54 protein-coding genes and 1 riboswitch (1 of these 55 only partly in view) are annotated in these 56,087 nt (G+C 61.2%); of the genes, 35 read left to right on the top strand and 19 right to left on the bottom strand.

Going from position 1 to position 56,087, the window contains the following annotated elements; genetic code table 11:
- The 6 genes from ACA047_RS22465 to flgE form a co-directional block, all read left to right on the top strand.
- Positions 1–841, top strand: partial view of a chemotaxis protein CheV gene (locus ACA047_RS22465; protein WP_497353075.1) — the 3' portion only. 86 nt of this gene lie to the left of the window's left edge; 841 of the gene's 927 nt are visible here — the last part of the coding sequence; its start codon lies off the left edge, out of view; its stop codon occupies positions 839–841.
- Positions 842–895: 54 nt separating this feature from the next.
- Positions 896–1,723 carry a protein-glutamate O-methyltransferase CheR gene (gene cheR / locus ACA047_RS22460; RefSeq protein WP_497353073.1) on the top strand — a complete coding sequence of 276 codons (828 nt, stop codon included), beginning with the start codon at positions 896–898 and terminating at the stop codon, positions 1,721–1,723.
- 271 nt (positions 1,724–1,994) lie between these two features.
- Entirely contained in the window at positions 1,995–2,402 is a 408-nt protein-coding gene (gene flgB / locus ACA047_RS22455) for a flagellar basal body rod protein FlgB (protein WP_447801352.1), read from the top strand.
- A gap of 3 nt (positions 2,403–2,405) precedes the next feature.
- Positions 2,406–2,849 carry a flagellar basal body rod protein FlgC gene (gene flgC, locus ACA047_RS22450; protein ID WP_497353070.1) on the top strand — a complete coding sequence of 148 codons (444 nt, stop codon included), beginning with the start codon at positions 2,406–2,408 and terminating at the stop codon, positions 2,847–2,849.
- Positions 2,850–2,864: 15 nt separating this feature from the next.
- The gene (flgD, locus tag ACA047_RS22445; RefSeq protein WP_497353068.1) at positions 2,865–3,587 is read left to right on the top strand and encodes a flagellar hook assembly protein FlgD; all 723 of its coding nucleotides are present in this window, start codon (positions 2,865–2,867) and stop codon (positions 3,585–3,587) included.
- Between the two features lie 30 nt (positions 3,588–3,617).
- Positions 3,618–4,922: a flagellar hook protein FlgE gene (gene flgE / locus ACA047_RS22440; protein ID WP_497353066.1), complete on the top strand. Its 1,305-nt coding sequence runs from the start codon at positions 3,618–3,620 to the stop codon at positions 4,920–4,922.
- A gap of 224 nt (positions 4,923–5,146) precedes the next feature.
- Here the strand turns inward: flgE and ACA047_RS22435 are convergent, their stop codons facing one another.
- On the bottom strand, positions 5,147–8,041 hold the full coding sequence (locus ACA047_RS22435) for a ribonucleoside-diphosphate reductase subunit alpha (protein WP_497353064.1): 2,895 nt from the start codon (positions 8,039–8,041) through the stop codon (positions 5,147–5,149).
- An 896-nt stretch (positions 8,042–8,937) separates the two neighbouring features.
- Between ACA047_RS22435 and ACA047_RS22430 the strand changes: the two genes are divergently transcribed.
- Both ACA047_RS22430 and ACA047_RS22425 read left to right on the top strand, forming a co-directional pair.
- Positions 8,938–9,660, top strand: a complete 723-nt coding sequence (locus tag ACA047_RS22430) for a response regulator (RefSeq protein WP_497353062.1) — start codon at positions 8,938–8,940, stop codon at positions 9,658–9,660.
- Entirely contained in the window at positions 9,657–11,267 is a 1,611-nt protein-coding gene (locus ACA047_RS22425; RefSeq protein WP_497353060.1) for an ATP-binding protein, read from the top strand. The genes ACA047_RS22430 and ACA047_RS22425 overlap by 4 nt, the downstream gene beginning before the upstream one ends.
- A gap of 63 nt (positions 11,268–11,330) precedes the next feature.
- Here the strand turns inward: ACA047_RS22425 and ACA047_RS22420 are convergent, their stop codons facing one another.
- A complete protein-coding gene (locus tag ACA047_RS22420; RefSeq protein WP_497353058.1) occupies positions 11,331–12,056 on the bottom strand; it encodes a 4'-phosphopantetheinyl transferase family protein in 726 nt (241 codons plus the stop codon).
- Between the two features lie 128 nt (positions 12,057–12,184).
- The gene (locus ACA047_RS22415; protein WP_497353056.1) at positions 12,185–12,976 is read right to left on the bottom strand and encodes a dienelactone hydrolase family protein; all 792 of its coding nucleotides are present in this window, start codon (positions 12,974–12,976) and stop codon (positions 12,185–12,187) included.
- Between the two features lie 142 nt (positions 12,977–13,118).
- Here ACA047_RS22415 and ACA047_RS22410 point away from each other — a divergent pair, with 142 nt between their 5' ends.
- The 3 genes from ACA047_RS22410 to ACA047_RS22400 all read left to right on the top strand — a co-directional run bounded on the left by ACA047_RS22410 (position 13,119) and on the right by ACA047_RS22400 (position 15,844).
- Positions 13,119–13,718, top strand: coding sequence for a hypothetical protein (locus ACA047_RS22410; protein WP_497353054.1), 600 nt, complete (start codon positions 13,119–13,121; stop codon positions 13,716–13,718).
- A gap of 105 nt (positions 13,719–13,823) precedes the next feature.
- The gene (locus tag ACA047_RS22405; RefSeq protein ID WP_497353052.1) at positions 13,824–14,501 is read left to right on the top strand and encodes a response regulator; all 678 of its coding nucleotides are present in this window, start codon (positions 13,824–13,826) and stop codon (positions 14,499–14,501) included.
- On the top strand, positions 14,498–15,844 hold the full coding sequence (locus ACA047_RS22400; protein WP_497353050.1) for an ATP-binding protein: 1,347 nt from the start codon (positions 14,498–14,500) through the stop codon (positions 15,842–15,844). Before ACA047_RS22405 ends, ACA047_RS22400 begins: the two co-directional genes overlap by 4 nt.
- 87 nt (positions 15,845–15,931) lie before the next feature.
- On the opposite strand, the gene ACA047_RS22395 is transcribed toward ACA047_RS22400, so the two are convergent.
- On the bottom strand, positions 15,932–16,930 hold the full coding sequence (locus ACA047_RS22395) for an AraC family transcriptional regulator (protein WP_497353048.1): 999 nt from the start codon (positions 16,928–16,930) through the stop codon (positions 15,932–15,934).
- Between the two features lie 335 nt (positions 16,931–17,265).
- On the opposite strand from ACA047_RS22395, the gene ACA047_RS22390 reads away from it, so the two are divergent.
- Both ACA047_RS22390 and ACA047_RS22385 read left to right on the top strand, forming a co-directional pair.
- Complete coding sequence (locus ACA047_RS22390; protein ID WP_497353046.1) at positions 17,266–18,603, top strand: dicarboxylate/amino acid:cation symporter; 1,338 nt, start codon at positions 17,266–17,268, stop codon at positions 18,601–18,603.
- Positions 18,604–18,761: 158 nt separating this feature from the next.
- On the top strand, positions 18,762–19,943 hold the full coding sequence (locus ACA047_RS22385; protein WP_497353044.1) for a CaiB/BaiF CoA transferase family protein: 1,182 nt from the start codon (positions 18,762–18,764) through the stop codon (positions 19,941–19,943).
- A gap of 120 nt (positions 19,944–20,063) precedes the next feature.
- Here ACA047_RS22385 and ACA047_RS22380 read toward each other — a convergent pair whose 3' ends face one another.
- Positions 20,064–20,558, bottom strand: coding sequence for a SprT family zinc-dependent metalloprotease (locus ACA047_RS22380; protein ID WP_003204703.1), 495 nt, complete (start codon positions 20,556–20,558; stop codon positions 20,064–20,066).
- Positions 20,559–20,717: 159 nt separating this feature from the next.
- Complete coding sequence (locus ACA047_RS22375) at positions 20,718–21,320, bottom strand: Yip1 family protein (RefSeq protein ID WP_497353042.1); 603 nt, start codon at positions 21,318–21,320, stop codon at positions 20,718–20,720.
- Between the two features lie 305 nt (positions 21,321–21,625).
- On the opposite strand from ACA047_RS22375, the gene ttcA reads away from it, so the two are divergent.
- Both ttcA and ACA047_RS22365 read left to right on the top strand, forming a co-directional pair.
- On the top strand, positions 21,626–22,450 hold the full coding sequence (ttcA, locus tag ACA047_RS22370) for a tRNA 2-thiocytidine(32) synthetase TtcA (protein WP_497353040.1): 825 nt from the start codon (positions 21,626–21,628) through the stop codon (positions 22,448–22,450).
- 84 nt (positions 22,451–22,534) lie between these two features.
- Positions 22,535–23,209: a DNA-3-methyladenine glycosylase I gene (locus ACA047_RS22365; RefSeq protein WP_497353038.1), complete on the top strand. Its 675-nt coding sequence runs from the start codon at positions 22,535–22,537 to the stop codon at positions 23,207–23,209.
- A gap of 89 nt (positions 23,210–23,298) precedes the next feature.
- Here ACA047_RS22365 and ACA047_RS22360 read toward each other — a convergent pair whose 3' ends face one another.
- The 3 genes from ACA047_RS22360 to arsC are packed head-to-tail and all read right to left on the bottom strand — an operon-like array spanning position 23,299 to position 24,672.
- Positions 23,299–23,724 (bottom strand): DUF2069 domain-containing protein, encoded by a 426-nt coding sequence (locus tag ACA047_RS22360; RefSeq protein ID WP_497353036.1) that lies wholly within the window; start codon positions 23,722–23,724, stop codon positions 23,299–23,301.
- A complete protein-coding gene (wrbA, locus tag ACA047_RS22355) occupies positions 23,717–24,322 on the bottom strand; it encodes an NAD(P)H:quinone oxidoreductase (protein ID WP_497353034.1) in 606 nt (201 codons plus the stop codon). Before wrbA ends, ACA047_RS22360 begins: the two co-directional genes overlap by 8 nt.
- Positions 24,319–24,672, bottom strand: coding sequence for an arsenate reductase (glutaredoxin) (gene arsC / locus ACA047_RS22350; RefSeq protein WP_497353032.1), 354 nt, complete (start codon positions 24,670–24,672; stop codon positions 24,319–24,321). The genes wrbA and arsC overlap by 4 nt, the downstream gene beginning before the upstream one ends.
- Before the next feature lie 113 nt (positions 24,673–24,785).
- Between arsC and ACA047_RS22345 the strand changes: the two genes are divergently transcribed.
- Complete coding sequence (locus tag ACA047_RS22345) at positions 24,786–25,253, top strand: TlpA family protein disulfide reductase (protein WP_497353030.1); 468 nt, start codon at positions 24,786–24,788, stop codon at positions 25,251–25,253.
- Positions 25,254–25,398: 145 nt separating this feature from the next.
- On the opposite strand, the gene ACA047_RS22340 is transcribed toward ACA047_RS22345, so the two are convergent.
- The 4 genes from ACA047_RS22340 to ACA047_RS22325 all read right to left on the bottom strand — a co-directional run bounded on the left by ACA047_RS22340 (position 25,399) and on the right by ACA047_RS22325 (position 30,282).
- Entirely contained in the window at positions 25,399–25,803 is a 405-nt protein-coding gene (locus tag ACA047_RS22340) for an META domain-containing protein (RefSeq protein ID WP_497353028.1), read from the bottom strand.
- Positions 25,803–26,237, bottom strand: coding sequence for a hypothetical protein (locus ACA047_RS22335; RefSeq protein ID WP_497353026.1), 435 nt, complete (start codon positions 26,235–26,237; stop codon positions 25,803–25,805). The genes ACA047_RS22340 and ACA047_RS22335 overlap by 1 nt, the downstream gene beginning before the upstream one ends.
- 113 nt (positions 26,238–26,350) lie before the next feature.
- Positions 26,351–27,340 (bottom strand): 2-hydroxyacid dehydrogenase, encoded by a 990-nt coding sequence (locus ACA047_RS22330; protein WP_497353024.1) that lies wholly within the window; start codon positions 27,338–27,340, stop codon positions 26,351–26,353.
- A 191-nt stretch (positions 27,341–27,531) separates the two neighbouring features.
- Entirely contained in the window at positions 27,532–30,282 is a 2,751-nt protein-coding gene (locus ACA047_RS22325; RefSeq protein ID WP_497360492.1) for a response regulator, read from the bottom strand.
- A gap of 216 nt (positions 30,283–30,498) precedes the next feature.
- On the opposite strand from ACA047_RS22325, the gene ACA047_RS22320 reads away from it, so the two are divergent.
- The 7 genes from ACA047_RS22320 (at position 30,499) to ACA047_RS22290 (ending at position 38,959) form a co-directional block, all read left to right on the top strand.
- Positions 30,499–31,221, top strand: a complete 723-nt coding sequence (locus ACA047_RS22320; RefSeq protein WP_497353022.1) for a response regulator transcription factor — start codon at positions 30,499–30,501, stop codon at positions 31,219–31,221.
- Positions 31,208–32,647 (top strand): sensor histidine kinase, encoded by a 1,440-nt coding sequence (locus ACA047_RS22315; protein WP_497353020.1) that lies wholly within the window; start codon positions 31,208–31,210, stop codon positions 32,645–32,647. The genes ACA047_RS22320 and ACA047_RS22315 overlap by 14 nt, the downstream gene beginning before the upstream one ends.
- A gap of 195 nt (positions 32,648–32,842) precedes the next feature.
- Positions 32,843–33,745 (top strand): cysteine synthase CysM, encoded by a 903-nt coding sequence (gene cysM, locus ACA047_RS22310; protein ID WP_497353018.1) that lies wholly within the window; start codon positions 32,843–32,845, stop codon positions 33,743–33,745.
- Positions 33,745–35,115 carry a 23S rRNA (uracil(1939)-C(5))-methyltransferase RlmD gene (rlmD, locus tag ACA047_RS22305; protein WP_497353016.1) on the top strand — a complete coding sequence of 457 codons (1,371 nt, stop codon included), beginning with the start codon at positions 33,745–33,747 and terminating at the stop codon, positions 35,113–35,115. The genes cysM and rlmD overlap by 1 nt, the downstream gene beginning before the upstream one ends.
- Positions 35,116–35,215: 100 nt before the next feature.
- A complete protein-coding gene (gene relA / locus ACA047_RS22300) occupies positions 35,216–37,462 on the top strand; it encodes a GTP diphosphokinase (RefSeq protein ID WP_497353014.1) in 2,247 nt (748 codons plus the stop codon).
- 97 nt (positions 37,463–37,559) lie between these two features.
- Positions 37,560–38,393, top strand: coding sequence for a nucleoside triphosphate pyrophosphohydrolase (mazG, locus tag ACA047_RS22295; protein ID WP_497353012.1), 834 nt, complete (start codon positions 37,560–37,562; stop codon positions 38,391–38,393).
- A 26-nt stretch (positions 38,394–38,419) separates the two neighbouring features.
- The gene (locus ACA047_RS22290; protein ID WP_497353010.1) at positions 38,420–38,959 is read left to right on the top strand and encodes a DUF2058 domain-containing protein; all 540 of its coding nucleotides are present in this window, start codon (positions 38,420–38,422) and stop codon (positions 38,957–38,959) included.
- A gap of 93 nt (positions 38,960–39,052) precedes the next feature.
- Here the strand turns inward: ACA047_RS22290 and ACA047_RS22285 are convergent, their stop codons facing one another.
- The 4 genes from ACA047_RS22285 to purM form a co-directional block, all read right to left on the bottom strand.
- Positions 39,053–39,247, bottom strand: coding sequence for a hypothetical protein (locus ACA047_RS22285; RefSeq protein WP_497353008.1), 195 nt, complete (start codon positions 39,245–39,247; stop codon positions 39,053–39,055).
- 269 nt (positions 39,248–39,516) lie between these two features.
- Positions 39,517–40,230, bottom strand: a complete 714-nt coding sequence (locus ACA047_RS22280; RefSeq protein WP_497353006.1) for a DUF3108 domain-containing protein — start codon at positions 40,228–40,230, stop codon at positions 39,517–39,519.
- Positions 40,231–40,238: 8 nt separating this feature from the next.
- Positions 40,239–40,889: a phosphoribosylglycinamide formyltransferase gene (purN, locus tag ACA047_RS22275; RefSeq protein WP_497360490.1), complete on the bottom strand. Its 651-nt coding sequence runs from the start codon at positions 40,887–40,889 to the stop codon at positions 40,239–40,241.
- Between the two features lie 11 nt (positions 40,890–40,900).
- The gene (gene purM / locus ACA047_RS22270) at positions 40,901–41,959 is read right to left on the bottom strand and encodes a phosphoribosylformylglycinamidine cyclo-ligase (protein WP_497353004.1); all 1,059 of its coding nucleotides are present in this window, start codon (positions 41,957–41,959) and stop codon (positions 40,901–40,903) included.
- Positions 41,960–42,323: 364 nt separating this feature from the next.
- On the opposite strand from purM, the gene ACA047_RS22265 reads away from it, so the two are divergent.
- The 6 genes from ACA047_RS22265 (at position 42,324) to ACA047_RS22240 (ending at position 47,588) form a co-directional block, all read left to right on the top strand.
- Positions 42,324–43,382 (top strand): DUF2066 domain-containing protein, encoded by a 1,059-nt coding sequence (locus ACA047_RS22265; protein ID WP_497353002.1) that lies wholly within the window; start codon positions 42,324–42,326, stop codon positions 43,380–43,382.
- Between the two features lie 31 nt (positions 43,383–43,413).
- The gene (locus ACA047_RS22260) at positions 43,414–44,487 is read left to right on the top strand and encodes an AI-2E family transporter (protein WP_497353000.1); all 1,074 of its coding nucleotides are present in this window, start codon (positions 43,414–43,416) and stop codon (positions 44,485–44,487) included.
- Positions 44,488–44,668: 181 nt separating this feature from the next.
- A complete protein-coding gene (gene hda / locus ACA047_RS22255; RefSeq protein WP_497352998.1) occupies positions 44,669–45,373 on the top strand; it encodes a DnaA regulatory inactivator Hda in 705 nt (234 codons plus the stop codon).
- 212 nt (positions 45,374–45,585) lie between these two features.
- Entirely contained in the window at positions 45,586–46,212 is a 627-nt protein-coding gene (locus ACA047_RS22250) for a C40 family peptidase (RefSeq protein WP_497352996.1), read from the top strand.
- 164 nt (positions 46,213–46,376) lie between these two features.
- Positions 46,377–46,910 (top strand): C40 family peptidase, encoded by a 534-nt coding sequence (locus ACA047_RS22245; protein ID WP_497352994.1) that lies wholly within the window; start codon positions 46,377–46,379, stop codon positions 46,908–46,910.
- 15 nt (positions 46,911–46,925) lie between these two features.
- Positions 46,926–47,588, top strand: a complete 663-nt coding sequence (locus ACA047_RS22240; protein ID WP_497352992.1) for a class I SAM-dependent methyltransferase — start codon at positions 46,926–46,928, stop codon at positions 47,586–47,588.
- Between the two features lie 62 nt (positions 47,589–47,650).
- On the opposite strand, the gene ACA047_RS22235 is transcribed toward ACA047_RS22240, so the two are convergent.
- Together ACA047_RS22235 and ACA047_RS22230 are read right to left on the bottom strand one after the other, a co-directional pair.
- Positions 47,651–48,964: a PQQ-dependent sugar dehydrogenase gene (locus ACA047_RS22235; RefSeq protein ID WP_497352990.1), complete on the bottom strand. Its 1,314-nt coding sequence runs from the start codon at positions 48,962–48,964 to the stop codon at positions 47,651–47,653.
- A gap of 66 nt (positions 48,965–49,030) precedes the next feature.
- Positions 49,031–49,615 carry a hypothetical protein gene (locus ACA047_RS22230; protein WP_497352988.1) on the bottom strand — a complete coding sequence of 195 codons (585 nt, stop codon included), beginning with the start codon at positions 49,613–49,615 and terminating at the stop codon, positions 49,031–49,033.
- A gap of 158 nt (positions 49,616–49,773) precedes the next feature.
- Positions 49,774–49,984, top strand: a riboswitch (cobalamin riboswitch).
- 81 nt (positions 49,985–50,065) lie between these two features.
- On the opposite strand from ACA047_RS22230, the gene cobO reads away from it, so the two are divergent.
- Genes cobO through ACA047_RS22200 form a run of 6 tightly spaced genes read left to right on the top strand, consistent with a single transcriptional unit; the run spans position 50,066 to position 56,068 of the window.
- A complete protein-coding gene (gene cobO / locus ACA047_RS22225; RefSeq protein ID WP_497352986.1) occupies positions 50,066–50,692 on the top strand; it encodes a cob(I)yrinic acid a,c-diamide adenosyltransferase in 627 nt (208 codons plus the stop codon).
- 11 nt (positions 50,693–50,703) lie between these two features.
- Positions 50,704–52,083: a cobyrinic acid a,c-diamide synthase CobB gene (locus ACA047_RS22220; RefSeq protein ID WP_497360488.1), complete on the top strand. Its 1,380-nt coding sequence runs from the start codon at positions 50,704–50,706 to the stop codon at positions 52,081–52,083.
- Positions 52,080–52,730, top strand: a complete 651-nt coding sequence (gene bluB, locus ACA047_RS22215; RefSeq protein ID WP_497352984.1) for a 5,6-dimethylbenzimidazole synthase — start codon at positions 52,080–52,082, stop codon at positions 52,728–52,730. Before ACA047_RS22220 ends, bluB begins: the two co-directional genes overlap by 4 nt.
- The gene (gene cbiB / locus ACA047_RS22210) at positions 52,727–53,635 is read left to right on the top strand and encodes an adenosylcobinamide-phosphate synthase CbiB (protein WP_497352982.1); all 909 of its coding nucleotides are present in this window, start codon (positions 52,727–52,729) and stop codon (positions 53,633–53,635) included. The genes bluB and cbiB overlap by 4 nt, the downstream gene beginning before the upstream one ends.
- The gene (gene cobD, locus ACA047_RS22205; protein WP_497352980.1) at positions 53,628–54,620 is read left to right on the top strand and encodes a threonine-phosphate decarboxylase CobD; all 993 of its coding nucleotides are present in this window, start codon (positions 53,628–53,630) and stop codon (positions 54,618–54,620) included. The genes cbiB and cobD overlap by 8 nt, the downstream gene beginning before the upstream one ends.
- Positions 54,617–56,068 carry a cobyric acid synthase gene (locus ACA047_RS22200; protein WP_497352978.1) on the top strand — a complete coding sequence of 484 codons (1,452 nt, stop codon included), beginning with the start codon at positions 54,617–54,619 and terminating at the stop codon, positions 56,066–56,068. Before cobD ends, ACA047_RS22200 begins: the two co-directional genes overlap by 4 nt.
- Positions 56,069–56,087 lie beyond the last annotated feature (19 nt).

The following is a 56,087-nucleotide window of genomic DNA, read 5'->3' as shown; positions in this document are numbered from 1 at the left end:
CCAGCAATTGTATGGAATTAACGTATTCAAGGTACGCGAGGTGCTGCAATGTCCTAAGCTGACCCTGATGCCGAAGTCCAGTCCCGTTGTGTGCGGCGTGGCGAATATCCGGGGGGCGACCATCCCGATTCTCGATCTGGCCATGGCGACCGGTTCCGGGCGGCTGCTGGATCAGAGCAATCCGTTCGTGATCATCACCGAGTACAACACCAAGACCCAAGGTTTCCTGGTTCGCTCGGTGGAACGCATCGTCAACATGAACTGGGAAGAGATCCATCCGCCGCCCAAGGGCACGGGTCGTGATCACTACCTGACGGCCGTGACCCGGGTCGATAATCAGTTGGTGGAAATCATCGACGTGGAGAAAATCCTCGCCGAAGTGGCGCCGACTACGGAGACGATTTCCGTCGGCGTGGTGGATGCCGAGACCCAGCACAAAGCGATTTCGCTGCGGGTACTGACCGTCGATGATTCTTCGGTGGCACGTAAGCAGGTGACCCGTTGCCTGCAAACGGTCGGTGTCGAAGTGGTGGCGTTGAACGATGGACGGCAGGCGCTGGACTACCTGCGTAAGCTGGTCGAAGAGGGCAAGAAGCCTGAAGAGGAGTTCCTGATGATGATCTCCGACATCGAAATGCCGGAGATGGACGGGTACACCCTGACGTCGGAAATCCGCAGCGACCCGCGTATGCAGAAGCTGCATATCGTCTTGCACACTTCGTTGTCCGGTGTTTTCAACCAGGCGATGGTCAAGAAAGTCGGTGCCGATGATTTCCTGGCCAAGTTTAGGCCCGATGACCTGGCTTCCCGGGTAGTCGAGCGGATCAAGGCAGCAGAATAAAAGGTCGGGCGCGTTTTGCGTCCGGCAAGTCAACACAATGAAAGAGGCGGTATCTTGTCTACGGGTAATTTGGATTTCGAGCAGTTCCGGGTCTTCCTGGAAAAAGCCTGTGGCATATTGCTTGGTGAAAACAAGCAATACCTGGTGTCGAGCCGTCTCAACAAATTGATGGAACAACAGGGCCTCAAATCGTTGGGCGAATTGACGCAGCGTATCCAGACCCAGCCGCGCAGTGGTTTGCGTGAGATGGTGGTGGACGCCATGACCACCAACGAAACCCTGTGGTTTCGTGACACCTATCCGTTCGAGGTGTTGAAGAACAGGGTGCTGCCGGCGGCCCTCAAGGCCAGCCCGGGCCAACGCTTGCGGATCTGGTCGGCGGCCTGCTCGTCGGGGCAGGAACCCTATTCGCTGTCGATGTCCATCGACGAGTTCGAACGGACCAACATTGGCCAGTTGAAGATGGGCGTGCAGATCGTCGCCACCGACCTGTCCGGAACCATGCTCAATAACTGCAAGACCGGCGAGTACGACAGCCTGGCCATCGGTCGCGGCCTGTCGCCTGATCGCCTGCAACGCTACTTCGACCCGAAAGGGCCGGGACGCTGGATGGTCAAGGCGCCGATCAAGAACCGTGTGGAGTTCCGCTCGTTCAACCTGCTGGACAGCTATGCCAGCCTGGGCAAGTTCGACATCGTGTTCTGCCGCAACGTGCTGATCTACTTCTCCGCCGAAGTGAAAAAAGACATCCTGCTGCGTATCCACAGCACACTGAAGCCAGGCGGCTACCTGTTCCTCGGCGCCTCCGAAGCCTTGAACGGTTTGCCGGATCATTATCAGATGGTTCAGTGCAGCCCTGGGATCATCTACCAGGCGAAGTGATTCGCTGGGGTTGTCAAAAAAACGGGAGTCCTCACGGGCTCCCGTTTTTTTATGCCCGCCAATTTCCTCCCCACCACCACTATCCCTGTGGGAGCGGCATTGCCCTTGAGAAGCGGCAGAAAAGCGGCAGCCAGCGGAAGCCAGTTGCCGCTTTTCTGGCATTGCCGCTTTGCCGATGCCCGCAAAGCCCCGGTTTATGGGCTTTTTGAAAGTGGCACGACGCTTGCTATGTCCATCGTACGTAAATTCTGGTCACCCAAAGGTTTCCGACATGAGCATCAGCTTCGATAAAGCGCTCGGTATCCACGAACAGGCCCTGAGCTTCCGCGCCCAGCGTGCCGAAGTCCTGGCCAACAACATTGCCAACGCCGATACCCCGAACTACAAGGCTCGGGACCTGGACTTCTCCAAAGTGCTCGCCGAGCAGAACGAGAAAACCAAGAGCGGCTCCTTCGCGTTGAACATGACCAACAGCCGTCATATCGAAGCCGAAGGCCTGGGCAACGGCGACGAGTCGCTGATGTATCGCACGCCGATGCAACCTTCGATTGACCAGAACACTGTGGACGCTCAACTGGAACAGTCCAACTACGCGGAAAACTCCGTGAACTTCCAGGCCAGCTTCACCCTGCTCAACAGCAAGTTCAAAGGGCTGGTATCGGCCCTGCGCGGAGAGTAAGCCATGTCGATCGCGAGCGTATTCAACATTGCCGGCAGTGCCATGAGTGCCCAGACCACTCGCCTGAACACCGTCGCCAGTAACATCGCCAACGCCGAGACCGTTTCGTCGAGCATCGACCAGACTTACCGTGCCCGTCACCCCGTATTCGCCACCATGTACCAGGGCGGCCAGTCTGGCGGCAGCGACTCGCTGTTCCAGGATCAGGAAGCCGCCGGGCAGGGCGTGCAGGTGTTGGGTGTGGTCGAAGACCAGAGCAACCTCGAAGCGCGTTACGAGCCAAACCATCCGGCTGCTGACGGCAAAGGCTACGTCTATTACCCGAACGTCAACGTCGTCGAAGAAATGGCCGACATGATTTCCGCCAGTCGTTCGTTCCAGACCAACGCCGAAATGATGAACACCGCCAAAACCATGATGCAGAAGGTCCTGACCCTCGGTCAGTGATAAGGGGCGAATCACATGAGCGTTACCAGCACTACAAGTGGTTTGAGCCTCAACGAGGTTCTGGCCAACTCCTCGGTCAAGACCAGCACCACCAGCGATGGCCTGGCCTCGGCGACCAGCTCGGCCACGGGCTCGTCGGAACTGGGCAAGGATGCATTCTTGCAACTGCTGGTTACCCAACTGAAAAACCAGAACCCGCTGGATCCGCAGGATAACAGTGAGTTCGTTGCCCAACTGGCGCAATTCAGCAGCCTGGAAGGCATTACCACCCTCAACGACACCGTGAGCGGTCTTGCCAGCAACTACAACTCGTCCCAGGCCCTGCAGGCCTCGTCACTGGTGGGTCGCTCGGTCATTGCCCCGGGCAGCAAGGCGGTGGTCGATACCTCCAAGAGCCTCAACGGCACAGTGGTGGTCCCGTCGTCGGTCTCCTCCGTTGCGGTCAAGATCATGGACAAGGACGGCAAGACTGTCCGCACCCTCGACCTGGGCAGCCAGAATGCCGGCAATTCCGATTTCATCTGGGATGGCAAGAACGACTCGGGCACTACGGTCGAGTCGGGCACTTACACTTTCGCGGCCTCGGCCACCATCGATGGCGAGGCCACGTCGCTGACCACCAACCTGCCGGCTACCGTCAGCAGCGTGACGATCAGCCAGACGGGCGGTGAGCTGATGCTCAACCTGGCCGGGCTGGGCAGCGTCGGTCTGTCCAAAGTACAAACTATTGGTATGTAGAGCCGACTAAACCGGCAAAAGGAGTGCAACATGTCTTTCAACATCGGCCTTAGCGGTCTCTATGCAGCCAACAAACAACTGGACGTGACCGGCAACAACATCGCCAACGTGGCGACCACCGGTTTCAAATCGTCCCGAGCGGAATTCGAAGACGTCTACTCGGCCACCAAGCTGGGTTCGGGCAGCAAGACCGTCGGCAACGGCGTGCGCCTGGCCAACGTTTCCCAGCAGTTCGGCCAGGGTGACGTTAACAACACCGGCAACGTGCTGGACATGGGTATCCAAGGTTCCGGTTTCTTTGTCCTGAGCAACGACGGTGCGCTGAGCTATACCCGTGCCGGTACCTTCAAGACCGACAAGGACGGCTATATCACCAACAGCGATGGCACTGCGAATCTGCAGGGCTACGGCGTGGATGACAACGGTAACGTCGTCAACGGTATTTTGACCGACCTGCGCATTGATACCTCCAACTTGCCGCCGCAAGCCACCAGCGTGGTTTCGTCGACGATCAACCTGAACTCCACGGCGACAGTTATCGATCAGACTAACGCTACCCTGACGTTCGATCCGACTGATACGGCCACGTTCACCAAGCAATTCACTACCCCTGTCTACGATACCCAGGGTAACCAGCATTCCATGGACCAATACATGGTCAAGACGGCTGCCAACACTTGGGACGTCTATACGCTGATCGATGGTCGCAACCTGGACGGCAGCTTGCCGACCTCGCCGGTCCCTTCGACCATGACGTTCGACTCGAGCGGCAAGCTGACGCAAGTCAGTACTCCGGCTACGCCTACGCCGATCATCAGCAGCGATTTGGTCTTGACTGGCTGGGTCCCTGGTAGCGTGACCAACAACGTTTGGACCGCCAACGGCGCCGGCTCGGAAGATATTACGATCTCCATGGCCAACACCACCCAATTCAACGCTGACACCGCTCGGTCGATTCCGACCCAGAACGGCTACGCCACTGGCCAGATCACTAACCTGACCATCGATGGCAGCGGTGTATTGCTGGCCAACTTCAGCAACAACCAGACCAAACCGATTGGCCAGCTCGCGCTTGCCAGCTTCACCAACGAACAAGGTCTGCAGCCCGTAGGCGGCACCAGTTGGAAAGAAACCTACTCGTCGGGTATCCCGGGCTACGATGCTCCGGAAACTGGCACCCTGGGTTCGATCGTTTCCAACTCCCTGGAAGAGTCCAACGTCAACCTGACCAACGAACTGGTCGAGCTGATCAAGGCACAGAGCAACTACCAGGCGAACGCCAAGACCATCTCCACCCAGAGCACCATCATGCAGACCATCATTCAGATGGCTTGATGTCGATGGTCGCTTGAAGGCAGTACAAAGAGCCCCTCGCAAGAGGGGCTTTTTCATGGGCGGGTGTTTGTGTTGCCTGTTCCGGCCTCATCGCGAGCAAACTCGCTCCCACACGGGTTCCACCAATCCCCTTTTTGTCCAGGCAAAAGAAAACCCCCGATCAGTCCAGAGAACTCATCGGGGGTTTCTTTTAGCTCGCGCCTTTGAGCGCCTGCCTGCTCAGCTTATTGGCAAGCTTCGCAATCCGGCTCGTCGATCGAGCAGGCTTTTGGCACTGGCGCAGGTCCTGCTGGAGCAGCCAGTACCGAATCGTCGCCGTGGTTGCCGCCGCTGGAAACAGCGTTCAGCTTGCCGGTGTTGATGGTCGACTTCTCGGTGCTGGTAGCGGCCAGAGCGCGGAGGTAGTAAGTGGTTTTCAGGCCACGGTACCAAGCCATGCGGTAGGTCACGTCCAGCTTCTTGCCCGAAGCGCCGGCGATGTACAGGTTCAGCGATTGAGCCTGGTCGATCCACTTCTGGCGACGGCTGGCGGCGTCGACGATCCACTTGGTGTCCACTTCGAACGCGGTGGCGTAGAGCTCCTTGAGTTCCTGCGGGATGCGCTCGATCTGCTGCACCGAACCGTCGTAGTACTTCAGGTCGTTGATCATGACCGAGTCCCACAGGCCGCGGGCCTTGAGGTCGCGCACCAGGTACGGGTTGATCACGGTGAATTCGCCCGACAGGTTCGATTTCACATACAGGTTCTGGTAGGTCGGTTCGATCGACTGCGACACGCCGGTGATGTTGGCGATGGTTGCGGTCGGTGCGATGGCCATGATGTTGGAGTTACGGATGCCTTTCTGTACACGGGCGCGAACCGGTGCCCAGTCCAGGGATTCGTTCAGGTCAACGTCAATGTACTTCTGGCCACGCTGCTCGATCAGGATCTGTTGCGAGTCCAGCGGCAGGACGCCTTTGGACCACAGCGAACCCTGGAACGTCTCGTAGGCGCCGCGCTCGTCGGCCAGGTCGCAGGAAGCCTGGATCGCGTAGTAGCTGACCGCTTCCATGGACTTGTCGGCGAACTCGACTGCGGCGTCGGAACCGTACGGGATGTGCTGCAGGTACAAAGCGTCCTGGAAGCCCATGATGCCCAGGCCGACCGGACGGTGCTTGAAGTTGGAGTTCTTCGCTTGCGGCACCGAGTAGTAGTTGATGTCGATCACGTTGTCGAGCATGCGCACAGCGGTGTTCACGGTGCGTTGCAGCTTGGCGGTGTCCAACTTGCCGTCATTGATGTGGTTCGGCAGGTTGATCGAGCCCAGGTTGCAGACAGCGATCTCATCCTTGTTGGTGTTCAAGGTGATCTCGGTGCACAGGTTCGAGCTGTGGACTACGCCCACGTGCTGCTGTGGGCTGCGCAGGTTGCACGGGTCTTTGAAGGTCAGCCATGGGTGGCCGGTTTCGAAGAGCATGGACAGCATTTTGCGCCACAGGTCTTTGGCCTGGATGGTCTTGAACAGCTTGACCTTGCCTGGGTACTCGGTGAGGGCTTCGTAGTACTCGTAGCGCTCTTCGAAGGCCTTGCCGGTCAGGTCGTGCAGGTCCGGCACTTCGGATGGCGAGAACAGGGTCCACTTGCCGTCGTCGAAGACACGCTTCATGAACAGGTCAGGGATCCAGTTGGCGGTGTTCATGTCGTGGGTACGACGGCGGTCATCACCGGTGTTCTTGCGCAGCTCGATGAACTCTTCGATGTCCATGTGCCAGGTTTCCAGGTAGGCACAGACCGCGCCCTTGCGCTTGCCGCCCTGGTTGACCGCTACGGCGGTGTCGTTGACCACTTTGAGGAACGGCACGACGCCCTGGGATTTGCCGTTGGTGCCCTTGATGTACGAGCCCAATGCGCGGACCGGAGTCCAGTCGTTGCCCAGGCCGCCGGCGAATTTGGACAGCATGGCGTTGTCGTGGATTGCGCCGTAGATGCCCGACAGGTCGTCCGGAACGGTGGTCAAGTAGCAGCTCGACAGCTGTGGACGCAAGGTGCCGGCGTTGAACAGGGTCGGGGTCGACGCCATGTAGTCGAAGGACGACAGCAGGTTGTAGAACTCGATGGCGCGGTCTTCACGCTGTTTCTCTTCGATCGCCAGGCCCATGGCCACGCGCATGAAGAAGATTTGCGGCAGTTCGAAACGGATACCGTCCTTGTGGATGAAGTAACGGTCGTACAGGGTTTGCAGGCCCAGGTAGGTGAACTGCTGGTCGCGCTCGTGGTTGATTGCCTTGCCGAGTTTTTCCAGGTCGTATTCGGCCAGCACCGGGTTCAGCAATTCGTATTCGATACCCTTGGCGACGTAGGCCGGCAGGGCCTTGGCGTACAGGTCGACCATTTCGTGGTGGGTCGCGCTCTCGGCGACTTCCAGGAAGCTCAGGCCTTCGGCACGCAGGGTGTCCATCAACAGGCGAGCGGTCACGAAGGAGTAGTTCGGCTCGCGTTCCACCAGGGTCCGCGCGGTCATCACCAGCGCAGTGTTGACGTCTTTGAGTGCGACGCCGTCATAGAGGTTCTTCAGGGTTTCGCGCTGGATCAGGTCGCCGTCGACTTCTTCCAGGCCTTCGCAGGCTTCGGTGACGATGGTGTTCAGGCGGCCCATGTCCAGCGGCGCCAGGCTGCCGTCGGCGCGTGCGATGCGGATCGAAGGGTGAGCCTGGACCGGTGCGTCGGCCGGGGTACGGATGGCGCGTTCCTTGGCGCGGGAGTCACGGTAGATCACGTAGTCGCGGGCTACTTTCTGCTCGCCGGCACGCATCAGGGCCAGTTCGACCTGGTCCTGGATTTCTTCGATGTGGATGGTGCCGCCCGATGGCATGCGACGCTTGAAAGTCGCGGTGACCTGTTCGGTCAGGCGGGCCACGGTGTCGTGGATTCGCGACGAAGCGGCAGCGGTGCCGCCCTCAACTGCGAGAAACGCTTTGGTGATGGCGACGGTGATCTTGTCATCGGTGTAAGCAACGACAGTGCCGTTACGCTTGATCACACGCAGCTGGCCAGGCGCGGTGGCGGACAGATCCGAGTTCGAATCGGCGGCCTGCGGCGCGGTGCCCTGCGGGTTCTCGCGAGTTGTGTCGGTGTGCATGGGTGTCTCCACGTTCTCTATGTTTGTTTGGGCACCATCACGGTGCCCACCGTTCCGTCCTGAAGCACTACAACCGACTGGCGCCGGGTATAACAACTTCGGGACAGTAGGAAGCAGGCGTTTAAAGCCGCTTCCATCCGAAGTTCTTAGGTTGCGAGCCTGGGCTCGGAACCGGGTTGCAGGGGGTGGCAGCAATGGACTGCAACACCCGTACCGTTTCGGTCGTTTTCGACCTTGAAACAGTCGCCATCCGCAGGGGCGGTCTGGTCTTGGGAAAATGCGGTGTTTCAGGTGGACAGAAGCAAGAAAAGCGCTTGAATTCTCTGCCCAACTTGTGTTTGGTTTTTTGACCTAAAACCCTACATGTAGGGTTTTTTGCGCGGCGGGCTACAAGATAATGCGTTTTGGGGGGTGAATGCAACGTACTACCTGTGGATAAGCCTGTGCGTAATTTGTGTGCGAAACGTGGAACTGCTCTGTAGGCCGCGACCTAGCTGGAGCGGGCTTTTTTTCATCGATTTTGACGATTCGAAAACAGCCTGGTGGTTTTTGCGGGCGCGGACGTTACCACACAAATCCCGCCCAACCGAACGCATTTGTCCGCTTGTTTTCTACCGGGGCGGCGTTTATACAATCGGCCGTGCGTTGACATGCTTATCCTCCTTAAACGTGACAAAACGACGGGAGGATCTGTATTCGAATATTCGAAGCAGGCACTTAACTTGTGGCGAGGGGATTTATCCCCGTTGGGCTGCTCAGCAGCCCCAAATGGGTCACTGTGGTGTGTCAGACAGAAAGCAGGGGGCCGCTTCGCGACCCAGCGGGGATAAATCCCCTCGCCACAGGGTTATGTGCTCATCCTTCCTTTTTATATTCACAGCAAGACGAGGTCCCCCGTGGAACAAGAAGCCTGGCAGGTATTGATCGTCGAAGATGACCACCGTCTGGCCGAGTTGACCCGTGAATACCTCGAAAGCAACGGACTGCGTGTCGCCGTCGAAGGCAACGGCGCCGTGGCCGCAGCGCGGATCATCGCCGAGCAGCCGGACCTGGTGATCCTCGACCTGATGCTGCCCGGCGAAGATGGCCTGAGCATCTGCCGCAAGGTGCGCGAGCACTATGACGGGCCGATCCTGATGCTCACCGCCCGCACCGATGACACCGATCAGATCCAGGGCCTGGACCTGGGCGCCGACGATTACGTCTGCAAACCGGTGCGACCACGCCTGCTGTTGGCGCGCATCCAGGCCCTGCTGCGGCGCAGTGAGCCGGAGCCGTCTGCGTCGCAAAAGCAGCGACGACTGCAATTCGGCCCGCTGGTGGTGGACAACGCTTTGCGCGAAGCCTGGCTGCAGGGCAACGGCATCGAGCTGACCAGCGCCGAATTCGACCTGCTGTGGCTGCTGGTGTCTAACGCCGGGCGCATCCTGTCCCGGGAAGAAATCTTTACCGCCCTGCGCGGCATTGGTTATGACGGCCAGGACCGTTCCATCGACGTGCGCATCTCGCGCATCCGCCCCAAGATCGGCGACGACCCGGACCACCCACGGCTGATCAAGACCATCCGCAGCAAGGGCTACCTGTTCGTTCCTGAAGCTTGCGTAGACCCGGCACCGTGAACTCGATCTTCCTGCGCATTTATGGCGGCATGTGTGCGGCGCTGGTGTTGGTGGCGGTGCTCGGCGTGCTGGCCCTGCACTTGCTCAACCAGACCCGCAGCGAGCAATACCGCGAGCGCCTGGCTCACGGCACGTTCTCCTTGATGGCCGATAACCTGCGGCCGATGAACGACACCGAGCGGCGCCGGGCGTTGCTGGTGTGGGAGCGCCTGCTGGGCATTCCCCTGGCTTTGCAGACCTTCGTCCAGACCGACCTGGACCTCGGCCAGCGCACTCGCGTACTGCGCGGCCAGGCTTTGGTGGAGCAGACCGGGCCTCATGCGGCGAAGGTCTATCGGCTGGTCAGCGACGGTGAACAACTGATGTTGGTGGGGGAGGTCCAGCAGATCAGCGAGCAACTGGCCCGGGCGACTATTTACCTGCTGGCCGACGAACTGGTGCGCTACCCGGTGGGCGAGCAGCCCGAACGGCTTGCGCAGCTCAAACGGGAAAAAGGTTTCGGCTTTGACCTGCGATTGATGACCGTCGAACAGGCTGACATGGACGAAGACCAGCGCCGACGCGTCTCCGAGGGCGACACGGTGATGGCGCTGGGCAAGGGCGGCGACTCGATCCGGGTGTTCGCCGGCATGGTCGGCACGCCGTGGGTGTTGGAGATTGGCCCGCTGTACCAGATGAACCCTTATCCACCGCAATGGCTGGTGCTGATCGCGGCGCTGGGGTTGAGCCTGATCGGCTTGATCGTCTACCTGCTGGTACGCCAGTTGGAACGGCGCCTGCGCGGCCTGGAGTCGGCCGCGACGCAGATCGCCCAGGGCAGCCTGGAAACCCGAGTGCCGGCCCGGGGCGCCGACTCGGTAGGGCGCCTGGCCGCCGCGTTCAACGGCATGGCCGAGCACTTGCAGCAACTGTTGGCGATTCAGCGTGAGCTGGTGCGCGCGGTGTCCCATGAATTGCGCACCCCGGTGGCGCGCCTGCGCTTTGGCCTGGAAATGATCGGCAGCGCCACCACGCCTCAGGCCCGGGACAAATACCTGGCCGGTATGGACCACGACATCGAAGACCTGGATCGGCTGGTGGACGAGATGCTGACCTATGCGCGGCTGGAGCAGGGTTCGCCAGCCCTGAGTTTTCAGCGGATAGACCTGGATGCGCTGGTCAATCAAGTAATCGATGAGCTGGGGCCGCTGCGGGTCGGGGTCACTGTCGAGCGTGGTCTATGCCTGTCCGCCGTCGATTGTGATGGTGCCTGGGTCGAGGCCGAGCCACGGTTCCTGCACCGTGCCCTGCAGAACTTGGTGGGCAATGCCATGCGCCACGCCAAGTCCCGGGTAACCGTCAGCTACCAGGTGGGTCAGTTGCGCTGTCGGGTGGACGTGGAGGACGACGGGCCCGGCGTGCCGGAGGCGGCATGGGAACGAGTGTTCAAGCCCTTCCTGCGGCTGGACGACAGCCGCGCCCGTGCTTCGGGCGGCCATGGGCTGGGGTTGTCGATCGTGCGACGGATCATCCACTGGCATGACGGCCGGGCGTTGATCGGCAAGAGCAAAAATTTGGGGGGTGCCTGTTTCAGCTTGAGTTGGCCGAGGCATCAGGACAGGTCTTGAGGAATGTGGCGCCACCCCATCGCGAGCAGGCTCGCGATGAGGTCCTGAAAAGCACTACAAATCTTAGGCCTTGATACCCACCAGACTCAACAACTGCCCCTCCTTCATACCAAACTGCGCCTGCAACTCACTGCCATGGCGCCACTCGGCCGACAGGTCCGTCAGCAATCGCAGCCGCACCTGTCCGCTGCGGGTCCATTCCAGCACTTCGGCATGCTCGAAATAAAAGCGTTGCCCGACGATCGGGTACAGCGCCTTGAACAGGCTTTCCTTCACTGAAAAGGTCAGCGTGACCAGCAATGCCCGGTCATCTCGCGGGGTGGCAGCCATGCGCAGCAGCTCTGGCGGTGTGAGGATTTCACTGGCCAGGCGCTCGGCGCGTTCGGGGTCTAGGAGGTTTTCCAGGTCCATGCCCAGCCCCCGCCAGTGATTTTTGTGGGCGACGATTGCCGCTGCCCGGCCGGTGCTGTGGGTGATCGAGCCGCTGACATGCGCCGGCCACACCGGGGCGCGGTCCTCGCCGATGGCCGGCACGCAGGTCTGCCCGTCCAGTTGGTGGAGGGCCGCCCGGGCGCAGATCCGCCCGGCGAGGAATTCCGCCTGACGCTTGGCCACCGAACGCGCGATGCTGGCGGGCGGCTCGATGGCACTGTTCAGGAAATCATCACCGATCAGCCGCAACGGGTCGAAGCGGGTACTCAGCAGTACCGTGTCGGCCAGGACGTCGGGCAAGAGCCAGTGCTCATCCAGAGGCGAGCAGCAGGCGGGTAGGGCAGGGAGTGCGTTCATGCCCCGCATTTTGCCGGGTTGGCCTGGCGCTGGGTAGTGGGGCGAACTCTGTGGGTGAAGGGAGGCCGGCTTTTGTGGCGAGGGAGCTTGCTCCCTCGCCACAGGTGGTTTCAGCAGAAGGATTACAATCAGCTAAAGATTTTCTTGAAGAACTTCTGCATATCCGCCCACGACGTTTCATCGGCAGCCTTGTTGTAGCCAATATCCGGCCCGCCATGTTCGCCGTGGCTCAGGCGGTCGGCGTCCGGGTTGCTGAAGCCGTGCTTGGCACCTTTAAGGCTGACGAACTTATAGTCGGCACCGGCCTTGTCCATCTCGCTCTTGAACGCGCTGACGTTGTCCTCGGTGACCATGCTGTCCAGCGCACCGTGCTCGACCAGAATCTTGGCCTTGACGCTGCCAGGCGTTGCCGGGGTATTGGTCACCAGCGCTCCATGGAAACTCACCACGCCCGTCAGCGGAACACCCTGGCGCGCCGCGTCCAGCACCACTTTGCCGCCGAAGCAGTAACCGATGGCGGCGAGTTTGTCCGGATCGGTCTGGGGCTGTTGCCTCAGCAGGTCGAGCCCGGCCTGGAACCGCGCGCTGGCCGCCTTGCCGTCCTTGAGCGCTGCCTGCATGAAGGCCATGGCGTCCTTGGGGTGTTCGGTGTTCTTGCCATCGCCGTACATGTCGATGGCCAGGGCGCTGTAGCCCAGGCCTGCGAGGTCACGGGCTCGGCGCTTGGCGTAATCGTTCAGCCCCCACCACTCATGCACCACCACCACGCCCGGGCGCGGGCCTTTGACGGCGTCGTCGTAAGCGTAATAGCCGATCAGCTTCGTACCGTCGGCACTGGTGTAGGGGAGCTCCTGGGTCTGGATGGCGGCGTGGCTCACACCGCTGAAGGCCAGAAGTACAACAGCAAGTAACCTGCGCATGAGGGATCTCCTTAAAAGTGGTTTGCTCAGACTAGTCGATTCATTCAGCGCAGGTTCAGAGAGTGTTCAAGGGGGGTTCAGGGACCGCTGGTTAACGTGGCTGCGACTTCACAAACAACCCATGCTTCAAAGGAGTTCTGCCATGATTCACATGAAAAAGCTGCTGTTGGCTTTCACCGTGTTAGGCGTCAGTGCCATGGCCCACGCCGATGATAACTTCGCCAGCCTGACCCTCGGCCAGACCAGCGACAAGGTCAAGAAATCCGACGCGCTGGATAACAACCTGAACCACCCGAACGCCGACGGTATCGTCAGCAAGGACACCACTTATGGCCTGCGACTGGGCCGGCAAAACGACCAGGGTCGCTACTACGCCACCTACGACAACGTCTCGGGCACCCACAATGGCATCAAATTGCGCCAGGAAAATCTGCTGGGCAGCTACGATGTGTTCTTGCCGGTCACCGGCAGCACCAAACTGTTCGGTGGTGGTACGGCGGGCCTGACCAAGCTGACCCAGGACTCCCCCGGCTACAGCCGCGACAGCGACATCGGCTACGCCGTGGGCTTGCAGGGGGGCGTTGTGCAACAAGTTTCGCAAAACACCTCGGTGGAACTGGGTTACCGTTACCTGCGCAGCAACGCCAACCCCGATATGAGCCCGCACGGTGGCGACAAGGTCGGCTCGCTGGACCTGACCAGCAGCGCCCAGACTTACCTGTCCGCCAACTACACGTTCTAAGCGGTTGATGGTAAGCGTATCCCGCCGGATCGGTTCAAGACGATCCGGCGCCTTTCGTTAAGATACGCACCACCGGATTGTTTGATTTGCCTGGGGAGAGGCTCCATGAAATTACTGGTCGTCGAAGACGAAGCACTGTTGCGTCATCACCTGCAAACCCGTCTCACCGACAGCGGTCATGTGGTGCAAGCCGTGGCCAATGCCGAAGAGGCCCTGTATCAGGCCCGGGAATTCAACCATGACCTGGCGGTGATCGACCTGGGCTTGCCGGGCATCAGTGGGCTGGAGCTGATCCGCCGGCTGCGTACCCAGGACAAGACATTCCCGATCCTGATTCTTACCGCCCGCGGCAACTGGCAGGACAAGGTCGAAGGCCTGGCCGCCGGGGCCGATGATTACGTGGTCAAGCCGTTTCAGTTCGAAGAGCTGGAGGCGCGCCTGAACGCGCTATTGCGTCGTTCCAGCGGCTTCACCCAGTCGACCATCATGGCCGGTCCGTTGTTGCTGGACCTCAACCGCAAGCAAGCGTCCCTCGACGACGAGCCGCTGGCTTTAACGGCCTACGAATACCGTATTCTCGAATACCTGATGCGTCATCATCAGCAAGTGGTGGCCAAGGACCGCTTGATGGAACAGCTTTATCCCGATGACGGCGAGCGCGATCCGAACGTCATCGAAGTGCTGGTCGGCCGCCTGCGCCGCAAACTGGAAGCCCCGTCCGGCTTCAAACCGATCGACACCGTGCGTGGCCTGGGTTACCTGTTCAACGAGCGCTGTCAGTGATTCGTTCGCTACGACTGCGGTTGATGTTGGCCGCCACGATCCTGGCGGTGCTGTTTATGCTGGGGCTGTTACCGGCCATGCAAGGTGCATTCAGCCTGGCGTTGCAGGAGTCTATCGAGCAACGCCTGGCATCGGACGTGACCACGCTGATTTCCGCCGCCCGGGTGGAAAACAATCAATTGAAGATGCCGGCGCAGTTGCCCGATGAACGCTTCAACCTCGCCGATGCCCGGTTGCTGGGCTACATCTATGACCGCGAGGGGCGGCTGGTGTGGCGGTCGAAGGCCACCCAGGAAGAAAACATCAACTACACACCGCGCTATGACGGCATGGGCAACCAGTTCGCGCGCATCCGTGAAAACGACGGCCAGGAATTCTTTGTCTACGACGTCGAGGTCAAACTGCTCGGCGGCCAGAGCGCGGCGTTCAGCATCGTTACCCTGCAACCGATGCGCGACTACCAGCTGACGCTGGAGGGTGTGCGAGAAAATCTCTACCTGGGCTTCGGCGCGGCGCTGGCGGTGTTGCTGGCCCTGTTGTGGATCGGCCTGACCTGGGGTCTCAGGGCCTTGCGGCGCCTGAGCCAGGAACTGGACGAAATCGAAAGCGGCACCCGCGAAAGCCTCAGTACCGAGCATCCCCGGGAACTGTTGCGCCTGACCGGCTCCCTCAACCGCTTGCTGTACAGCGAGCGGGAACAGCGCAGCCGTTATCGTGACTCTCTGGATGACCTGGCCCACAGCCTGAAAACCCCGCTGGCAGTGTTGCAGGGTGTCAGCGAAGACATGGCCCGACGCCCCGAGGACCGAGGGCAGGCCTGGGTGCTGCAAAGCCAGATCGAGCGCATGAGCCAGCAGATCGGTTATCAGTTGCAGCGCGCCAGCCTGCGCAAAAGTGGGCTGGTGCGTCATCAGGTGCGCTTGCGTCCGGTGCTGCAAAGCCTGTGCGACACCTTGGACAAGGTCTATCGCGACAAGCGGGTCAACGTCAGGTTCGACCTGCCGGAGCAGTGTTATGTGCCGATCGAACAGGGCGCCTTGCTGGAAATGCTCGGCAACCTGCTGGAAAACGCCTATCGACTGTGTCTGGGCGAGGTGCGCGTCAGTCTGCATCAGACCCTCGGCGGCATTGAGTTATGCGTCGAGGACGATGGGCCGGGCGTGCCGCCGGATCAACGAGCGCGCATCCTGCAACGTGGCGAACGGCTGGATCGCCAGCACCCGGGGCAGGGCATCGGCCTTGCGGTGGTCAAGGACATCATCGAGAGCTACGGCGCCAGGCTGACCCTGGGGGATTCAGAGCTGGGCGGGGCGGCGTTCCGGATTCTTTTTCCGCTGGTTTGACTGGAATGTGTGGTGTCGCCACTGACGCCATCGCGAGCCTGCTCGCGATGAGGCCCGTAAACACACTGCTGAACACCAAGCTCTGGCTCAATTCTCCTGCTCCCGATAAGCCCCCGGCGTCAGCCCCGTCCACTTCTTGAACGCCCGGTGAAACGCCGACGGCTCTGAGAACCCCAACTGTTCGGCAATCTGCTGCAACGACAAATCCGCATGCCCCAAATGATAGATGGCGATATCCCGCCGCAGCTGGTCCTTGAGTTCCTGAAAGCTGGTGCCTTCCTCCCGCAGATGCCGGCGCAACGTCTGGGGGCTGATGTACAAATGAGCGGCGACGGTGTCCAGGTCCGGCCAGCGTGCCGTGTCGCGGCTGAGCAGTCGGCGCAGTTGGCTGCTCAGGCTGTGGCCATCGTCCGGGCGCGACAGCAGGTCGGCGGGGGAGCGTTCGAGAAAGTGCTTGAGGGTTCGCTCGTCCTGCAGCAACGGCATATCCAGGTAGCGGCTGTGAAATAACAGGCTGCTGTGTGGCGCCTCGAACACCAGCGGGCAGGGGAACAGCAAGTCGTACTCGGCCCCGTGGGCGGGCTTGGCATAACTGAAGGTCGCCTGCTCCAGGCCGATCCGCTGGCCGATCAGCCAGCTGCCGAGGCGATGCCAGATCACCAGCAGGCTTTCGCTCAGGAAATGATCCGGGTCCCACAACACCGAGTCGTCCAGCACCAGGCGCACCCGCTCGCCTTTGGTCACCAGCGTCAGGCTTGGGGCGTCGGGGAACAGGCTGTAGAACAACAAGCCGCGCTGAAGGGCCTTGCCCAAGGTGCGGCAGTGGATCACCGCGTGACACATCATGGCGAACGTCCCGGGTTTGCTTGGGGCACGGCCGAACCCCAGGTATTCGTCGTCCAGGGCCAGCCACAGCGCCTGCAACAGACGGGCAAACTGTTCCGGCGCGATGCGCGCACGCGGTTCGTGCAGAAGCTCAGGGCTGATACCCAGCTGTTGCAACAAAGGAAAACAGTCAAACCCTTGCCTACGTGCGCCACCCAGGGCTGCGCGGGCAAAGTGGCTGGCGATCGTGCGTTGGCGCATGGCAAAAATCCGTCCGTTAAGCGGGCGATGGTAGCAGGGGCTTGAGGCTGGACAAGGCGGATATCCGCCAAATCCCGGAACACGGATGGGGTCGTTGGCGGAAAGCCGCCACCTCTCCAGGGTTGTGTTTACTCTTGTGGAATCCGCAAACCCTTCTGCTACAACGGCTGTAGGGCCTTTCTCAAAAATGGCACGGGCTTTGCGATGCAATACATAGGTCTGCCGCGTGCAGCCGACAAAAAACAAATCCCTCCAGTGCAGGAGGGTTCGCAGAATTGAGGTGTCGTGGACGACAGGCGGATGTCGTCACACGGAACTCTTGAGGAAGGTTTGCCATGACGACTCGTCAGCCACTGTACAAATCCCTGTATTTCCAGGTGATCGTAGCCATTGCCATCGGTATTTTGCTCGGCCACTTCTACCCGCAGACCGGTATTGCCCTCAAACCTTTCGGTGACGGGTTCATCAAACTGATCAAAATGGTCATCGCCCCAATCATTTTCTGTACCGTCGTCAGCGGCATCGCCGGCATGCAGAACATGAAATCGGTAGGCAAGACCGGCGGCTATGCGCTGCTGTACTTCGAAATCGTTTCCACCATTGCCCTGCTGATTGGTCTGGTCGTGGTCAACGTCGTGCAACCGGGCGCCGGGATGCACATCGACGTGGCGACCCTGGACACCAGCAAGATCGCCGGTTTCATCTCGGCTGGTAAAGACCAGAGCATCATTGCGTTCCTGCTGAACGTGATCCCGAACACCATCGTCGGCGCGTTCGCCAACGGCGATATCCTGCAAGTACTGATGTTCTCGGTGATCTTCGGTTTCGCCCTGCATCGCCTGGGTGCCTACGGCAAGCCGGTGCTGGACTTCATCGATCGCTTCGCCCACGTGATGTTTATCATCATCAACATGATCATGAAGCTGGCCCCCCTCGGTGCGTTCGGTGCCATGGCGTTCACCATCGGCGCCTACGGTGTCGGTTCGCTGGTGCAACTGGGTCAGCTGATGATCTGCTTCTACATCACTTGCGTGGTGTTCGTGCTGGTGGTGCTGGGCGCCATCTGCCGCGCCCACGGCTTCAGCGTCATCAAGCTGGTCCGCTACATCCGTGAAGAACTGCTGATCGTGCTGGGCACTTCCTCGTCGGAATCGGCCCTGCCACGCATGCTGATCAAAATGGAACGCCTGGGTGCCAAGAAGTCTGTAGTAGGCCTGGTGATCCCGACTGGCTACTCGTTCAACCTTGACGGTACTTCGATCTACCTGACCATGGCCGCGGTGTTCATCGCCCAGGCCACCGACACCCCAATGGACCTGACTCACCAGATCACCCTGCTGGCGGTGCTGCTGCTGTCGTCCAAAGGTGCTGCTGGCGTGACCGGTAGCGGTTTCATCGTGCTGGCGGCCACCCTGTCGGCCGTGGGTACCCTGCCGGTGGCCGGCCTGGCGCTGATCCTGGGTATCGACCGCTTCATGTCCGAAGCCCGCGCTTTGACCAACCTGGTGGGTAACGCCGTCGCCACGATCGTGGTTGCCAAGTGGGTTAATGAGCTGGACGAAGACCAGTTGCACACCGAGCTGGCTTCCGGTGGTCGCGGTATCTCCGACACCCGTGAAGAAGACGAGCTGGTCGCGACGGCCGAAACCTTGGCGCCAAGCGTTCTGAAGTAAGCCTCACGCTGCAATGAAAAACCCGCTTCGGCGGGTTTTTTTATAGGCCTGAGTTCTCAAGGCGTGAGCGCAATGGTCATCCAGACTGACCGCTGCGGTAATTGCCCCATCGCCACCCCCTGCCTAGTCTTAAGCCCATTACCCATCGGAGATCGCCCATGCAAGGCCCACTGGCATCGCTCAAGGTTCTGGATTTTTCGACCCTGCTGCCCGGCCCGTTCGCCTCGCTGTTGCTGGCAGACATGGGCGCCGAGGTGTTGCGCATCGAATCGCCGACCCGTGCGGACCTGTTGCGGATACTGCCGCCCCACGACCAGGGCGTATCGGCCAGCCATGCCTACCTCAACCGCAACAAGCGCAGCTTGGCCCTGGACCTCAAGCAGCCATCGGCGCTGGAGGTGATCAAGCAGTTGCTGGGCGGCTACGACATCTTGCTGGAACAGTTTCGCCCCGGCGTGATGGAGCGGTTGGGCCTGGGGTACGAGGCCTTGAAGGCGATCAATCCGCGGCTGATCTACGTGTCGATCACCGGCTACGGCCAGACAGGGCCCTACAAGGGCCGCGCCGGTCACGACATCAATTACCTGGCCCTGGCGGGGCTGGCCAGCCACACCGGCCGTGCCGACAGCGGACCGTTGCCGCTGGGGATCCAGGCGGCGGACATTGCCGGTGGCTCGCTGCACGGGGTGATCGGACTGTTAGCGGCGGTGATCGCCCGCCAGCAGACCGGGCAGGGCCAGCACCTGGATGTGAGCATGACCGACTGTGTGTTCAGCCTGAACGCCATGGCCGGTGCCGGTTATCTGGCTTGCGGCGTGGAGCCGGGCTGGGAAAACCAGATGTTCAACGGCGGTAGCTTCTATGACCATTACCGCACCCGGGATGGCCGCTGGATGTCAGTGGGCAGCCTGGAGCCAGCCTTCATGCAGGCCCTTTGCGCGGCACTGGGGCGGCCGGAACTGGCGGCCCAGGGGCTTTCGCCCAAACCGGAGCAGCAGCACAGGCTCAAGCAGGAACTGCAAGCCGAGTTCGAGAAACATGACTTTGCCGAGCTTTGCAGGTTGTTTGCAGAGGTCGATGCCTGCGTCGAGCCGGTGCTGAGCCTGAAAGAGGCGCTCAGGCATCCGCAATTGCAGGCCCGGGAAGTGGTGACCCAAGTGCCCCGTGGCGATGGTTCGAGCCAGGCGCAGATGGCGTGTCCGTTGAAGTTTTCAGAGGGATTGCCCGAGCCTCGGCATATTGGTGCGGGGCTGGGTGAGCATACGGATCAGGTGTTGGGGGAGTTGGGGTTCAGTGTTGAGCGGATTGCTCAATTGCGCGATGCCAAGGTGGTTTTGTAGTGTTCTTCAGGGCCTCTTCGCGAGCAAGCCCGCTCCCACACTGGATCTTCGGCGTTCAAAAATCCCCTGTGGGAGCGGGCTTGCTCGCGAAGGGGCCAGCTCGGACGCCACAAAAGCCTGCTACTCCACCCGCGTCTCCCCACTGAACACCAGGGTATTGCGACAACTGCGGCACAAGTACCGTCGCCCTTGTCGCACCAGGCTGTGGCGCTGGGCCGAGAACGGGAAGTCGCTGCCGTCGCAGGGGCATTTGTAGATATAGCGGGTCACGCTGCGGCGTTTGATTTCGTAGGTGTGGCAGCGGTTGGGCGGCAGTTCGTACACACCGCGCATGATCAATTGCCACTCTTCGCCATGGGGCTGGATGCGCTCGCCAAACAGTTGATGGGCGATCAGGTGCGCCACTTCGTGGGCAACAGTCTGCTTGAGAAAATCTTCGGCGTTTTCCCGGTACAACTGTGGATTGAAGCGCAGCAGATTCTCATGCAGGTGCGCGACACCTGCCTTCTGGCCGCGCAATTTGAAGCTGACCACCGGTCGTTTGAAGGGACGTTTGAAAAAGGATTCGGCTTGTTGGTAACACTCTTCGACGCGGGTATTGAGTTGCTCGAGCATGCTTTACGGGTCTCCAGAAGCCCGAGTATGCCGCAAGCGTCGGCCGTTGCGAATCGCTTAGGCGCCCAGTGGTCGTTTCGACCGTCTCAAACACAGGAAGGCCGCCTTGCGGCGGCCTGTATTGGCAGATCCTGCTTCTTATTGGAGAGCTTCAATCATTCAATTGGTATACACCGGGCCGACGCCCAGCCCCCAGACAATCACCGTAAACGCCATGATGGCCACCAGCACCACCAGGCCGACGGCGAGCACCGAGCTGGAAAACAGAAAGCCTTCGTCCTGAGAGATATTCATGAAGGTCGGCAGTCCCACATACAGTAGGTAGACGGTGTAGCAGATCGCTGCCGTGCCGACGATCATCCCTAACCACATGTGCGGGTAGAGCGCTGCCAAACCGCCAATGAACAACGGTGTCGCAGTGTAGGTGGCGAACGCAACGCAACGGGCCAGGCTTGGGCTGGCGTCATAGGTGCGGGCCATCCAGTGCACGAAGGCGCCCATCACCGCCACACCGCCCAGCATGGCCAGGTACGACATGACGGTCATCCATAGTGCGCTTTCCAGGGTGAGCATCACCGGTGAACGATTGCCGATGACCCAACCTACCTGCGTGGTGCCGATAAACGCCGATATTGCGGGAATGGCCGCCAGGATCAGCGTGTGGGTGAGGTACATGTGGCTGATGCTTTCCTCCTGATCGCCACGGATGTCTTTCCATTCTTGATCAGGGTGGGTAAAGAGCCCCACGACGTGATGGATCATAATCAGTCACTCCTTTGTTATTGCCATCGCCCCCCAACGGAGCGCCTACGGGCCAAGCGGCCAAGTAAGTGAAGGTCTGTATATGTGTGCGACCTTATGTCGCAGTATAGGAAGGAGTTCACGCTATTGGGATGGAAGGCTTAGAGCAAATCGCGCTGTCGGGGAAGCTGTTGATAGCTATAAGCTTCAAGCGGCAAGCTGCAAGAAAAAGTACCGCGCCTGGCTTGCAGCCTGTGGCTTGTAGCTTGCAGCTGCTTGAAAAGCTAAAATGCCGGCCTTTCGTCACACCTCACGGATTTCGCGTCATGGGCACTCTTACGGTCAACCAGAACAAACTGCAAAAGCGCCTGCGCCGCCAGGCCGGTGAGGCGGTCGCCGATTTCAACATGATCGAAGACGGCGACAAGGTCATGGTCTGCCTGTCCGGTGGCAAGGACAGCTACACCCTGCTCGATGTGCTGATGCATTTGCAGAAGGTGGCACCGATCAAGTTCGACATCGTCGCGGTGAACATGGACCAGAAGCAGCCCGGGTTCCCCGAGGATGTGCTGCCGGCTTACCTTGAGTCGCTGGGGGTGGAGTACCACATCGTCGAGAAGGACACCTATTCGGTGGTCAAGGAATTGATTCCCGAAGGCAAGACCACCTGTTCGCTGTGCTCGCGCCTGCGTCGCGGAACGCTCTACACCTTTGCCGATCAGATCGGTGCGACCAAGATGGCCCTGGGGCATCACCGCGACGATATCGTCGAGACCTTCTTCCTGAACATGTTCTACAACGGCTCGCTCAAGGCCATGCCGCCCAAGCTGCGGGCCGATGACGGGCGCAACGTGGTGATCCGCCCGCTGGCTTATTGCAGCGAAAAGGACATCCAGGCCTATTCGAATTTCAAGCAATTCCCGATCATCCCCTGCAACCTGTGCGGCTCCCAGGAGAACCTGCAGCGCCAAGTGGTCAAGGAGATGCTTCAGGAGTGGGAACGCAAGACGCCGGGCCGAACCGAGAGCATTTTCCGTGGCTTGCAGAACGTCGTTCCATCGCAACTGGCCGATCGCAACCTGTTCGACTTCACCAACCTGCGCATCGACGAAAGCGCCGCGTCGCGGTTCGTCAATGTGGTGAACCTCTGACGAGGGCAGCGGCTCCTATTCACGGCGCCAGTGGCCATACAGGCCACTTAGGGCGCCGTTTTCATTTCTGACCCAGGAGAGGGCATGCGCGATTACAAGTGGCTGCACGAGTATTGTCTGAACCGCTTCGGTTCGGCGGCTGAACTGGAAGCCCACCTGCCTGTTCCCAAGACCCCGGCGCAACTGCGCAAGATCAGCGATGACCGCTACCTCTCGACCATGGCACTGCGGGTGTTCCGTGCCGGGCTCAAGCACAGTCTGGTGGACGCCAAGTGGCCGGCGTTCGAAGAGGTGTTTTTCAAGTTCGATCCGGAAAAAGTCGTGCTGATGAGTGCCGAGCACCTGGAGCGGCTGATGCAGGACGCGCGGATCATCCGGCACCTGGGCAAGCTCAAGAGCGTGCCGCGCAATGCGCAGCTTGTGCTGGACGTGGCGCACGAAAAGGGCAGCTTCGGCGCGCTGATCGCCGACTGGCCGGTGACCGATATCGTTGGCCTGTGGACCTACCTGAAAAAGCACGGCCATCAATTGGGCGGCCTGTCGGCACCGCGCTTCCTGCGGATGATGGGCAAGGACACCTTCGTGCCCAGTTATGACGTGGTGGCGGCGCTCAATGCCCAGGACATCATCGACAAAGTTCCCACCAGCCTGCGGGACCTGGCGACGGTGCAGAACGCCTTCAATCAGTGGCATGAAGAGAGTGGTGGAAGGCCGATGTCGCAGATTTCGATGATGCTGGCTTACACCGTCAATCATTGAGACCGCATCGCGAGCAGGCTCGCTCCCACAGGGATTTGTGAACGCCGAAAGTCCAATGTGGGAGCGAGCCTGCTCGCGATAGCGGTCTATCAGGCGACGGAAATATCACCTTCGCCCGCGAGTCGCCGGTTCAACTGAAACCGCCAGCGCACATACAGCAGCGCCGAGCAGAACAGCGCCACGCTCGCCACCATTTCCAGCACGCCGAACCACTGCCGGTTCGGGTCATAGGCCGCCAGCGTGCCCTTGATGAAATACAGGTTCACCACGAAGCACATCCACGAATGCCCACGGGCGCTGCCGCTGAGCATGCCAGGCGCCAGTATCAGCAGCGGCACCAGCTCGATCAGCAGAATGACCCAGGGGCGCGCGCCGTGCAGGTCGGCGATCAGCAGATAATACCCACTGAGCAACCCCACCAGGCCGAAAAAGCACAGCAGGCTGAGGACGCGGGCGACGCGCACGCGCGGCTCCAGCCACTGAGTGGGAGGCAGGATTTTCGGCTTCTTAGCCACGGCCGTTCTCCAGCAGTTGTGCGGTTTTCGCCAGGCGCGAACCCAGTGCCCGGCACAGCGCGATTTCATGTTCGTTCAAGCCGCTTTTACCGTCGGCACCGGCGTGATGGCTAGGGCCGTAAGGCGTACCGCCACCCTCGGTCTCGATCAAGGCCGATTCGCTGTAGGGCAGGCCGGTGATCAGCATGCCGTGGTGCAACAGCGGCAGCATCATCGACAGCAGGGTGGTTTCCTGACCGCCATGCAGGCTGGCCGTGGACGTGAACACACCGGCCGGTTTACCCACCAGGGCGCCCGTCAGCCACAGGTTGCTGGTGCCGTCGAGAAAGTACTTGAGCGGCGCGGCCATGTTGCCGAACCGGGTCGGACTGCCCAGGGCCAGGCCGGCGCAGTTCTTCAGGTCGTCGAGGGTGGCGTACAGCGGGCCTTGCTCGGGGATGTCCGGCGACACCGCCTCGCACTCGGTGGAAATCGCCGGCACCGTACGCAGTCTGGCTTCCAGCCCGGCCTGCTCGACGCCACGGGCGATTTGCCGGGCCATTTCGTTGGTGGCGCCACTGCGGCTGTAATACAACACCAGAATGTACGGTGTGCTCACGGCAGGATCTCCAGGATCTTCTCCGGCGGGCGCCCGATCATGGCCTTGTCACCGGCTTCAAGAATCGGCCGTTCCATGAGTTTCGGGTGCGCGGCAATGGCGGCGATCAACTGGTCCTGGCTCAGGCTTTCGTCGGCCAGATTCAGGGTTTTGTATTCTTCCTCGCCGGTGCGCAGCAGTTGCCGTGCCGTAATGCCGAGCTTGCCCAGCAGGCGCTCGAGCTGCGCTGCGTCGAGCGGGGTTTCCAGATAGCGGACCACGGTGGGCGTCAGGCCTTGGGCCTCCAACAGTTCCAGCGCACCGCGGGATTTCGAGCAGCGCGGGTTGTGATAAAGCGTCAGATCGGTCATGAGCGGGTCGCATCTTGCGTAAGGTGGCGGCTATTCTACTGTGCCGCGAAGCCCCAAGCACCTTGAGAGGCGACAGGTCGCGGTGATGCTCACATTCAGACAAGGATTGGCACATGGCAAGGCGATTGACGGCGGCACTGACATTCATGGGCATTTTGTTGCTCGCCGGCTGCGGGAACGACTACGGGGTGGACCAGAACGGCCAGGCCATTGCCTCGCAACGGCTGGACAAGCAATGGCTGGTGCTCAACTACTGGGCCGAATGGTGCGCACCGTGCCGTACTGAAATCCCGGAGTTCAATGCCTTGGCTGAACAGCTAAAGGGGCGCAACGTCGGCGTGTTCGGGGTCAATTTCGACCAGGTGCAGGGCGAGGAACTCAAGAGCGCCAGCGAGAAGATGGGCATTCGTTTCACCGTGCTGGCCCGGGACCCGGCCGAGTTTTTCGATATTCCTCGCAGCGAGGGGCTGCCGGTGACTTATATCATCGATAAGCAAGGCAAGGTGCGCGAGCAATTGCTGGGGGAGCAGACGGCGGCGGGGGTGATGGCCAAGCTTGAGGCGTTGCAGGCGTTCAAGTAGCCCCCTGAGTGAAGCAACCCTGTAGGAACTGCCGAGTGCAACGAGGCTGCGATCTTGTCCCAGACAATTGAGTCTCAAGCGAAAGATCAAAAGATCGCAGCCTTCGGCAGCTCCTACAGGGCCCACCGGGGATTTGATCAGGCCCTCAGCCTTCTTCCAGCCACCAGCGCAGCGGCTTGCCTTGGGCCGGCCAGAAGCGCATTTGTTCAGTGGGTGAGACGTCCCAGCGTTCAACCTTTTCCAGCACCTGCAAAAAGCGCGCTTCCTGCTCCATCAGCGCCGGGGCGCAGAGCTTGCGGGTGCTGCCGATCTTGCCGAAGCTCAGCCGGTGGCCTTCCAGGGTGTAGGGCGCGAACCAGTGATTGCAGCCGCCGTTGCCATACGCCCGGCCATCGTCTCCTAGGGTAATGGTCAGGTGGCTGTAATCGATCAATGGCCGTTCGCCGATCCATTCCAGAATGTAGCTGCGGTTGTGTTGCAGTTGCACCGGCTCAGCGGCGCAACCCATCAGGCTCGCGCCGATCAACACGCACAGGGCCAGGCGTTTCATCAGGCGGCTTCCTGGCATTTGGGGCACAGGTGCTTTTCACCGACGGTGGTCCAGCCCAGCTCGGCGATGCGCGCGCTGGCGGCCGGTTTCTGGGCCTTGACGCCGAGCTTGGCGTCGACGGCAAATTCGAAGCTCAGCTCTTTGGCGCAGCGATCGCAGTTGACCTGCCAGGTGTGGATCGCCAGTTCGCCGAACACCGGGCCGGTGGTCATGGCGGTCCATTGTCCCATGGGCTTGAGCAGGTGGCGTACGGTGTCCACGGTCAGGCGCATGGACAAGTCCTTGCTGCCCTTGAGGGTGACGAGCAGTACATCGTTGGCCTGGATCGAACCGCCATTGCCGGTGACCTGGTAACGGCCCGGCGCCAGGGCGCGGACTTCGGTCAAGGTGTGCTGCGGGTTCATCAGGGTGTAGCGAAAATCGTGTTCGGCCATGTGTCCTCCAAATAGGCGCGATATGCTAGCACGGGCCATGGTTTGGTATGGTTCGGATGCTGCTCAGGCGACGAAATCCATTGTGGGAGTTATGTGTTGGCGGATAGACCGGGTCAGCTATCCACCAGGTTTTGCGGCGTGCCCTTCGCCCAGGCGCCAATGTTTTCAAGGGTGGTCGCAGCAATCGCGGCCAGCGCTTCATGGGTCAGAAACGCCTGGTGGGCGGTGACCACCACGTTGGGGAAGGTCAGCAGCCGTGCCAGTACGTCATCCTGCAAAGGCAGGTCGGAGCGGTCCTTGAAAAACAGCTGGGCCTCTTCCTCATAGACATCCAGTCCCAAGTAGCCCAACTGACCGCTTTTCAATGCTTCGATCAAGGCCGGTGTGTCCACCAGGCCGCCACGTCCGGTGTTGATCAGCATGGCGCCGCGTTGCATGGCCGCCAGCGATTGGGCGTTGATCAGGTGCCGGCTTTGGTCGTTGAGCGGGCAGTGCAGGCTGATGATCTGGGCTTGCGCCAGCAGGTCGGCCAGGGGCAAGTAGCGAGCGCCCAAGGCTTCGACCTGAGGATTGGGGTACGGGTCGTAAGCCAGCAACTGGCAACCGAAGCCGGCCATGATCCGCGCGAACGTAGCGCCTATCTGCCCGGTACCGATCACGCCGACAGTCTTGCCTACCAGGTCGAAACCGGTCAGCCCATGGAGGCTGAAATTGCCGTCCCGGGTACGGTTGTAAGCGCGGTGCAGGCAGCGATTGAGGGCCATGATCAATGCCACGGCATGTTCGGCGACGGCATGGGGCGAGTAGGCGGGTACCCGGACGATGCTTAAGCCCAGGCGTTTGGCGGCGAGCAGGTCGACATGGTTGTAGCCGGCCGAGCGCAGGGCGATCAGCCGGGTACCGCCGTTCGCCAGCCGCTCCAGCACCGGGGCGCTCAGGTCATCGTTGATGAAGGCGCAGACCACTTCATGGCGTTCGGCCAGGGCCACGGTGTCCAGGTTCAAACGTGCCGGCTGGAATTGCAATTCAAGGCCGGCAGGTGCCGGGGCGTTGCTGAAACTGTTGCGGTCGTAGGTCTGGCTGCTGAAAAAAATCACACGCATGGCGGCCTCCTGGCACAAAAAAATAAGCCCGTAGGAGCTGTCGAGCGAAGCGAGGCTGCGATCTTTTGACCTTTCGCTTGCGACTCAATTGTCAGGGGCAAGATCGCAGCCTCGTTGCACTCGGTAGCTCCTACGGTTCGGGTAGGAGCGTGGATTTTCAGCGACCCTGGGTTCTGGGGTATTGCCCTGGATCAGGCGCTGATGCGCGCCTCGCTGGCCAGGCGGTTGATGGCGCGCTCCAGCTCTTCCAGGGCTGCGGCAGCCTTGGGGTCCTGTTGCTTGAGCAGTGTTTCGCTGCGCTGGCAGGCGGCGCGCAATTGCGGTACGCCGCAGTAGCGTGTGGCGCCGTGCAGGCGGTGGACCCGTTCGATCAGGGCGTTGTGATCGTTGGCCTCGCAGGCCTGGCGGATCGCTTCGCGGTCGGCTTCCAGGGAGGCCAGCAGCATCGCCAGCATGTCCGCGGCCAAGTCGGCCTTGCCGGCCGCCAGGCGCAGACCCTCTTCGTGATCGAGCACCAGCAGTTCGCTGCCGCCCTGGGCGTCGCCGCTGCGATCGGGTGACTGATTGCGCAGGGCCAGGCCGGTCCATTTGAGTACCACCTGGGCCAGTTGCCGTTCGCTGATGGGTTTGGTCAGGTAGTCATCCATGCCGCTTTGCAGCAAGGCGCGTTTTTCGTTGGCCATGGCGTGGGCGGTGAGGGCGACAATCGGCAGCGGCGTGCAGTGTCGCTCGCTTTCCCACTGGCGAATCGCCTCGGTGCTCTGGCGACCGTCCATGCCGGGCATCTGCACGTCCATCAACACCAGGTCGAAGGTTTCTTTCTGCACGGCCTTGATCGCGGCATAACCACTTTCCACTGCCAGCACCTTGGCGCCCATGTCTTCGAGCAAGGTTTGTACCAGCAGCAGGTTGGCCGGGTTGTCGTCCACGCACAGCACTTTGGGGGCGCGGCTGGCCACCGGTTCGTGGGTTTCGCTGCGGGTCGGGCGCGGGTTGACCAGGTCGGACAGCGAGCGGCGCAACTTGCGGGTGCACGCCGGCTTGGCCTGCAACTGACTGTGCGGGTTGGGCACCGAGAGGTGGAACAGCGTCTGCTCGGTGGTGGGACACAGCACGAGCACTTTGCAGCCCAGGTGTTCCAGGTCCCAGATGTGTTGGTTGAGGCGCTCCGGCGGCATGTCGTTGCTGGTGATGCCCAGCACGGCCAAGTCAATCGCCTGTTCGGTCTGGTGGGCAACGGTGACGCCGTTGGTCAGGTTCTCCAGGGTGTTGAATGGTGTCACTTGCAGGCCACAGTCTTCGAGCTGGTGCTGCAAGGCCTGACGGGCCAGTTCATGGTTCTCCAGCACCGCCACGCGCCGCCCCAGCAAGGGTGGGCCAGGCAGGTCTTCGGCATCGTCACGGGTTTTGGGCAGACGCAGGCTGATCCAGAATTCCGAGCCTTCGCCCGGCGTGCTGTCCACACCGATCTCACCGCCCATCTGTTCCACCAGGCGCTTGGAAATCACCAGGCCCAACCCCGTACCGCCCGGTTGTCGGGACAGCGAGTTGTCGGCCTGGCTGAACGCCTGGAACAGCGCACGCACGTCCTGGTTCGACAGGCCGATGCCGGTGTCTTGAACGCTGATGCGCAACTGCACGCTGTCTTCGTGTTCGTCTTCAAGCATGGCGCGGGCGACGATGGTGCCTTCGCGGGTGAACTTGATGGCGTTGCTCACCAAATTGGTCAGGATCTGTTTGAGGCGCAGCGGATCGCCCACCAGCGACAGCGGCGTGTCCCGATAGACCAGGCTCACCAGCTCCAGTTGTTTGGCGTGGGCTGCGGGGGCGAGGATGGTCAGGGTGTCCTGCAACAGGTCTCGCAGGTTGAACGGAATGTTGTCGAGCACCAGCTTGCCGGCCTCTATCTTCGAAAAGTCGAGGATCTCGTTGATGATGCCCAGCAGGCTGTCGGCGGATTTTTCAATGGTGCCCAGGTAGTCGAGCTGGCGCGGGGTCAGTTCGCTTTTCTGCAACAAGTGGGTAAAGCCGAGGATGCCGTTGAGCGGCGTGCGGATTTCATGGCTCATGTTGGCCAGGAACTCGGACTTGATCCGGCTCGCTTCCAGGGCTTCCTTGCGGGCCAGATCCAGCTCGATGTTCTGGATCTCGATGGTTTCCAGGTTCTGGCGTACGTCTTCGGTGGCCTGGTCGATACTGTGCTGCAATTCTTCCTGGGCGTTCTGCAAGGTGCCGGCCATGCGATTGATGCCCGACGCCAGTTCATCCAGCTCCTGGCTGCCCAGCGGCGGCAGGCGGGTTTCCAGGTGGCCGTCCTTGAGTTGCGCCACGGCTTGCTTGATCAGGCTCAGCGGTCGGTTGATCGTGCGCCCCATGCGCAAGGCCAGCAACGCGGTCAATCCCAGGCCGGCGGCGATCAGCAGCAGGCTGGCGAACAGGCTGCGGTAACCGCGCAGCAACATGCCGCTGTGGGACAGCTCCAGCTCGACCCAGCCCAGCAGGCGGTCGGACTCTTCGGGGATCAGATCGCCGGCCAGGTTGCGATGTTTGCCAAATACCGGCAGCAGGTAACGAGTGGCGTCATTGCCGGTGCGTTGCAGCAGTTGGGCACTGTTGCCTTCCGGTGCGCGGTTGAGCATGGTCGGGCCGGCGTGGGCCAGTGGCGCGCGGTCAGGGGCGAGGAAGGTCACGGCACGCACGTCCGATTGCTCAAGGGACTGGGTGGCAATGCGCTCCAGCAGATCGGTGTTTTGGTGGCTCATGGCCGGGGCGACCAGCGGGGCAAGCTGCTCGGCGATCATCTCGCCACGTTGCAGCAGCTGAGCGTGCAGGTCCGATTGCTGCGTCCAGGTGAAATAGCCGCCCAGGACCAGCGCCATCAGGCTGGTCGGCAACAGGGCCAGCAACAGCACGCGGCCTTTGATTCCCAGTTTCTTGAGCACACGAATCTCCTGCATCCAGCGGTCTGATTGAGCTTTGCGCGCATCCGGCACGCAATACCTGCGCAGTGTAGCGACTTGCAGGCGGGCAATCTTCGTAAAATTCATGTCGCCGTGCATCCCGTAATGCTGGGCACTTTGCCACAGCTATACGCAGCGGTTGCCTCCGTGGAGCCGATCTTGAATAATCGCTCAACTGAGAATTATTTGCAGATACTCATGAATCCCACTTACGTCGACCATCCCCGCATCCTTTCCATCGAAGACGATCCCGTGCTTGGTGCCTATGTTCATGAGCACCTGGGCCGCAGCGGCTTCGACGTGACCTGGTGCCAGAACGGCCAGGAAGGCCTGGACATCGCCCGCCGACAGGCTTTCGACGTAGTGTTGATGGACATTCTGCTGCCCGGCCTGAACGGTCTCGCGGTGCTGACCTGTCTGCGCCAGAGCCATTCGACCCCAGTGGTGTTGATGTCGGCCCTGGGCGCCGAAGCAGACCGCATCAGTGGCTTTCGCCTCGGTGCCGACGATTACCTGCCCAAGCCCTTCAGCATGGTGGAGCTGCGCGTGCGCATCGAGGCCATTCTGCGACGAGTGGCCCTGGACCGGCGACCGGCGCCGGCGGCAATCGTGCGTCAGGCCAAGGACCTGGATTTCGATGAAGAGCGCTGTGACGTGCAGGTCGCCGGACAATGGGCCGGGCTGACCCGCAGCGAATACCGCTTACTGGAGGTCCTGCACCGCAGTGGTGATGAGGTGCTGAGCAAAGCCTTCCTTTATCAACATGTATTGCAACGCGGTTATGCCCCCCACGACCGCAGCCTGGACATGCACGTCAGCCAGATTCGCCGCAAACTCAAGACCATCGGCTACACCACTCGGCAAGTGCGCACGGTGTGGGGTAAGGGCTATGTGCTGGGTGCTGATGATGAAATGGTCTGATCTGCCCGCAAGGCACTCACTGTTCTGGAAGCTGGCGTGCCTGCTGGTGGCGTTCTGTCTGCTGATGATCTGGCTGAGCTGGTCCTGGGGGCGCTACATGGAGAAGCGCAATCAGTTTCTGTCGGACGAGGCTCGCAGCACACTCACACGCTACGCCTACGAGGCCGAGCAAGCCTGGTACGCCGGCCAGCAAGCGGGCGTCGATCATTGGCTGCAAGGCATGCAACAGCGCGAAGCGAGCTGGGTCGGCGTCATTGGCAGTGACTTGCAATCGCTGAGCGATCACCCGCTGACGGACCAGGAAATCCAGCGCCTGACCTTCCTGCGTGGTCTTGATTGGCCCATCCACAAGAAAGGCCGGCCGTGGCTGCGGGTGCCGTTCCCCGATGACCCGTCTGCCGGCAGCCTGGTGATCGAACTGCCTGAGCGTTTCCTGCCGGGGCAGTACCGGGTGTTCTGGCGAGTGATTACCAACGGCGTGATTCCCGGGCTGTTCACGCTGCTGCTGTGTGTCGGCCTGTATCGCTTATTGGTGGTGCCCCTCAATCAACTGCGCGAACAGGCCAATGCCTGGCGAGCCGATCAACTGAACGTGCGCTTGTCCACCCGCATCACCGACCGCACCGATGAATTGGGTGAGTTGGGCCGTGCGTTCGATCACATGTCCGAACGCCTGCAATCGACCGTTGCCCTGCAGCAGCAGTTGCTGCGCGACCTGTCCCACGAACTGCGCACGCCCCTCAGTCGCTTGCAGGTCGCCGGTGAAAGCGAGCAGGATCTGGTGCGGTTGCGCGAGCGCGTCGATCGAGAGGTCCAGGGCATGCAGCGACTGGTGGAGGACACCTTGCAACTGGCTTGGCTCGACACCGAACGCGCACCGTTGCCAGGGGAGGCGATCCAGATTCAGGCGCTGTGGGAAATGCTCACGGAAAATGCCTGCTACGAAAGCGGCTGGCCCGCCAGTCAGCTGCATTGCGCCGTGGACGCCGACTGCTGGGTGCAGGGCCACCTCAACACCCTGGCCCAGGCCCTGGAAAATATCCTGCGCAACGCCATCCGCCATTCACCGCCCGGCGGCGTCGTGCGGCTGAACGGCCAACGCGACGGCGGGTTCTGGCACCTGTGGCTGGAAGACGAAGGGCGTGGCGTGGCCGAGCAGGATCTCAACCGCATCTTCGACCCTTTCATCCGCCTCGATGGCTCCCGTCCGGGGGATGGTGGTTTCGGGTTGGGGTTGAGCATTGCCCGCAATGCGGTGCAGCGCCAGGGTGGGCAACTGTGGGCGGAAAATGCCGGGAAAGGCTTGCGGTTGAATCTGCGGTTGGTGGCCATTGAGACAGCCATCAAAGAAAAGCCTGACACCGTTCCCGTGGCGAGGGAGCTTGCTCCCGCTGGGGCGCGAAGCGGCCCCCAACAAGCTGTCTGACACACTGCGGACTCAGGCTTTTGGGCCGCTGCGCAGCCCAGCGGGAGCAAGCTCCCTCGCCACAGGGACCGCATTGGCCTTGGGCTTTTGGCTCGCTTATTCCTATAAGCCATAACCACCGCACTTTGCGTGATATGGCCGCGCAAGGTTTGCCGGTATGATAGGCACCCCCGCAGTCCGGATTGCGAATACGCCATGACTTTGCAGTACCCAACCATCGCCGATTGCGTCGGCAATACTCCGCTGGTCCGTTTGCAGCGCTTGCCCGGCGTTACCAGCAATACGCTTTTGCTCAAGCTCGAAGGGAATAACCCGGCGGGTTCGGTCAAGGACCGGCCAGCGCTGTCGATGATCACCCGTGGCGAATTGCGCGGGCAGATCCAGCCTGGCGATACGCTGATCGAAGCAACTTCCGGCAACACCGGCATCGCCCTGGCGATGGCTGCAGCGATCAAGGGCTACAAGATGATCCTGATCATGCCCGACAACTCCAGCGCCGAGCGCAAGGCCGCGATGACGGCCTACGGTGCCGAGTTGATTCTGGTGACTCAGGAAGAGGGGATGGAGGGGGCTCGGGACCTGGCTGAACGGATGCAGGCCGAGGGTCGTGGCAAGGTGCTGGATCAATTCGCCAATGGCGACAATCCCGAAGCCCACTACACCACCACCGGCCCCGAGATCTGGCGCCAGACCGACGGTACCATCACCCATTTCGTCAGTTCGATGGGCACCACCGGCACCATCATGGGCACCTCGCGCTACCTCAAGGAACAGAACCCCAACGTGCAGATCATCGGTCTGCAACCGATGGAAGGCTCGGCCATTCCCGGCATCCGCCGCTGGCCCGTGGAATATCTGCCGAAGATCTACCAGGCCGAGCGCGTGGATCGCATCATCGACATGGCCCAGAGCGAAGCCGAGGACGTGACCCGTCGCCTGGCTCGCGAAGAAGGCATCTTCTGTGGCGTGTCTTCGGGCGGTGCCGTGGCGGGCATGCTGCGCCTGTCGAAGGAAGTTGAAAACGCGGTGATCGTCGCGATCATCTGCGACCGAGGCGACCGTTACCTGTCGACCGGCATTTTCGACGCGCCCAACTGATGGCCAAGCAAGAAAGAGGTCTGCGCTTCCAGCCCAGCGGCGGAAGCCGGGCCCCGCAAGTGCCCACCGGTAAAAAACAGCGCTTGACCATCGAACGCCTGGCCAACGATGGCCGGGGCATTGCCTTTGTCGAGGGGCGCACCTGGTTTGTCATCGGCGCCCTGGCCGGCGAAGAAGTCGAGGCGCGGGTGTTGGGTGCCCATGGCAAGGTGGTCGAGGCTCGCACCGAGCGCGTATTGCTGCCCAGTGAACTGCGTCGAGCGGCGCCGTGCATCCATGCCGGCCGTTGCGGCGGTTGCAGCGTCCAGCATTTGCCCCACAACGAACAACTCGCCCTGAAACAGCGCATGCTCGCCGAGCAGTTGTCGCGGGTGGCCGGTGTCGAACCGGATGAATGGGCTGCGCCGTTGAGCGGGCCGGAACTCGGTTATCGGCGCCGCGCCCGCGTGGCCGTGCGCTGGGACCAGAAGGCGAAAAAGCTTGAGGTGGGTTTCCGCGCTGTTGGCAGCCAGGACATTGTTGCCATCGGCGATTGCCCGGTGCTGGTACAGCCTTTGCAGCCGATCATGAGTCGCCTGCCGGACATGCTCCGTCGTTTGAGCAAACCCCAGGCGCTGGGCCATGTGGAATTATTCGCCGGCTCGTCCCTGGCCGTGTTGCTGCGGCACATGGCACCGCTGTCGGCATCGGACCTGACGATTCTCAAGGATTTCTGCGCCTTCCACGAAGCCCAGTTGTGGCTCCATGGCGAAGGCGAGCCACAACCGGTCGAGCCCGGGCAGGCCCTGGGTTATCGCCTGGATGCCTGGGATCTGGACCTGGCGTACCGGCCGGGAGATTTCATCCAGGTGAACGCGGGGGTCAACGCGGCGATGATTGCCCAGGCCCTGCAATGGCTCGCCCCCCGATCCGAGGAGCGGGTGCTGGATCTGTTCTGCGGCCTGGGCAACTTTGCCTTGCCGCTGGCCAGGAGCGTGCGCCAGGTGGTGGCCGTCGAAGGCGTGCAAACCATGGTGGACCGCGCGGCGGCCAATGCCGTCAGCAACAATTTGAATAACACTGCCTTTTTTCAGGCCGATTTATCCCAGCCACTGGCGGGTGCCGAATGGATCGGCGAAGGCTTTTCTGCGGTACTCTTGGACCCACCCCGTGACGGTGCTTTCGAGGTGGTGCGCAAACTGGCGTCCCTGGGCGCCAGACGGTTGGTATATGTGTCGTGCAACCCGGCAACTTTGGCCCGGGACACGGTCGAATTGATCAAGCAGGGCTACCGGTTAAAACGTGCCGGGATTCTCGATATGTTTCCTCAGACGGCGCATGTCGAGGCCATGGCGTTATTTGAAGCGAGCCAGGATGGCTTGTCCGACTGACCCGTTCGTGCCAACCCGCCACAGCCCTGGGCGGAACACGGGCACCGAAGGGCAGCGATGTTGACGCATTGAATCTGCGTCGTAGGGAAGGTAAGTAAAGATGGTACAGGTGAGAGCACACCAGCCGATCAACACCGACGGCAGTATCAATCTCGAGGCTTGGCTCGATCACGCGGTCAGTATCGACACGGCACTGGATCGCGAAGCCTTGAAGGCCGCCTGCGAGTTCGCTCGTGAGGCGGAACAGCAACACAACGCGGCGAAGAACCTGTGGTCCGAAGGTACCTCGAGTTTTCAGACGGGCCTTGAGATCGCCGAGATCCTCGCCGACCTCAAGCTCGATCAGGATTCGCTGGTGGCGGCGGTGCTGTACCGCGGCGTGCGCGAAGGGCAGATCCAGTTGCCGGTGGTCAGCCAGCGCTTCGGCACGGTGGTCGCCAAGCTGATCGACGGCGTGCTGCGCATGGCCGCTATCAGTGCCAGCCTCAGTCCGCGGCAATCCATGGTCCTGGGCACCCAGGGCCAGGTGGAAAACCTGCGCAAGATGCTGGTGGCCATGGTCGACGACGTGCGCGTCGCGCTGATCAAGCTGGCTGAACGGACCTGCGCGATCCGCGCCGTGAAAGCCGCCGACGACGAAAAGCGCAATCGTGTCGCCCGGGAAGTGTTCGACATCTACGCGCCCCTGGCTCATCGTCTGGGCATTGGCCACATCAAGTGGGAGCTGGAGGACCTGTCCTTCCGCTACCTGGAGCCTGACCAGTACAAGCAGATCGCCAAGCTGTTGCATGAGCGGCGCCTGGATCGCGAGCGCTTCATCACCGATGTGATGACCCAGCTGAGGGAAGAATTGCAGGCCACCGGCGTGGAAGCTGACATCAGTGGCCGGGCCAAGCACATCTATTCGATCTGGCGAAAAATGCAGCGCAAGGGCCTGGAATTCAGCCAGATCTACGACGTTCGCGCTGTTCGCGTGCTGGTCCCGGAAATGCGCGATTGCTACACCGCGCTGGGGATCGTCCACACCTTGTGGCGGCACATTCCGAAGGAGTTCGACGACTACATCGCCAACCCCAAGGAAAACGGCTATCGCTCGCTGCACACCGCAGTGATCGGCCCTGAAGGCAAGGTGTTGGAAGTGCAGATCCGCACCCACGCCATGCACGAGGAAGCCGAGCTGGGTGTCTGCGCCCACTGGAAATACAAGGGCACCGACGTCAAGTCCGGGTCCAATCACTACGAAGAGAAAATCTCCTGGCTGCGTCAGGTGCTCGAGTGGCATGAAGAACTGGGTGACATCGGCGGCCTGGCGGAACAGCTGCGGGTCGATATCGAGCCTGACCGGGTTTACATCTTCACTCCCGACGGCCACGCCATCGACCTGCCCAAGGGCGCGACGCCGCTGGACTTCGCCTATCGGGTCCACACCGAGATCGGTCACAACTGCCGTGGCGCCAAGATCAACGGGCGGATCGTGCCGCTCAACTACAGCCTGCAGACCGGTGAACAGGTCGAGATCATCACCAGCAAGCACGGCACGCCGAGCCGCGACTGGCTGAACCCGAACCTGGGCTACATCACCACATCGCGGGCGCGGGCGAAAATCGTCCACTGGTTCAAGTTGCAGGCTCGCGATCAGAACGTCGCCGCCGGCAAAACCCTGCTTGAGCGCGAGCTCAGCCGCCTGGGCCTGCCGCAGGTGGATTTCGACAAGCTGGCCGAAAAGGCCAACATGAAAACCGCCGAAGACATGTTCGCCGCCCTTGGTGCCGGCGATTTGCGCCTGGCACAACTGGTCAACCTGGCCCAGCAACTGGTGGAGCCGGAGCGCGGCAACGAGCAACTGGAGCTGATCCCACGCAAGGCCACCGGCTACAAGCCGGGCAAGCGCGGCGACATCCAGATCCAGGGCGTGGGCAACCTGATGACCCAGATGGCGGGCTGCTGCCAGCCATTGCCGGGGGATGCGATCGTCGGTTACATCACCCAAGGCCGCGGCGTGAGCATTCACCGCCAGGACTGCGCCTCGGTGCTGCAACTGGGCGGTCGTGAACCGGAGCGGATCATCCAGGTCAGCTGGGGCCCGGTGCCGGTGCTCACCTACCCGGTGGACATCGTCATCCGCGCCTACGACCGCTCCGGCCTGCTGCGTGACGTGTCCCAGGTATTGCTGAACGAGCGGATCAACGTGTTGGCGGTCAACACCCGCTCCAACAAGGAAGACAACACGGCGCTGATGTCCCTGACCATCGAAATTCCAGGGCTGGATGCGCTGGGGCGGTTGCTGGGGCGGATTTCCCAGTTGCCGAACATCATCGAAACCCGGCGTAACCGCACGCCGGGGTGATCGCTAACCACTCCTGTGGGAGTGGGCCTGTGGGAGCAAAGCTTTGCTCCCACAGGGTTATTTCCCACAGGGTTTTGTGTGATGAGACGGATTTTTAATGTACAGCCTTGAAGACCTGCTCCACCTGATGAACCGCCTGCGAGACCCGCAGTACGGTTGCCCGTGGGACATCAGGCAAACCTACGAGACCATCGTCCCCCATACCCTGGAAGAAGCCTACGAAGTGGCCGATGCCATCGAGCGCGGTGACTTCGATCACTTGCAGGGCGAGTTGGGCGATCTGTTGTTCCAGGTGGTGTATTACAGCCAGTTGGCCCGGGAAGAAAATCGTTTTGAATTCGCCGGCGTGGTCGACAGCATCACCCGCAAGTTGATCCGCCGACATCCTCACGTATTTCCCTCTGGTGATCTGTACGCGCCCCTGGACCTGCCACGCCTGAGCGAGGAACAGGTCAAGCAGCGCTGGGAAGAAATCAAGGCACAGGAGCGGGCCGAGAAAGCCTGCGTTCCCGAGCAGTTGTCGTTGCTCGACGATGTGCCGGCGGCCTTGCCGGCGTTGTCCCGTTCGGCGAAGTTGCAAAAGCGTGCGAGCCAGGTCGGTTTCGATTGGCCCGATGCATTGCCGGTGCTCGATAAAGTCCGGGAGGAGCTGGACGAAGTGCTTGAAGCCATGGCCGATAACGACCCGGCGGCGGTCAGCGACGAGATTGGCGATTTGCTGTTCAGCGTGGTGAATCTGGCCCGGCACCTCAAAGTCGACCCGGAAACCGCCCTGCGTAGCGCCAACGGGAAATTCGAGCGACGGTTCCGATTTATCGAACAGGCATTGCGCGACACCCACCGTCCCATGGAAGATTGCACCCTCGAAGAGTTGGACGCCTTGTGGGGCGAAGCCAAACGTCAGGAAAAGAATTTGCCCAGCTGTGGCTGAGGCTGTTGCCTAAGTGAGTAAGCACCATGAGCCTTTCCCTTCGCGACCAGTTGCTCAAAGCAGGGCTGGTCAACCAAAAGCAGGCCAAACAGGTCGGCAAAGAGAAACAGAAGCAGCAACGCCTGGCCCACAAAGGCCAGGTCGAACTGGATGACTCCCAGCAGCGTGCAGCTCAGGAAGCCATGGCCGAAAAGGTCAAGCGCGACCAGGAACTCAACCGTCAGCAGCAGGAAAAGGCCGAGCAGAAGGCCCGTGCCGCGCAGATCAAGCAATTGATCGAAGTCTCGCGTCTGCCCAAGCTGACCACCGAGGACTACTACAACTTCGTCGACGACAAGAAGGTCAAGCGCATCTCGGTCAACACCCTGATGCGCAACAAGCTGAGCAGCGGCTCGCTGGCGATCGTCCACCATGCCGGCGGTTATGAAGTGATCCCGCGCGAAGCGGCCCTGAAAATCCAGGAGCGCGACCCCAAGCGCATCATTCAGCTCAACACCCAGACCGAAGAAGTGGATGCCGACGATCCGTACGCGGCGTATCAAATTCCTGATGATTTGATGTGGTAAACAGGACAGCAAACTAAACACAAAACCTGGAACATCTGTAGGCGTCTGTGGGAGCAAAGCTTGCTCCCACAGACCTACAGGTGTTGCTGTCGTTCAGGATTCTGCCGTTTCACGCGAGCGTTGCCTTTCCTGGCACTCCAGCTCGGCCTTGTAGCTGTGAGCGTCCGTCTCGGAGTGGAACATCCCCACGAGCAGATCCTGTTGATGCACATCCCAGATCCGGATACCGGCGGCGATGCCTTCGTGGGACATATGGGAGTCGTCGCGTTCAGTTACTTTCACAGTCATCTTGCAAGCTCCAATCTCTGTTATCTGCAGCAAGGCGTGTGCAGGACTTTGTTATAAATTTTGGTAGCCTGCTAAGTAAATGCTTTGGTTCGTTAAGAAGTTTTCATGAAAGTCGCAACAATCCTGCAGGCCAGGGAATGCGCGGCATTCGGTCGCAGGTGTTTAGGTTTTATGAAGAATGTTTCATGTCCAGCAGGTTCATTTGACGGTCATGAAATCTGGGCAAAAAAAAGCCCCGCATTGGCGGGGCTTCTTGATATCGGCGTCGATCAGCTGCCTTTTACAGCCTTGCCGTTGACCGTACCGTCCAGGAGCATGATGTTGTACTCCTTGCCGTCGGTCTCGACCTGTTGCAGACGCACCAGCAGATAATCCCAGTCCTTGGCGAACCAGAGCACGGTGATGCGCTTGCTTTGTGTCGGGTCGCGCACGCGCTCGACCTTGATCGCATCGATCTGGCCAGCCTTGGTGTCGACCTTTTCCGAGCCCAGTACGCGGAAGTCATATGTGTCGACTTCGCCGTCATCGACGACCTGGTAGCTCATGCTTTTCTTGCCGGCCGCCACGTCGTGCTGCAGGGCCAACTGGTAGGTGGATTTATCGACCATGCCACGGTTGAGCGGCAGTTTGACCGGATCACCGCGATCGGTACCGGTGACCATCTTCGTGCTCCAGTCGAAGTCTAGGTCGGCCTTCTTGGCCTTGCCCAGGCCACCGCGTTCGAAGTGGTAGGACTGTGGCAGCAGGGTGTCCTTGTCCAGGGTCAGGGTGCTTTCTTCGGTCAGGCTGGCGATCATCATCGAAGCCTTGAAGCTCAGCTTCCAGATGCCGTTGGCTTCCTTGGTCAGGCTGCGCTCGGCAGTGCCGCTCATGGGCAACTGTTTCCAGTCGGCGGTGTAGCTGGCGGAGAACGGTTGAAGTTCTGAAGCCTGTGCCAGGGGCAAGGCAAGCAGAGCGCAAGCGAAGAGCAGGGCGCGACGCATAAAATCTCCTAGTATCGAATCAAATGGCCGCTGGCGGCGAGCAACTGGCCGTCCAGTGAGGCACCGCGATCGTCGAGGGTCAGCCGGCCTTCGGCAAACCAACGCACGGCCATCGGGTAGATCTGGTGCTCCCGGGCGTGAACCCGTTGCGCCAGGCTTTGCGGCGTGTCGTGCAACTCTACCGGTATTACTGCCTGTACGACCAGTGGTCCGCCATCGAGTTCCTCGGTGACAAAGTGCACCGAGCAGCCGTGCTCCGTGTCTGCGGCCTCCAGCGCGCGCTGGTGAGTGTGTAACCCTTTGTATTTGGGCAGCAGCGATGGATGGATATTGAGCAGGCGGCCCTGGTAGTGACGCACGAAGCCAGCGCTGAGGATGCGCATGAAACCGGCCAGTACCACCAGTTGTGGATTGAAGGAATCGATCTGTTCGATCAGCGCGGCGTCGAAGGCTTCGCGGCCCTCGAACGCCTTGTGATCCAGGACTCGGGTGTCGATACCCGCCTCCCGGGCGCGTTGCAGACCGTAGGCATCGGCGCGGTTGGAAATCACCGCGCGGATACGGGCCGGGCTGTCACCGGTGCGCGTGCTATCGATCAGGGCCTGCAAGTTACTGCCGGTACCGGACAGCAGCACCACGACATCACAGGTTGCAGACATCCGTTCGTGCATCAGTGCGCCTTAAGGTTTTTCAGCTCGACCTGGGCAGCACCTTCGGCCGCAGTGGCGATCTGGCCGATGACCCAAGGCTGCTCGCCGGCTTCACGCAATACGTTCAGCGCAGTTTCGACGTGCTCCTGAGCCACGCAGATCACCATGCCTACGCCGCAGTTCAGCACGCGGTGCATTTCGGTTTCATCGACGTTGCCTTTCTCTTGCAGCCAGTCGAACACCGCTGGACGGGTCCAGCTCGCCACGTCAACCACGGCTTGGGCGCCTTTTGGCAGTACGCGCGGGATGTTGTCCAGCAGACCGCCACCAGTGATGTGGGCCATGGCCTTGACGGCGCCGGTATCCTTGATCAGCTTGAGCAGCGGCTTGACGTAGATGCGGGTCGGGGCCATCAGCAGGTCGGCCAGTGCCTTGCCATCGAGCTGGGTGTTTTCGATGTCGGCACCCGAAACTTCGATGATCTTGCGGATCAGCGAGTAGCCGTTGGAGTGCGGGCCGGAGGAAGGCAGGGCGAGCAGGGCATCGCCGGCGGCGACTTTCGAGCCGTCGATGATCTCGGCTTTCTCTACGACGCCGACGCAGAAGCCGGCCAGGTCGTAGTCTTCGCCTTCATACATGCCTGGCATTTCAGCGGTTTCGCCGCCGACCAGGGAGCAGCCGGACAATTCACAGCCGGCGCCGATGCCGGTCACGACTTGGGCGGCGGTGTCGACGTTCAGTTTGCCAGTGGCGTAGTAGTCGAGGAAGAACAGCGGCTCGGCGCCGCAGACCACCAGGTCATTCACGCACATGGCCACCAGGTCGATGCCGATGCTGTCGTGCTTGTTCAGGTTCAGTGCCAGGCGCAGCTTGGTGCCGACGCCATCGGTGCCCGAGACCAGCACCGGTTGCTTGTAGCCGGCCGGGATCTCGCAGAGGGCGCCGAAACCGCCCAGGCCGCCCATGACTTCCGGGCGCGCAGTGCGCTTGGCGACGCTCTTGATGCGTTCGACCAATGCTTCACCGGCGTCGATGTCTACACCGGCGTCCTTGTAGCTCAGGGAGGGTTGCTTGCTCATGATCCAGGCCTTTAGGGGGGATTTCTGGGTAACGACCGACCGCTGGAGCCATTGAATAACCGTTGTACGAATTATTCCGGGTGCCAGCCGTTGCCGGTCTGCGAAGGCGCGCGATTTTATCAGGCTTGAGGGGCAGCGGCCATCCTCGCGCCGACGGGCAGAGACATATCCACGGAAAAAAACCGATATTTCTTATATTGGTACTGCGCAGCGCGTCTGTATAAGGTGTAGCGGTAACCGGCTATGGTTATGACAGTGCGAAACTTCCATCGGGCGTGTGAATGTTTTGCCGGGTGCTGTGGTCACAGCCATGCTCAATCTTCTTCACACGGCCTGTTCCAGCCGTTATGTCCGGGAATCTTCCATGCGTTTGTTCAAGTTCTTGTCTGTGGGCTGCTTATCGTTGATCAGCCTGGCGAGCCATGCCGAAACCCTCAATGGCCTTTATCAAGTGTTCGAACCGGTCAGCAGCCAGACGCCGGAGGAGCGTAACCAGGCGACGCTGCGCGCACTGGATACGCTGGTGCTGCGTCTGACCGGCGACGCCAAGGCCGCCCAGAATCCTGCTCTGGCGGCGATCCGCCAAGACCCGCAGCAAATCATCCTTCAATACGGCTACGACGCCGGTCCTCCGGAAAGCCTTAAGGTGGACTTCGATCCGGCGAGCTCTGACCGGGCATTGCGTTCGGCAGGGTTGTCGCTGTGGGGCGCGAATCGGCCATCGATCCTGGGCTGGTGGCTGAACGACTCGGTTGAAGGGTCCAGCCTGGTGGGCGATGGCCAGGCCAGCGCCGCGCCACTGCGTCGTGCTGCGCAACATCGGGGGCTGGCGCTGCACTTGCCGCTGGCGGACTTGAGCGAGCAAATCGTCGCCACCGCGCCAAACCTGGAAGGCAACGACCCGGCGCCTTTGCGCGATGCGTCGGAGCGGTATGCGACAGACGCCTTGCTGGCGGTCCACGCCAAGGAAGAGGGCGGCCAGTGGCATGGGACCTGGCGCCTGTGGCTGGGAGATCAGCGCGAGCAGGGTAACGCCCAGGGCGCCGATCCTGCGGCCCTGGCCGATGCGGTGATGTTGGCTGTGAGTCAGCGTCTGGCGCCGCGTTTCGTCGCCAAGCCGGGCGTGGCCACCGAGCAGCTGCTGGAAGTGCAGGGTATGAACCTTGAGCGTTATGCAACGCTTGGGCGTTTGCTCGAGCCCTTCGGTGGGCAGTTGCAGCGGGTCGAAGGTGATCGGATCGTCTATCGGGTCAACGGCAGTGCCGAGCAGTTGAAAGCGCAATTGGCCCTGGCAAAACTGCAGGAAATTCCGGCTGGTGAGGCCGTCGCGCCGGTGCCTGCGGCTCAGCCAGCCGCTGATGGTTCGGTTCCGGTCGCGGTGCCAACGCCTGCGCCGGCCGCCAATCTGCGGTTTCGCTGGTAGTTTTCTTTCTTTATATAGCTAGGAGTGGTTCATGGGCGATACGCGGCGTTGGTTCTGGTTGGGTGGGGTCGCCCTGCTGATTGCGCTTATCTATTTGCTGCATCCTATCCTCACGCCGTTCCTGGTTGCGCTGCTGCTGGCCTATCTGTTCGATCCGTTGGTGGATCGCCTGGAAAAAATTGGCCTGTCGAGAACCTGGGGCGTGGTGACGGTGTTTGCGCTGTTCACGTTGATTGTCAGCGCCCTGATGCTGGTGCTGATCCCGATGCTGGCCAAGCAACTGTTTCGCCTGTACGAGCTGGCGCCGCAGATGCTCGATTGGCTGCAGCACACCGCAGTGCCGTGGGTGCAATCGAAGCTGGGGTTGGCGGACGGTTTCTGGAAATTCGACAAGGTCAAGGCGGCCATCAGCGAGCACATGGGCCAAACCACCGACATCGTCGGCGTGGTGTTGAGCCAGGCCACGGCCTCGGGTTTGGCGCTGATCGGTTGGCTGGCGAACCTGGTGCTGATTCCAGTGGTGAGTTTCTATCTGCTGCGGGACTGGGACTTGATGATGGCCAAGATTCGCAGCCTGCTGCCACGTCACCGCGAAGAACGCATCATGACCCTGACGGGCGAATGCCACGAAGTGCTGGGGGCATTCGTGCGTGGGCAATTGCTGGTGATGGTGGCGCTGGGTTTCATCTACGCAGCCGGGTTGATGCTGGTGGGGTTGGAGCTGGGGCTGTTGATCGGCATGATCGCCGGGCTGGCAGCCATCGTGCCGTACATGGGTTTTGTCATTGGCATCGGCGCGGCGTTGATCGCCGGGTTGTTCCAGTTCGGCGGCGACCTGTACCCGATGATCGGCATCGTCGCGGTGTTCATGGTTGGACAGGCCCTGGAAGGCATGGTGCTGACGCCGTTGCTGGTGGGTGATCGCATTGGCCTGCACCCGGTGGCGGTGATTTTTGCGATCCTGGCGGGCGGTGAATTGTTCGGCTTCACCGGGATCCTGCTGGCGCTGCCGGTGGCGGCGGTCATCATGGTGTTGGTGCGTCATATGCACGATCTGTATAAGGATTCGGACATTTATAGCGGCGCCGAAGACCCCGAGCTGTAGGGCAAATGGCGGGCGTGGCGGTCGTCCCTGCGTCAGGGAAACCGTCGCCCCATTGGCTTGCTACCGCAAACCTTTGATTTTGCTCGTGGTCCGGCGCATTGTGCGGTCCGCGTCACGGGTATAAACTTTGCGAACTTTACACAGAGGCCACTAACGGTTCCTTTGGAACTGTTCAGTCAGCATGAAACCGATTCAGCTGCCCCTAGGTGTGCGTCTGCGTGATGACGCCACCTTTATCAACTACTACCCAGGCGCCAATGCCGCTGCACTCGGCTATGTGGAGCGGCTTTGCGAAGCCGACGCCGGCTGGACCGAGAGCCTGATTTATCTGTGGGGCAAGGACGGGGTAGGGCGCACACACCTGTTGCAGGCGGCTTGTCTGCGGTTCGAGCAAATGGGCGAGCCTGCTGTGTATCTACCGTTGGCCGAGCTGCTGGATCGCGGTGTTGAAATTCTCGACAACCTTGAACAGTACGAACTGGTCTGCCTGGATGATCTCCAGGCCGTGGCCGGCAAGGCCGATTGGGAAGAGGCGTTGTTTCATTTGTTCAACCGGTTGCGCGACAGCGGTCGGCGGTTGCTGATCGCCGCATCGACGTCACCGCGAGAGCTGCCGGTGAAGCTGGCGGATCTCAAGTCTCGCCTCACCCTGGCGCTGATTTTCCAGATGCGCCCACTCTCCGATGAAGACAAGCTGCGTGCATTGCAACTGCGCGCTTCCCGGCGTGGCCTGCACCTGACCGATGAAGTCGGGCATTTCATTCTCACCCGCGGCACCCGCAGCATGAGCGCGCTGTTCGAATTGCTCGAACGCCTCGATCAGGCCTCACTTCAGGCCCAACGCAAGCTGACCATTCCTTTTTTGAAAGAAACTTTAGGCTGGTAAAACTGTCGCCAATGGTGGCTTATAGCCTGTTTTTGGCGCGGCTAAACCCGCGGCGCTGCTGGGCTGCAGGCTGCGTGACGTTCAAAATGGGCTTAAGCGCTTAGATGTAAACGTAAAACCGGGAAGTCACATTTGCATCGATTGAATTTGCAAATGAGGTTGATAGAGGGCATAGTCTCGCCATCTTTACTACTTCAGCCACGGTCGTGCCCATGCTAAATCGCTTCGCACCCCTCGTGCCTCTCGCACTCGTTACCCTGTTGTTCGGTTGCGCTGCCCACTCCCCAGTGTCCCAGCAAGCGCAACAACCACAGGTCAAAAATTCCGTTACCGCCCAGTCTTCTTCCGTTGCGTTCCAGGAAGAAATGGCCAACGACAAAGAGCTGGCAGTGTTCGCCGGCAGCAAGCCTTATCAACTTCCAGTGCTGGCCGACAGCATTCTGGAACGCGGCATGTCTCTGATCGGTACTCGGTACCGTTTTGGCGGCACTTCTGAAGCCGGTTTCGATTGCAGCGGTTTCATCGGTTATCTGTTTCGCGAAGAGGCCGGCATGAACCTGCCGCGTTCCACTCGCGAAATGATCAACGTGAATGCCCCGCTGGTGGCTCGTAACCAACTGGAACCCGGTGACCTGCTGTTCTTCAGCACCAACGGTCGTCGCGGTCGTGTCAGCCATGCCGGTATTTACCTGGGCGACAACCAGTTCATTCATTCCAGCAGCCGCCGCAGCGGTGGCGTGCGAATCGACAGCCTGGGTGACAGCTACTGGAACAAGACCTTCATCGAAGCCAAGCGCGCCCTCGCCATGGCACCGACCGTGGTCACTGCTCGCAAGTAAGCGCACAATTTGTAAGGCAAACTTAAAGTGTTACTTGAAGTTTGCGTCATAGCCGCTAGAATCCTTGATCATTGATTGATAGCAATCCGCCTGCGTCCTACGCAGGCGGATTTGTTTTCATGCCCACGGCAGAAAAGCCGCATCCAGATCAGGATTGTCTGCATATGTCGACGTCGGCCCGCCTCATTCTCATTGTTCTCGCCGCGCTGCTCAGCGCTTGTGCCAGCCGCACTCCGCCGCCAGCTCCGGTACGGGCTCCGGTGGTCTTTGCACCCGCGCAATCCTTTTCTCCGGCTGCCGAAGACGTGCTCTTCCGGGCGTTGGGCCTGGTGGGAACGCCGTATCGCTGGGGCGGCAATACACCGGATTCGGGTTTTGATTGCAGCGGCTTGATCGGTTATGTGTACCGCGACGCCGCCGGTATTTCCCTGCCGCGCTCCACCCGCGAGATGATCGGCATGCGAGCCCCGGATGTTGGCAAGGAAGCGTTGCAGACCGGTGACCTGATTTTCTTCGCTACCAGCGGCGGCTCCCGGGTCAGCCATGCCGGCATCTATGTCGGTGAGGGCCGCTTCGTCCACGCACCGGCCACCGGTGGCACGGTCAAGCTTGATAGCCTGTCCAAGGCCTATTGGCAGAAAGCCTATCTGGGCGCCAAGCGCGTACTGCAACCGGAACACCTGGCTCGCAATCCCTGATTCGCGGAGGTCGTCATGACCGCTCGCTCCCTTAACCTTGATGACGCCCTTTACCAGTATCTGCTGGACGTTTCCCTGCGGGAGACGCCTTTGCAGCGGCGCTTGAGGGACGAGACTCAAGCCCTGCCCATGGCTCGCTGGCAAATAGCGCCCGAACAGGGGCAGTTTCTGGCGCTGCTGGTGAAACTCACCGGCGCCCGGCGCCTGCTGGAGGTCGGCACCTTCACCGGCTACAGCGCCTTGTGCATGGCCTCGGCCATGCCGCAGGACGGCTCGCTGATCTGCTGCGACATCCCCGGCGACTACAACGCCACGGCGCTTCGCTATTGGCAGCAGGCCGGTTTGGCCGAGCGAATCGAACTGCGCCTGGCCCCAGCCTTGGAAACCCTCGCCGATCTTGAACGGCAAGGGCAGGGCGCAACCTTTGACCTGATCTTCATCGATGCCGACAAGGCCAATTACCCGACTTACCTGGAGCATTCGCTGCGGCTGCTGCGTGGCGGTGGGTTGGTGATGTTCGATAACACGCTATGGAGCGGGCGGGTGTTGGAAGTCGACTCGCAAAGTGAAGACACCCGCGCCATCCAGGCGCTCAATCGCGCCTTGAAGGATGACCCAAGGGTGGATTTGTCGCTGTTGCCCCTGGGAGATGGGTTGACGCTGTGTCGCAAGCTCTAATTGGGCTTCAGACTGGAACAAATGTGTGGTGAGGGGATAAATCCCCTCGCCACAATTCATCATCATTTAGTCGCCGACACACGCCAAATCTTGTTCCCCACATCATCGGCCACCAACAGCCCGCCCTGCTTGTCGATCACCACGCCCACCGGCCGGCCCTGGGCTTTTTCATCTGCGTTCAGGAAACCGGTCAGCACATCCACCGGTTGTCCCACCGGCTTGCCGGCGTTGAACGGTACGAAAATCACTTTATAGCCACTGTGGGGTTTACGGTTCCATGACCCATGCTGCCCGATGAAAGCCCCTTCGGTGAACGGCGCCGGTAAGGTGCTGCCTTCGGCGAAGGTCAGGCCCAGCGATGCAGTATGAGGGCCGACGGCGTAGTCCGGGGCGATGGCCTTGGCCACCTGTTCTGCGTTTTGTGGCTCGACCCGGACATCGACGTTCTGCCCGTAGTAGCTGTAGGGCCAGCCATAGAAGGCGCCGTCCTTGACCGAGGTGATGTAGTCCGGCACCAGGTCGCTGCCGATTTCATCCCGCTCGTTCACGGCCGTCCACAACGCCCCGCTGCGCGGTTCCCAGGCCAGGCCGTTGGGGTTGCGCAGGCCCGAAGCGAAGATACGGTGATTGCCGCTGGCACGATCCACTTCCCAGATCGCCGCGCGACCTTCTTCAGCCGCCATGCCATTTTCCGCGACGTTGCTGTTCGAGCCGGTGGTGACGTACAACTTGCTGCCGTCCTGGCTGGCGATGACGTTTTTGGTCCAGTGATGGTTGATTGTGCCACCCGGCAAATCGACGACCTTGGTCGGTTGCGCCTTGATTTGCGTGTCGCCTTCCTTGTACGGGAAACGAATCAGCCGATCGGTGTCGGCCACATACAGGTCATTGCCTACCAGCGTCATGCCGAACGGTGAGTTGAGGTTTTCCAGGAAAATCGTACGCGTTTCGACAACGCCGTCGTGATTGGCGTCGCGCAAGAGGGTGATGCGATTGGGGCTGGGTACCCCGGCACCGGCGCGGCCCATGACCTTTTTCATTACCCAGCCACGGATGCCCTTGGCATCGTCCGGCTTGGGCGGGGCGTTGGTTTCCGCCACCAGCACGTCGCCATTGGGCAGCACGTAGAGCCAGCGCGGATGATCCAAGCCTTCGGCGAATGCAGCCACTTGCAGGCCCTGGGCCGGGGTTGGCTTGGCACCGTCGGGCCAGCCGACGGCTTCGGCGATATTGACGGTGGGGACCAGGGTCTTGTTCGGCTCGGGCAGCTTCGGCGATGGGCCGGTGCCGTCGGACACTTGCAGTGTGGAAGACTCGCCACAAGCAACAAGCCCTGCGGCAAGGGCGACGATCAGAAGATGGGGTGGCTTGAGCATGCTGGCTTCCCTATGAATGCATGTGGTTATTCATAGAGAAGCGTAGACACGCGATGGTTCAACCGGTCAGCCGTGGGCCTGTTTGAACAGTACGGCGATGCCGGGATGATAATGGCCGGCCTCGTTGCGCAATTTGCGGTAGGCGTAAGGGAAATACCAGGCCACGGCGCAGGTGTTTTCCTTCTGCAGGTCGTCGATCATGTCCTGCAGCTCTTCGGGCGTGGCGCTCTGCTGGGCTTTTTGCGGGGAGACGAACAGGCAACCCAGCTTCAGGTCGCTGGCATAACTGATGCGTTTGGCATCGCTGGCAGCCTCCAACAGGGGCTGGGCCAGGTTCAGATTGTTGACCTTGGGCCAGCGTTGGGTGGCCTGGATGAAGGCGCGTTCATCGGTGCTGGCAATGAACAGGTCGGCGCTGACGTTGCGTTCGCCTTCTTCATTCTGTTTGCGGGTCGGGGTGTTTTGCAGCGTGACCATCTCGGCCATCCAGGCGGCAGCCGACAGCAAGCCGAGGTTGGCTTTTTCATCGAACCAGTAAGGTGTGTCGTTATCGCCGCGCACGGCGTTGTAGTGGTCGATACAATCAAACCAACGTTCCAGCACCGGGCGCAGGAATTCCAGTTTTGGATTGCTGATGATCATGCCTTGCATGCTATTGCCCTCTTGTTCTTGTGGTATCGGGTGTGATGTCTCTTTGATATCACTTGCCGCAGAATCACACAAGATAGGCGTCACTTTATTGATCGGGGCCAATGATTGCGCCGACACGGGCGGCGGCTTTAATTGACGCTCCACCCCCAACCCTCTAACCTTCGCGGCTTGTTTCAGGTGCTTTGTGACCTTGGTCGACAAAGTGAAACAGGGAAGCCGGTGAGTACACGCGAACCCGGCGCTGCCCCCGCAACGGTAAATGAGTTAACGCTGCGTATTGGCCACTGTGTCCGCATGACATGGGAAGGCGCGCGGCCCGGCATTACGCCGCTCATGAGCCCGGAGACCGGCCTGATTCATCCAACGGCATCACGGTGGGCGATGCCAGGCTTGTTGCCGCCTTTTTTTGTGCCCGCCCGCCGTTATCCAGTCCCAAACGGAGGCTTCCCCATGACCGGCTCCCCCATCATCAATGCATCCGACCGCGACGAACGCCACCTGGCGCGCATGCTGCGCAAGAAAGCCGTGATCGACGAGCGCATCGCCAACTCGCCGAACGAATGCGGCCTGCTGCTGGTGCTGACCGGCAACGGCAAGGGCAAGAGCAGCTCGGCGTTCGGCATGTTGGCGCGGTCCATGGGACACGGCATGCAATGCGGCGTGGTGCAGTTCATCAAGGGGCGCAACAGCACCGGTGAGGAGCTGTTTTTCCGCCGCTTCCCGGAGCAGGTGCGCTTTCACGTCATGGGCGAAGGCTTCACTTGGGAAACCCAGGACCGCCAGCGCGACATCGCCGCTGCCGAAGCCGCCTGGGCGGTGTCGCGCCAATTGCTGAGCGATCCGTCCATTGGCCTGGTGGTGCTCGATGAACTCAACATCGCCCTCAAGCACGGTTACCTCGACCTCGATCATGTCCTGAGCGATCTTCAGGCCCGCCCGCCGATGCAGCACGTCGTGGTGACCGGTCGCGGCGCCAAGCCAGAAATGATCGAACTGGCCGACACCGTTACCGAAATGGGCATGATCAAGCACGCCTTCCAGGCCGGCATCAAGGCGCAGAAAGGCGTCGAGCTGTGAGTGATGCCAGCATGAACAACCGCCAGTGCCCGGCGGTGCTGATCGCCGCCCCGGCCTCGGGGCAAGGCAAGACCACCGTCACTGCCGCACTGGCTCGTTTGCATCGCAACCAAGGGCGCAAGGTGCGCGTATTCAAGTGCGGTCCGGACTTCCTTGACCCGATGATCCTGGAGCGTGCCAGTGGCTCGCCGGTCTATCAATTGGACATGTGGATGGTCGGTGAGCAGGAAAGTCGACGGCTGTTGTGGGAAGCCGCCGCTGAAGCAGACCTGATTCTGATCGAAGGGGTGATGGGGCTGTTCGACGGCACGCCGTCCAGCGCCGACCTGGCGCGGCATTTCGGCGTACCGGTGCTGGCGGTGATCGACGGCACGGCCATGGCCCAGACATTTGGCGCCCTGGCCTTGGGCCTGGCGCGGTACCAACCAGACTTACCATTCGCCGGGGTGCTGGCCAACCGGGTCGGCACCTTGCGCCACGCGCAGTTGCTCGAAGGCAGCCTGACCGAAGGCCTGCGCTGGTACGGCGCGCTCTCCCGGGAAACCGGTATCGAATTGCCCAGTCGCCACCTCGGGTTGGTCCAGGCCAGTGAGCTGAACGACCTGGACTTGCGTCTCGACGCGGCGGCCGATGCCTTGGCAGGCAGTTGTGAAGTGTCGCTGCCACCGGCTGTGACGTTCGCCGCGCCCCAGGTGATCGCCGCGCAGCCATGGCTCGACGGTGTTCGCATCGCCGTGGCCCGGGACGAAGCGTTTGCTTTCACCTATGGCGCGAGCCTGGATTTGCTGCGGGCCATGGGCGCGCAGTTGAGCTTCTTTTCACCGATTCATGACACCGAGCTGCCCGAGGCGCACAGTCTGTATCTGCCCGGTGGCTATCCGGAATTGCACCACGTGGCGTTAGCGCAGAATGCCCTGATGCTGGCCGCAATCCGTGCTCACCATGAAGCAGGCAAACCGCTGCTGGCCGAATGCGGCGGCATGCTGTATCTGCTGGATTCGTTGACCGACGTCGAGGGCACCCGTGCCGAACTCCTCGGTTTGCTGGCCGGTGATGCGCAGATGCAAAAGCGTCTGGCGGCCCTGGCACTGCAATCGGTGGATTTGCCGGAAGGCACCCTGCGTGGGCACACCTATCACCATTCCCTGACCAGCACCGAGCTGGCGCCGATTGCTCGCGGCCATAGCCCCAACGGTGGGCGTGGGGCGGAGGCGGTTTTCCGGCAAGGGCGGATGACGGCTTCCTACGTGCACTTTTACTTTCCGTCCAATCCGAGGGCGATTGCCTCGCTGTTTGCGCCCGATCTTGAAGCCGCCTTCGCGAGCAAGCTTGCTCCCACAGTGGATCACCTAAACCCAGTGGGAGCGGGCTTGCTCGCGAAGAGGCCATGACAGACAACGCTTTCCCTCAGGCCGAACGCGACGCGATCTACCGCGCCATCGCCGAGCGTCGCGACATGCGCCACTTCACCGGTGGCACGGTTGAACCGTCACTGCTGCGCCGCCTGCTGGAAGCCGCGCACCAGGCGCCCAGCGTGGGCCTGATGCAGCCGTGGCGGTTCATCCGCATCAGCGACCGCGCCTTGCGTGGGGAAATCCGGCAACTGGTGGAGCAAGAGCGCATCCGCACCGCCGAGGCCCTGAACGAGCGCAGCGATGAGTTCATGACGCTCAAGGTCGAAGGCATCAACGACTGCGCCGAAGTGCTGGTGGCGGCGTTGATGGATGATCGCGAGCGGCACATTTTCGGTCGTCGGACCTTGCCGGAAATGGACCTGGCCTCGCTGTCCTGCGCGATCCAGAATCTGTGGCTGGCCTCCCGCGCCGAAGGGCTGGGGATGGGCTGGGTGTCGTTGTTCGAACCCCAGGCACTGGCTGATCTGCTGGGCCTGCCTGCGGGTGCCAAGCCGCTGGCGATACTCTGTCTGGGACCGGTCGGGGACTTTTACCCGGCACCGATGCTTTCTTTGGAAGGCTGGGCGCAACCGCGTTCGCTGGATGAACTGCTCTATGAAAACCATTGGGGAGTCAGCCCATGAGTGTGGCGTTGCTCAGTGCTGCTGCGGTGGCGCTGGATGCGCTGTTGGGCGAACCCCGACGCTGGCATCCGCTGGTGGCGTTCGGCGGCTTTGCCAATCGCATCGAACAGCGCTTTAACTCCGGCGGGCGTGGATGGCGCAGCCATGGGGTCACCGCGTGGGTCATTGCGGTAGTGCCGCTGACCCTGCTCGCCACGGCCCTGTCCTGGGCACCGTTGGTGGGTTGGTTGGTGGAAATCCTCGCGTTGTATTGCGCCCTCGGCCTGCGCAGCCTCGGTGAACATGTCGAGCCGGTGGCCCGGGCGCTGCGCAGCGGCGACCTGGACGAAGCACGCAAGCGGGTGAGCTACCTGGTCAGTCGCCAGACGAATGAATTGGACGAGACCGCCGTCGCCCGTGCCGCCACCGAGTCAGTGCTGGAAAACGGCAGCGACGCGGTGTTCGCCGCGCTGTTCTGGTTCGCCGTGGCGGGCGCGCCCGGGGTGGTGTTGTACCGGTTGAGCAATACCCTCGACGCCATGTGGGGCTATCGCAATGAACGCTTCGAGCGCTTCGGTTGGGCCGCGGCCAAGATCGATGACCTGCTCAACTACATTCCGGCGCGCCTGGTGGCGTTGACCTACGCGGTGCTCGGAAAAACCCGCCTGGCGCTCAAATGCTGGCGCACCCAGGGCCCGACCTGGGATAGCCCCAATGCCGGGCCTGTGATGGCCGCTGGCGCCGGTGCGCTGGGGGTCGAGTTGGGCGGCGCGGCGGTTTATCACGGTGAGCTGCATCAGCGTCCTCCCTTGGGCGAGGGCGTGCCAGCGAGTGCCGACACCATTGATCGTGGCTGGCAACTGGTCCAGCGCGGCGTATGGTTATGGCTGCTGATTCTCTGCCTGGGAGCGGAGTTTTATGCTTGAACACGGCGGGCGCCTGGGCAACGCGGCCCGGCAATACGGCATTGCCGAGGCCGACTGGCTCGACTTGTCCAGTGGACTGGCACCCTGGCCGTTCGACGTCCCGGCGATTCCCCTGCGGGCCTGGGCGCGTCTGCCTGAAACCGATGACGGACTGGAGCAAGCTGCTTGCGATTATTACGGGGCGTTGCATGTGCTGCCGGTGGCCGGTTCGCAGATGGCCATTCAACTGCTGCCGCGCTTGCGCCGAGTAGGCAAGGTCGGGGTGCTGTCGCCCTGTTACGCCGAGCACGCCGAAGCCTGGCGTCGCGGTGGTTACATCGTGCGTGAAGTGCTGGAGTCGGAAGTGGATTTCTTCCTCGACAGCCTCGACGTGCTGGTGGTGGTCAACCCCAACAATCCTACGGGCCTGAACCTGGCCCCCGAGCGTCTGCTGGACTGGCATTCGCGACTGGCCCAGCGCGGTGGCTGGCTGGTGGTGGATGAGGCCTTCATGGACATCACGCCGCCCCTGAGCCTGGCCGCCCATGCCCATCAGGTCGGGCTGATCGTGCTGCGTTCGTTCGGCAAGTTTTTTGGCTTGGCCGGGGTTCGCTTGGGCTTTGTATTGGCCGAGCGCCGCTTGCTCAAGTTACTCGCCGAACAAGTTGGACCGTGGGCCATCAGCGGGCCGACCCGGGTATTGGGCCAGGCGTGCCTGCTGGACACCGCGGCCCACACTCGCCAGCGACAGCGCTGCGAAGAAACCAGCCAGCGCCTGGCGCTGATGCTCGAACGCCATGGCTTCAAGCCCCAGGGCGGCTGCGGGTTGTTCCAATGGCTGGTCACCGAACACGCCCAGGCGCTTTACGATTTCATGGCCCGTCGCGGCATTCTCCTGCGGTTGTTTGCGAACAACAGCAGCCTGCGTTTCGGACTCCCGGCCGATGACGGCGAATTCCTGCGCCTAGAACAGGCTTTTGAGGCCTACGCCAAGGACATCCAATGACCACTGTGATGGTGCAGGGCACCACCTCCGATGCCGGCAAAAGTACCTTGGTCACCGCGCTGTGTCGTTGGCTCAGGCGTCAAGGTGTGAGCGTGGTGCCGTTCAAACCACAGAACATGGCCCTTAACAGTGCGGTAACCGCCGATGGCGGCGAAATCGGCCGCGCCCAAGCGGTGCAGGCCCAGGCTGCCGGGCTTGAACCTCATACCGACATGAACCCGGTGCTGCTCAAGCCCAACAGTGACACCGGCGCCCAGGTCATCATTCATGGCCGCGCTGTCACTACCATGAATGCCGTGGCCTATCACGATTACAAAGCCATCGCGATGCAAGCGGTGTTGGCCTCCCACCAACGGTTGAGCACGGCGTATCCGGTGGTGATGGTGGAGGGCGCCGGATCACCGGCCGAGATCAATCTGCGGGCCGGTGACATTGCCAACATGGGCTTTGCCGAGGCGGTGGACTGCCCGGTGCTGCTGATCGCCGATATCAATCGCGGCGGGGTGTTCGCCCATCTTGTGGGTACCCTGGAGTTGCTTTCGCCCAGTGAGCAGGCACGAGTCAAGGGCTTCATCATCAACCGTTTTCGTGGCGACATCGCTTTGCTGCAACCGGGCCTGGACTGGCTCGAGGCACGCACCGGCAAACCGGTGATTGGCGTGTTGCCTTACGTGATGGACCTGCACCTGGAAGCCGAGGACGGCCTCGATCAGCGTCAGGCCGACAAGGCCGAACAGGTGCTCAAGGTGGTGGTGCCGGTATTGCCGCGCATCAGCAACCACACCGATTTTGACCCGCTGCGCCTGCACCCGCAGGTCGACCTGCAATTCATCGGCCCCGGCCAGGCGATCCCGCCGGCCGATCTGATCATCCTGCCGGGTTCGAAAAGTGTGCGCAGCGACCTGGCCTATCTGCGGGCCAACGGTTGGGAAACGGCCCTCCATCGTCACCTGCGCTACGGCGGCAAACTGCTGGGTATTTGCGGCGGTTTGCAGATGCTCGGCCAGCAGGTCCACGATCCGCTGGGGCTGGAAGGCGCGACGGGTTCCAGTGCCGGGCTGGGCCTGTTGGCCCTCGAAACGACCCTGGAACAAGAGAAACAACTGCGCAATGTGCGCGGGCGACTGGCCTTGGAAGATGCCGAGGTCAGCGGCTATGAGATCCATGCCGGCGTGACCACCGGCCCCGCCCTGGAAAACCCGGCGGTGCACCTGGATGACGGCCGCCGTGACGGCGCCCAAAGCCTTGACGGACAGATTTTCGGCACCTACCTGCACGGTCTGTTCGAGTCTCCAGAGTCCTGCAGCGCCTTGTTGCGTTGGGCCGGGTTGCAGAATGTGCAAACGGTGGATTACCACGCCCTGCGCGAGCGGGACATCGAGCGGTTGGCGGATCTGGTGGAGCGACATTTGGATACCGGGTTGTTGCGTGAGCTTTGTGGAATCTAGGGTGGCTGGGCTGGCCCCA

This window comes from Pseudomonas sp. LBUM1664 (assembly GCF_059695895.1).
The sequence above is the reverse complement of the archived record's forward strand: the minus strand, read 5'-3'. Positions and strand labels throughout refer to the sequence as shown.

Coding starts and splice junctions, on each gene's coding strand:
- ACA047_RS22200 (WP_497352978.1), top strand. CDS start 54,617: ATGACCACTGTGATGGTGCAGGGCACCACCTCCGATGCCGGCAAAAGT.
- ACA047_RS22435 (WP_497353064.1), bottom strand. CDS start 8,041: ATGCACACCGACACAACTCGCGAGAACCCGCAGGGCACCGCGCCGCAG.
- cysM (WP_497353018.1), top strand. CDS start 32,843: ATGACTTTGCAGTACCCAACCATCGCCGATTGCGTCGGCAATACTCCG.
- ttcA (WP_497353040.1), top strand. CDS start 21,626: ATGGGCACTCTTACGGTCAACCAGAACAAACTGCAAAAGCGCCTGCGC.
- flgE (WP_497353066.1), top strand. CDS start 3,618: ATGTCTTTCAACATCGGCCTTAGCGGTCTCTATGCAGCCAACAAACAA.
- ACA047_RS22240 (WP_497352992.1), top strand. CDS start 46,926: ATGACCGCTCGCTCCCTTAACCTTGATGACGCCCTTTACCAGTATCTG.
- relA (WP_497353014.1), top strand. CDS start 35,216: ATGGTACAGGTGAGAGCACACCAGCCGATCAACACCGACGGCAGTATC.
- ACA047_RS22315 (WP_497353020.1), top strand. CDS start 31,208: ATGAAATGGTCTGATCTGCCCGCAAGGCACTCACTGTTCTGGAAGCTG.
- ACA047_RS22380 (WP_003204703.1), bottom strand. CDS start 20,558: ATGCTCGAGCAACTCAATACCCGCGTCGAAGAGTGTTACCAACAAGCC.
- ACA047_RS22415 (WP_497353056.1), bottom strand. CDS start 12,976: ATGCGCAGGTTACTTGCTGTTGTACTTCTGGCCTTCAGCGGTGTGAGC.
- ACA047_RS22340 (WP_497353028.1), bottom strand. CDS start 25,803: ATGAAACGCCTGGCCCTGTGCGTGTTGATCGGCGCGAGCCTGATGGGT.
- ACA047_RS22250 (WP_497352996.1), top strand. CDS start 45,586: ATGCTAAATCGCTTCGCACCCCTCGTGCCTCTCGCACTCGTTACCCTG.
- cobD (WP_497352980.1), top strand. CDS start 53,628: ATGCTTGAACACGGCGGGCGCCTGGGCAACGCGGCCCGGCAATACGGC.
- rlmD (WP_497353016.1), top strand. CDS start 33,745: ATGGCCAAGCAAGAAAGAGGTCTGCGCTTCCAGCCCAGCGGCGGAAGC.
- ACA047_RS22245 (WP_497352994.1), top strand. CDS start 46,377: ATGTCGACGTCGGCCCGCCTCATTCTCATTGTTCTCGCCGCGCTGCTC.
- ACA047_RS22420 (WP_497353058.1), bottom strand. CDS start 12,056: ATGAACGCACTCCCTGCCCTACCCGCCTGCTGCTCGCCTCTGGATGAG.
- flgD (WP_497353068.1), top strand. CDS start 2,865: ATGAGCGTTACCAGCACTACAAGTGGTTTGAGCCTCAACGAGGTTCTG.
- arsC (WP_497353032.1), bottom strand. CDS start 24,672: ATGACCGATCTGACGCTTTATCACAACCCGCGCTGCTCGAAATCCCGC.
- ACA047_RS22335 (WP_497353026.1), bottom strand. CDS start 26,237: ATGGCCGAACACGATTTTCGCTACACCCTGATGAACCCGCAGCACACC.
- ACA047_RS22410 (WP_497353054.1), top strand. CDS start 13,119: ATGATTCACATGAAAAAGCTGCTGTTGGCTTTCACCGTGTTAGGCGTC.
- flgB (WP_447801352.1), top strand. CDS start 1,995: ATGAGCATCAGCTTCGATAAAGCGCTCGGTATCCACGAACAGGCCCTG.
- ACA047_RS22365 (WP_497353038.1), top strand. CDS start 22,535: ATGCGCGATTACAAGTGGCTGCACGAGTATTGTCTGAACCGCTTCGGT.
- flgC (WP_497353070.1), top strand. CDS start 2,406: ATGTCGATCGCGAGCGTATTCAACATTGCCGGCAGTGCCATGAGTGCC.
- ACA047_RS22280 (WP_497353006.1), bottom strand. CDS start 40,230: ATGCGTCGCGCCCTGCTCTTCGCTTGCGCTCTGCTTGCCTTGCCCCTG.
- ACA047_RS22375 (WP_497353042.1), bottom strand. CDS start 21,320: ATGATCCATCACGTCGTGGGGCTCTTTACCCACCCTGATCAAGAATGG.
- ACA047_RS22405 (WP_497353052.1), top strand. CDS start 13,824: ATGAAATTACTGGTCGTCGAAGACGAAGCACTGTTGCGTCATCACCTG.
- cbiB (WP_497352982.1), top strand. CDS start 52,727: ATGAGTGTGGCGTTGCTCAGTGCTGCTGCGGTGGCGCTGGATGCGCTG.
- hda (WP_497352998.1), top strand. CDS start 44,669: ATGAAACCGATTCAGCTGCCCCTAGGTGTGCGTCTGCGTGATGACGCC.
- ACA047_RS22235 (WP_497352990.1), bottom strand. CDS start 48,964: ATGCTCAAGCCACCCCATCTTCTGATCGTCGCCCTTGCCGCAGGGCTT.
- ACA047_RS22220 (WP_497360488.1), top strand. CDS start 50,704: ATGAACAACCGCCAGTGCCCGGCGGTGCTGATCGCCGCCCCGGCCTCG.
- ACA047_RS22330 (WP_497353024.1), bottom strand. CDS start 27,340: ATGCGTGTGATTTTTTTCAGCAGCCAGACCTACGACCGCAACAGTTTC.
- ACA047_RS22390 (WP_497353046.1), top strand. CDS start 17,266: ATGACGACTCGTCAGCCACTGTACAAATCCCTGTATTTCCAGGTGATC.
- ACA047_RS22290 (WP_497353010.1), top strand. CDS start 38,420: ATGAGCCTTTCCCTTCGCGACCAGTTGCTCAAAGCAGGGCTGGTCAAC.
- mazG (WP_497353012.1), top strand. CDS start 37,560: ATGTACAGCCTTGAAGACCTGCTCCACCTGATGAACCGCCTGCGAGAC.
- ACA047_RS22260 (WP_497353000.1), top strand. CDS start 43,414: ATGGGCGATACGCGGCGTTGGTTCTGGTTGGGTGGGGTCGCCCTGCTG.
- ACA047_RS22385 (WP_497353044.1), top strand. CDS start 18,762: ATGCAAGGCCCACTGGCATCGCTCAAGGTTCTGGATTTTTCGACCCTG.
- purM (WP_497353004.1), bottom strand. CDS start 41,959: ATGAGCAAGCAACCCTCCCTGAGCTACAAGGACGCCGGTGTAGACATC.
- purN (WP_497360490.1), bottom strand. CDS start 40,889: ATGTCTGCAACCTGTGATGTCGTGGTGCTGCTGTCCGGTACCGGCAGT.
- ACA047_RS22395 (WP_497353048.1), bottom strand. CDS start 16,930: ATGCGCCAACGCACGATCGCCAGCCACTTTGCCCGCGCAGCCCTGGGT.
- bluB (WP_497352984.1), top strand. CDS start 52,080: ATGACAGACAACGCTTTCCCTCAGGCCGAACGCGACGCGATCTACCGC.
- ACA047_RS22320 (WP_497353022.1), top strand. CDS start 30,499: ATGAATCCCACTTACGTCGACCATCCCCGCATCCTTTCCATCGAAGAC.
- ACA047_RS22230 (WP_497352988.1), bottom strand. CDS start 49,615: ATGCAAGGCATGATCATCAGCAATCCAAAACTGGAATTCCTGCGCCCG.
- ACA047_RS22285 (WP_497353008.1), bottom strand. CDS start 39,247: ATGACTGTGAAAGTAACTGAACGCGACGACTCCCATATGTCCCACGAA.
- ACA047_RS22345 (WP_497353030.1), top strand. CDS start 24,786: ATGGCAAGGCGATTGACGGCGGCACTGACATTCATGGGCATTTTGTTG.
- cobO (WP_497352986.1), top strand. CDS start 50,066: ATGACCGGCTCCCCCATCATCAATGCATCCGACCGCGACGAACGCCAC.
- ACA047_RS22265 (WP_497353002.1), top strand. CDS start 42,324: ATGCGTTTGTTCAAGTTCTTGTCTGTGGGCTGCTTATCGTTGATCAGC.